The organism is Micromonospora sp. NPDC049107, assembly GCF_040648595.1.
GTDB lineage: Bacteria > Actinomycetota > Actinomycetes > Mycobacteriales > Micromonosporaceae > Micromonospora.
Map to the genome: position 1 here is coordinate 1 of NZ_JBEZEC010000017.1, position 55,420 is coordinate 55,420.

Here is a 55,420-nt window from a genome sequence, read left to right on the forward strand (position 1 = left end):
CGGGCGGGCGGAAAGATCCGCCAAACTTCAGGGATGTAGTGGCCTCCCACACTGACGAGGCCACTACATCCCTGAAGTTGCTGTCACCGAATCGTGGGCCCGCGCGGGCTCAACGGCTCGGTCAGCTACGCCGGAAGGCGTAGCGGCGGGTCTGCCCGGCCGGCTGGCTTCGGCCGCCGGCCGAGCGGTTGCCCCCGCCCGTGGGCGGCCCGGCGGTCGGCGCCGAGGGTCGGCTGGCCGGCGTGCGCAGATCCTCCACCGCTGGCGCGTCGACAGCCGCCGGCACATCGACGGGCAGCGCCGCGTCGGCCGGGACAGCTCCGGGCCGGAGCGGCTCGCCGGTAGCCGCCGGGTCAACCAGCGCCGCCAGCGGCAGCGGCTCGCCGGTAGCCGCCGGGCCGTGGTCGGCCGCCGGGATCTTTCCGGGCGGGGTCGTCTTCGGGGTACGGGACTTTCTCGGGTTACGCCTGGCGGGCATCCGGGCCTCCTTCGGTGCCGACCGTCCCGGCCGTTCCCGCGCTGGCGGTCGGTCGGATCGGCTGGTGACCGCCGCGGCGCGACGGTTCAGTGGGAAGGGACTGCTCACCGGGGGTCAGGCAGGCTCGAGGCCGCCGAACGGCGGGAATGGAGACGCGCGACGCCCGGGAGCGCACGGACCGCGACGCGGGGCGGCGGACCGGCTCGGAAGTGGGGCGTCAGTTACGCATGCCGGAACCCTAACCACCGACTGGGGAGACGCGCATCCGAATTTACTGGCACGATCGGCAGATGCTGATCGCGTTCTCGATCACCCCGCTGGGCGGCGGCGACTCCGTGGGCGACCTCGTGGCAGAGGCGGTACGGGTGGTCCGCGAGTCCGGGCTGCCGAACCGGACCGACGCCATGTTCACCACCGTCGAGGGCGAGTGGGACGAGGTGATGGCGGTGGTCAAGCGGGCCGTCGACGTGGTGGCCGCGCAGGCGCCCCGGGTGAGCGTCGTCCTCAAGGCCGACGTCCGGCCCGGAGTCACCGACGCGCTCACCGCGAAGGTGGCGCGTGTGGAGGAACGACTGGCCCAGGGGTGAGCGGGTACCTCGGTCGGCCGGTGGACGCGGTGGACGGACGGGCCGCGACCAGGTAGTGACCCGCCGTGGGACGACCTGCCCGTGAGGCCGGATGCCGCGATACCGTCGCAGGGACAGTTCGACGGCGAGAGGTGGCGGCACGAATGGCTCAGCAGGCGACAGCGCAGATCGGCGTGACCGGGCTGGCGGTGATGGGCCGGAACCTGGCCCGCAACCTGGCCCGTAACGGCTTCACCGTGGCGGTGCACAACCGGTCCCCGGAACGCACCCGCAGCCTCGTCGCGGAGCACGGCGACGAGGGCACCTTCGTGCCCGGTGAGTCGATGGCCGACTTCGTGGCGTCGCTGGAACGACCCCGCGCGGTGATCGTGATGGTCAAGGCCGGTGCGCCCACCGACGCGGTCATCGACGAGTTGGTGCCGCTGCTGGATGAGGGCGACATCATCGTCGACTGTGGCAACGCCCACTTCGCCGACACCCGCCGGCGCGAGGAGTCGCTGCGCGCGCAGGGGCTGCACTTCAGCGGCACCGGCGTCTCCGGCGGCGAGGAGGGCGCGCTGCTCGGCCCGAGCATCATGCCGGGTGGCTCGACCGAGTCGTACGCGAAGCTCGGGCCGATGTTCGAGAAGATCGCCGCCCAGGTGGACGGTGTGCCGTGCTGCACGCACGTCGGGCCGGACGGCGCCGGGCACTTCGTCAAGATGGTGCACAACGGCATCGAGTACGCCGACATGCAGCTCATCGCCGAGGCGTACGACCTGCTGCGGGCCGGGCTGGACGTGACCCCGGCGGAGATCGCCGAGATCTTCCGCGAGTGGAACAACGGCGAGCTGGAGTCGTTCCTCATCGAGATCACCGCCGACGTGTTGGCGCACACCGACGCGGCGACCGGCCGGGCGTTCGTCGACATCGTGCAGGACCGGGCCGAGCAGAAGGGCACCGGCCGGTGGACCGTGCAGAGCGCCCTGGACCTGGGCATTCCGATCACCGGGATCGCCGAGGCGACGTTCGCGCGCTCGCTGTCCGGGCACGTCGACCAGCGCGAGGCGGCCCGCCGGGCCTTCCCGGACGCCGGTGAGAAGTGGCAGGTCGCCGACCGGGACGCGTTCGTCGAGGACGTCCGCCGGGCGCTGCTCGCTTCCAAGATCGTCGCGTACGCCCAGGGTTTCGACCACATCCGGGCCGGCAGCAGCGAGTTCAACTGGGACATCGACCTGGGCGGTACGGCGACCATCTGGCGGGGTGGCTGCATCATCCGGGCCCGCTTCCTGAACCGGATCCGCGAGGCGTACGACGAGCAGCCCGACCTGCCGACGCTGCTGGTGGCGCCGTACTTCGCCGAGGCGGTCAGCGCGGGCGTGCCGAGCTGGCGGCGGGTGGTGGCCGACGCGGCGCAGGCGGGTGTGCCGACGCCTGCGTTCTCGTCGTCGCTCGCGTACTTCGACGCGCTGCGGGCCGAGCGGCTGCCCGCCGCGCTGATCCAGGGCCTGCGGGACAACTTCGGCGCGCACACCTACCAGCGTGTGGACCGCGACGGCTCGTTCCACACCACCTGGGCCGGCGACAAGACGGAGTCCCCGGCCTGACGACGCGGGCATGATCGCGCTCCATCCATGATGTAGTGGCCTCCCGCCGCCGGGAGGCCACTACATCCATGTTCAGGCGTGATTATGCGAGGCATCGCGAGCGCTCAGGCGACGGTGGCGTGCATCTCCCACACGAGGATCTCCGCCGGCTCGTCGGCGGTGACCCGTCGACCGCCGGTCATGGTGAGCCTCGCCGCGTCGCCGGTGCCGAGTGGACCGCTGTCCTCCAGGGTGACCGTGCCGTCGGGCACGTACACGTGCACGAAGGGCGCGTCCGGAATGGTGACCTCGTCGCCGGGGCGGAGGCGGGCGGCGTGCAGGGTCGCGTACCGGTTGCGGATCCGGATGGCGGACGCGCCGTCGTAGCGGTCCATTCCGGAGGCGATCGGCACCAGGCCGCCGCGCAGCAACTCGTCCTCGATCTCCAACTGCTCGTAGCCGGGGTCGACACCCTGCTCGTCGGGGAGCACCCACATCTGCACGAAGTGCACGGGGTCGCTGTGCGGCTCCTGGTCGTTGAGCCGCCAGGCGTCGTTCTTCTCCGAGTGCAGGATGCCGGTGCCGGCGCTCATCCGCTGCGCCAGGCCCGGATAGATCACCCCGGAGTGGCCGGTGGAGTCCTGGTGCACGAGTGAGCCCCGCAGCACCCAGGTGACGATCTCCATGTCCTGGTGCGGGTGGGTCTCGAAGCCGGCGCCCTGCCGGACCACGTCGTCGTTGTTGACCAGCAACAGACCATGGTGGGTGTTGGCCGGGTCGTAGTGCCGGGAGAACGAGAAGGAGTGCTTCGAGTCCAGCCAGGAGATCCGGGTGGCGAAGCGGTCCTCGGCGCGGCGTACGTCGACCGCCGGGGCGGCTGCGGTCACCAGGCACGCTGCCCGGCGTCAGGGATCGACGGCGCCCAGGTCAGGGCCGGCTCTCCGGTGGCCAGTTCGGCGATCTCACCGGTGCGCAGCGCGGGCGTGTGACCGAACTCGGCGCAGTGCTGCTCGGCGATCTCGGCGCAGATCTCGGCGACCTGCTCGCAGATCGGATCGCCCAGGTCGGCCGCGTTCAATGCCATGATCATCTTGTACCGCAGATCCCGCACACCCACCCCCACCCGTAGTTCCGCTCCCCCTCCCGAACCCTACCGACCCCCACCCCGCCAAGCCCCAAAACCCACAACCCACCAAACCCCCGCCCGACCCACCCCCGCCCCGCGCTCACCCCGCCCCGCCCCGATCCACCCCGCCCCGATCCACCCCGACCCGACCCGACCCCGTCGATCATGGAGTCGTGGTGCTGAACGAAAGTCGTGAATACGGTCAAACCGGCCACCACAACTCCATGATCGACGGGGCGAGGCGAGCGGCGGGGCGAGGCGAGCGGCGGGGTGACGCGAGCGACGGGGTGAGGCGAGCGACAGAGCTAGACGCACGCGCCGCCCCGCACGTTGTGCGGGGCGGCGCGTCAGGACTGTGTTGCGTTACCAGAACCGGCGACGCTTGGCTTTCTGCGGGCGGATCAGGTCCGCGCCCCTCGTCAGCAGCCGGGTCGCCCCGGAGGGGCCACGACGGGCCTCCAGGGTGTGGCTGAGTCGACGCGCGCCGGCCGCGGCCAGTGGCGCCGCGACGGCCATCACCGCCCACTGGGCAATGCGCTTCTGGATCATGTGGGTTCACCTCCGTCAGTGGCTCCTGACGTTCCTGATACCCAGCGTGACGTATGGGTAAGCCTCGCTCAGGCCGTCGGAGCCACCGGATTGGGCAGCGCGCCCCCGAAGCGCCGGTCCCGCTGGGCGTACAGCTCGCACGCGTACCAGAGGTGGCGGCGGTCGAAGTCCGGCCACAGCGTGTCGAGGAAGACCAACTCGGCGTACGCGGTCTGCCAGAGCAGGAAGTTGGAGATCCGTTCCTCGCCGGAGGGCCGCAGGAACAGGTCAACCTCTGGGATCTCCGGGTGGTAGAGGTACTTCGCGACGGTCTTCTCGGTGACCTTCGCCGGGTCCAGTCGACCGGCCGCGACGTCCCGGGCGATCGCGGCGGCGGCGTCACCGATCTCGGCGTGCCCGCCGTAGTTGACGCAGAACTGCAGGGTGAGCGTCGAGTTGTCACGGGACATCTCCTCGGCGGTCTGCAGCTCGGAGATGACGCTCTTCCACAACCGCCCCGGACGCCCCGACCAGACCACCCGGACGCCCAGGTCGACCAACTGGTCGCGGCGTCGACGGATAACGTCCCGGTTGAACCCCATGAGGAAGCGGACCTCGTCGGGCGAGCGCCGCCAGTTCTCGGTGGAGAAGGCGTACGCCGAGAGGTAGGGGATGCCCATCTCGATGGCCCCCTCGATCGTGTCGAAGAGGCTGTGCTCGCCGGCCTCGTGCCCCTTGGTGCGGGGCAGCCCGCGGTCCTTGGCCCACCGGCCGTTGCCGTCCATCACGATGGCCACGTGCTTCGGCACCGCCCCCGCGGGCAGCGCCGGCGGCCGGGCGCCGGACGGGTGGGGCGTCGGTGGCGTCGGCTCGCGCCGACCGGACCTCGTCGATCGGATCACTCGGCTCTCTCCTTGCTCGTGCCGTCCGCTCCGGAACCGACGTCACCGCCCGGCCGGAGCATCCCGGCCCCGGACCCGACGTCACCGCCCGGCCGGAGCATCCCAGCCCCACCGCCACCCGGCGGCGGGACCGTACCGGCGACCGGGGTGGTGCTCCGGTCGACCAGCGGCAGCGAGCGTAACGCGCGTTCCAGGTGCCACTGGAGGTGCGCCGCCACCAGGCCGCTGCACTCCCGTCGTACCCCGGTGTCGGTGGCATCGGCGACCACCCAGTCGCCGGTGGTCAGCGCGGACATCAGGTCGATGGTGGCCGGCGCGGGGTGAGCCGCGCCCGGCGGCCGGCAGTCCGGGCAGACCGCGCCGCCGGCCGGCACGGAGAACGCGCGGTGCCGCCCGGGGGTGCCGCAGACGGCACAGGCGGTCAGCGCCGGCGCCCAGCCGGCGAGGGCCATCCCCCGCAGCAGGTACGCGTCGAGCACGAGGGTGGTGTCGTGCTCGCCCCGGGACAGCGCCTTCAACGCCCCCACGGTGAGCTGGAACAGCCGCAGCGATGGTTCCCGCTCGACGGGTGTCAGCCGCTCGGCGGTCTCGGCGATCGCGCTGGCCGCCGTGTAGCGGGGGTAGTCGCCCAGGAACCGCTTGCCGTACAGGTCGATGCCCTCGACCTGGCTGACCGTGTGCAGCGAGCTGCCGTGGTTGCCCTTGGGGTCACCGGCGAGTTGCAGGTCGACGTGACCGAACGGTTCCAGGCGGGCGCCGAACTTGCTCATGGTGCGCCGGACTCCACGGGCGACCGCCCGCAGTCGGCCGTGCCGGCGGGTCAGCAGGGTGATGATCCGGTCGGACTCGCCGAGCTTCTGCACGCGCAGCACCACCGCGTCGTCGCGGTAGAGCTGTCGGCGGTACCCGGCCATCGGACCATTCTCCCTCGGGGTGTGAAATCAGGGTCGCTTCGGGGTGGACGCGAGGATGAACCCCGATGCGCCGGGCCGACGACCGCCGTTAGCGTGCTGCCATGGCACCGCACCAGAGCACCGCCGTCCGCCGTCGCCGCGCCGCCGCGCCCGTCGCGTTGGGGTTGTCCACCGCCCTCATCCTGCTGGCCGGGTGCGACAACCTGTCGTTTCGTCGGCTCGACTACGACGACACCGAGCCGGTGAAAATCACCACCATCCGGGTGGACGGGGGCTCCGGGGACGTGATCATCCGAGGCACCGGCGCGGCGGGCGAGGCGCGGATCAAGCGGGTGGTGCGCTACCAGGGCGGCGAACCCAAGGCGCGGTACGAGATCAAGGACAGCGAGTTGGTGTTGAACACCGACTGCGGTGACCGGTGCAGCGTCTCGTACGAGGTGACCGTGCCGGCAGGCGTGAGCGTGCAGGGCGACAACGGCTCGGGCGACGTCGAGCTGACCAAGGTGGGCGCGGTGAAGCTGCGGCTGGGCTCGGGTGACGTACGGATCACCGAGGTCACGGGCTCGCTCGACGTGGAGACCGGCTCGGGCAACATCGACCTGAGCGAGGCCGGTTCGACGGTACGGCTGCGGGCCGGCTCCGGCGACGTCAGCGCCCGCCGGGTGGCCGGCGCGACGGACGCCGAGGCCGGCTCGGGCAACGTGACCATCGAGTTGGAGACGCCGACCTCGGCGCGGGCGCACGCCTCCAGCGGAGACGTCAGCCTGCTCGTACCGGCGGGCAGCTACCGGGTCCGCTCCAGCACCGGCTCCGGCGACGCGCGGATCACCGTGGCGGACGACCCGGTGGCGTCCCTGGTGCTCGACGGCTCGGCGGGCAGCGGCGACGTCACCATCAGCGAGCGTTGATCTCGACCGTCGCCGCCTCGGCGGGCAGCCGCTGCGCCGGCACGGTGGCCCGCCCCACGGTCTCGCCGATCGCAGGCCGATCTGTCCGGCCGTTGCCGGGGACGGCCGGCGAGCCGACGGGGACCAGTTCCGGGCGGCGGCGGGCGGCGACGTCCTCGACCCAGCCGACGGCCAGCGTGACCAGACCGACCAGCGCGAAGACCAGCAGCACCCGTACCGCCAGTCCCACCGGGTCCTGGTGGGACCAGCCGACCACGTCGACGAGCGGGGTGAGCGCCACCACGAACGGCAGGTGCCAGAGGTAGATGGTGAGCGCCCGCCGGTTGACCACGGTCACCGCCCGGTCGGCGAGCCGGCTGCGCGACAGCCAGGCCACCCCGGCCGGCGCCCGGCCCAGGACGACCAGGATGAACGCGGCCGACCAGAGGGCGTTGCCCAGGTGGTTGTCGTTGAGGTCGTACCCCCGTGGGCCGGGATGCGTGACGATCCAGGCCCCGCCGACGACGGCGAGGGCCAGCGCGAGCGGGTACAGCACCCGGCCGGTGAGGCGGCGCAGCATCCCGGCGTGGTGGGCGAAGCCCAGCACCCACGCGCCGAAGTACAGCCCGAACTCGCGCACCACCGGCGGCGCCGGGTAGATGCCCACCTCGATGGTCACCAGCAGCAGGTACGGGGCGAGCAGGGTGGCAAGCGGGGCCCGCCGGAACAGCCAGAACGCGACCGGTGAGGCGAACACGAACCAGAGGTAGTCGCGCAGGTACCAGATGACGCTCAGCGCCAAGGCGCCCCAGTTGTTGGCCGGCGGGTCGGCGATCGGGAACAGCCACAGCAGCACCCGTGGGGACAGCGGCAACCCGGTGAACAACATGGCCGGCACGAAGACCACCGCCACCACCCACAGCGACGGCAGCAGACGGCGCAGCCGACGGCCGACCGCCGCCGGGCCGGACCGGGCGAGCGAGGCGGCCATCAGCGAGCCGGCCAGCGCGAACATCACCGACATGGCGGGGAACACCAGAGTGAGGGTCGCCCACCCGGTGACGTGGTAGACGACGACTCGAACGATGGCCAGGAAACGGAGCAGATCGAGATATCTGTTGCGCATCAGCCTGCATCTGGATCGGGGGCGCGGGGGTTGCCCTCTCCCCTACCCGGCCCGACCCACGAGCCAAACGACGCCTCAGAAACCCAGCTTGCGCAACTGCCGTGGGTCGCGCTGCCAGTCCTTCGCGACCCGGACGTGCAGGTCGAGGTAGACCCGCGAGCCGAGCAGCTCCTCGATCTGCCGACGGGCGGTGGTGCCGACCTCCTTGAGCCGGCTGGCCCGGTGGCCGAGCACGATCGCCTTCTGGCTGGGACGCTCCACGTACACGTCGGCGTAGATCTTCATGAGCTGGCCCTCGGGGATCATCTCCTCCACCACCACGGCGATGGAGTGCGGCAGCTCGTCGCGGACCCCCTCCAGGGCCGCCTCCCGGATCAGCTCCGCGACCAGCACCTGCTCCGGGTCGTCGGTCAGCATGTCGTCGGGGTAGAGCTGCGGCGACGGCGGCAGGTACTTCGTCATCACGTCGACGAGGGTGCCCACCTGGTGCCCGGAGACGGCGCTCACCGGCACGATCTCGGCGAACTCCCCCAGCTCGCTGACCGCGAGCAACTGCTCGGCCAACCGACGCTTGTCCACCAGGTCGGTCTTGGTGACAACCGCCAGCACGGTCGCCTTCAGCTCGGCCAGCTCGCCCGTGATGAACCGGTCACCGCGCCCGACCGGCTCGTCCGCCGGGATGCACAGGCCGATGACGTCCACCTCGGTCCAGGTGGAGCGGACCAGGTCGTTGAGGCGCTCGCCGAGCAGCGTACGAGGTCGGTGCAGGCCGGGCGTGTCCACCAGGACCAGCTGCGACTCCGGGCGGTGCAGCACCGCCCGGATGACGTGCCGGGTGGTCTGCGGCTTGTTCGACGTGATCGCGATCTTGGTGCCGACGATCGCGTTGGTCAGGGTGGACTTCCCCGCGTTGGGACGGCCGACGAAACAGCCGAACCCGGCCCGGTACGGGCGGGCCTCCGGGTCGCGCACCGGGCTCACTCGGTCACCGTGCCGAGGACCGTGCCGTCCGGGGCGGCGACGTGGATCGGCGCGTCCGGGGCGAGGTCACGCACCACCGCGTGCCCCGCGCCGTCCAGCGTCGACGCCTCGGTCACCACCGCCGCCGCCTCCAGCCGACTCGCCCCGGCGGCGACCGCCGAGGCGACCGCCAACTGCAGCGCGGTGAGGGTCAGCGAGGGCAGCGCCACGCTCGCCGCCGCGTACGTCCGACCGTCCTGATCCCGGACCGCGGCGCCCTCCACGGCACCGACCCGCGCACGGGCGCCCCGGGCCAGGACGACGAGCTTGCCGTCCTCGGCGCTCAGCGGCGCCGGTGCGCCAGGGGTGGGCCGGGCGGTGGGCGCGGCGGGTGTCTCAGGCATCGGCGGCTTGCCTCTCGTCGTCTCGGTAGTGGTTCGGGTCGCTGCCGGGGCCGGCGTGCTCGCCGCGCCCGGTGGCGTCCTGCGTGTCGCCCGACTCCACCCTGCTCACCAGGACGGTGTCGATCCGGTTGCGCCGACCGGTGGTGCCCTCGGCGACCAGCCGGAGACCGGCCACCTCGACCTCCGCTCCGGGGATCGGCACCCGCCCCAGCGACTGGGCGAGCAGGCCACCGACCGTCTCCACCTCGTCGGTGGGCAGGTCGGTGTCGAACAGCTCGCCCAGGTTCTCCACCGGCAGGCGGGCCGTGACCCGCACCGAGGAGTCCGCGAGGCGCTCGACCGGCGGGCGTTCGACATCGTACTCGTCGGTGATCTCACCGACGATTTCCTCCAGGATGTCCTCGATGGTGACGAGGCCACCGGTGCCGCCGTACTCGTCGACCACGATGACCAGGTGGTTGCGTGCCGCCTGCATCTCCGACAGCAGGTCGTCGACCGGCTTGGACTCCGGCACGAAGGTCGCCGGGCGCATCAGCTCGGCCACCGGCACCTGCTCGGCGCCCGGGTCGCCGCCGCGCGACCGGCGGATCAGGTCCTTGAGGTAGAGCACCCCGAGTACGTCGTCGACGCTCTCGCCGATGACCGGGATGCGGGAGAAACCCGAGCGCAGAAAGAGCACCAGCGCCTGGGCCAGGGTCTTGCCCTCCTCGATCCACACCATCTCGGTGCGCGGCACCATCACCTCGCGGGCGATGGTGTCGCCGAGCGCGAAGACCGAGTGGATCATCTGGCGCTCGCCGTGCTCCACGACGCCACGCTGCTCGGCCAGGTCGACCAGCTCACGCAGCTCCACCTGGCTGGCGAACGGCCCCTCCCGGAAGCCGCGGCCCGGGGTGACCGCGTTGCCGATCAGGATGAGCAGCGACGCGAGCGGGTTGAGCGCGCGACCCAGCCAGCGGACCAGCGGCGCGACCGCCCGGCCCACGGCGTACGCGTGCTGCCGGCCGATGGTGCGCGGGGCGACACCGACCACCACGAAGCTGACCACTGTCATCGCGCCCGCGGTGACCAGCGCTGCCCGCCAACCCGCGCCGAAGCTGTCCACCGCGACCAGCGCCACCAGCGTGGTGGCGGTCAGCTCGGCGAGCAGCCGCAACAGCAGCAGCAGGTTGAGGTGCCGGACGACGTCCCCGGCCACGACCTGGAGGGTACGGGCACCGCGCACGCCGTCCCGGGCCAGTTCGGCGGCCCGGGCCGGCGAGACCGCGGCGAGCGCCGCCTCGGTCATCGCGATCACGCCGGCCAGCACCACCAGGCCGGCCGCGAAGACGATCAGTTGCAGGTCGGGAAGGCCGGCCGTGGGGCCGACCGCGAGTAACACAGGAGTGGACATCACGGGGTGCGGGTCGACCGCCAGCTCGCCAGCAGTCGGGCCTGGAGGCCGAACATCTCCCGTTCCTCCTCCGGCTCCGCGTGGTCGTACCCGAGCAGGTGCAGCACGCCGTGCACGGTGAGCAGGTGCAGCTCGTCGGCCGGGGCGTGCCCGGCGGCCGCGGCCTGCTTGGCCGCCACCTCGGGGCAGAGCACAATGTCGCCGAGCAGGGCCGGTTCGCCGCCGGCCGGTGCGGTCTCGCCCGGACCGTGGTCGACGCTTCCCTCGTCCATCGGGAAGGCGAGCACGTCGGTGGGGCCGTCCCCGCCCATCCAGCGGTGGTTCAGCTCGGTCATGTAGTCGATGTCGACCAGCAGCACGGACAGCTCGGCGAGGGGGTTTACCCCCATCTCGTCGAGGGCGTGCCGGGCGACGGCGAGCACGGCGTCGGTGTCGACGTCGACACCGGACTCGTTGGCGATCTCGATGGACAACTGCTTTCCTCTGCTTTAGCGGCGGCGGCCGGCCCGGCCGCCCTGGGCGGGTCGCCCGGGTACGGCATGGACGCCCTGCGCCTGCTGGTTCTCCCGCTCGGCGTCCCAGCGGGCGTACGCGTCGACGATCTCCCCGACCAGCCGGTGACGCACCACGTCGGAGCTGGACAACTGGGCGAAGTGCACGTCGTCGACGTTTCCCAGGATCTCCCGGACGACGCGCAGCCCGCTGCTCGTCCCGCCGGGGAGGTCCACCTGGGTGATGTCACCCGTCACGACAATCTTGGAGTTGAAGCCGAGCCGGGTGAGGAACATCTTCATCTGCTCGGGCGTGGTGTTCTGCGCCTCGTCCAGGATGATGAACGCGTCATTGAGGGTCCTACCGCGCATGTACGCCAGCGGGGCGACCTCGATCGTGCCGGCGGCCATCAGCTTCGGGATCGACTCCGGGTCGATCATGTCGTGCAGCGCGTCGTAGAGCGGGCGCAGGTACGGGTCGATCTTCTCGTTGAGCGTGCCAGGCAGGAAGCCCAGCCGCTCGCCGGCCTCGACCGCCGGCCGGGTCAGGATGATCCGGTTGACCTGCTTCGCCTGCAACGCCTGGACGGCCTTCGCCATGGCCAGGTACGTCTTGCCGGTACCGGCCGGGCCGATGCCGAAGACGATGGTGTGCGAGTCGATCGCGTCGACGTACCGCTTCTGCCCGAGTGTCTTCGGGCGGATGGTGCGCCCGCGGCGGGAGAGAATGTCGAGGGTCAGGACCTCGGCGGGCCGCTCGGCGCTGCCCTGCTCGAGCATGCCGACGGTACGCCGGACGGCGTCAGTGGTCAGGGTCTCGCCTTTCTCGATGAGTTCGAGCAGCTCACTGAAGACCCGCTCGGCGAGGGCGTTGTCGGCGGGAGCGCCGGTGATGGTGATCTCGTTGCCGCGGACGTGCACGTCACTGGCGACCGAGCGTTCGACGAGGCGCAGGATCTCGTCACCCGCGCCCAGCAGATTGACCATGATCTTGGGGTCGGGCACGGTGATCCTGGTCTGCACCCGGGGCGGGCCGGGAGGTGGGGTGCCAGTCATAGGTCGGGCCGAGGGGCCCTGCGCACCTGCTCTCAATCTCGGCGCCGGCCCAGCTGGCACGGCGTGCGGACGTTACACCCATCGTATCGGTTCAACGCGGGCCGCATCGCGCCCATTTCCGCTGGCCGCGATCAACTCGCGACCTGCGGTGGAGAAGCGTCAGGGGCGGTGATTCAGGGGTTCATCTTCCGCGTCCTCGCCCCGGGCCGAGGCCCACGCGTGGGACCAGCGCACGAGCGGGCGCAATGCCTGGTAGGCGCCGCGCCCCAGCTCCGTGAGCGTGTAGGCGGTGTCCGGCTGCTGGGCGACGAGGTGGGCGTCAAGTAGTTCGGTGAGCCGTTGCCGCAGGACGCTGGAGGACATGTTGTCGCAGCGCTGCTGCAGCGCGCGGAAACCGAGCGGCCCGTGCTGCAACTCCCAGACGATGCGCAGGTTCCAGCGGCGGCCAAACAGGTCGAGGGCGGCCATGAGGGGTCGTCCGGTACTCGATCCGCGTACCGGCTGGCCTGGCCTGGGTACCGTCATCGCCGTTGCGCCCCTCTTGATGCTCGATGTCCGATACAGCAGTGTCCAGTGCGTTGATTCGTCGCCTCAGTCTCCGTCGCGGACGACCGCCAACCCGCCGACCCGGGTCGTGATGCCCGCCGGCCCACGTCGGGCCGAAGCGAGCACGCTGGCGGGTCGACCGAGGGTGTCACCCTGCTCCACCTCGATCGCGACGGTCTGCGCCCCGGTCGAGTCGAGCAGGTGGGCGGCGAGGCAGCCGGTGCTGTTGGCGTTGGCGACGTCCTCGTCGACGCCGATGGCCGGCGCGAACATCCGCGCCGCACCCGGTCGGTCGCCCAGCGGCGGCACGTACACGAAACAGCCGAGGAGCCCGTACCGCCGACACGCCGCAGCCAGCCTGCCGGGGTGTGGGCAGACTCGGACCAGCGCCGACCGGTCGCGGACCGGTACCAGCATGCGCGGTGCGCCGGGCGCAGCGATCCGTGGCCCGTCCTGAGGATGCGGATCGTCCGCCCTGAGCCCGAGCGCGTCGACGATCGCGGCCCACTCGTTCGGCGCCGGGTGACGCAGTGCGACGAGTCCCTGGTCGAACCACACCTCGATGCCGCCGGGGCGGCGGATCGCGACGGTGTCGAAGGTGCGCCCGCCGGTGTGTTGGCGATCCTTGAGCTCAGCGCGCCCGGCACGCATCAACCGGACGGCCTGCGCGGCAACGGTGCCGTGGCCGCAGCCGGACAGCTCGCCGGTGGCGGTGAAGAAGCGGACCGGCCAGCCGCCGTCCCGCGTCCGACCCGGGCCGACGAACGCCGCGTGCGAGGTGCCGGCCGCGGCAGCCACCGCACACCGGTCGGGGTCCGTCGCCGCCGGGTCGTCGTCGGTGACGGCAGTGGGGCTGCCACCCCGACCGTCGCGCCGCACGCACGCATCGACAACCGTAATCTCCGGCCAGACTACGTCGTTCACCGGTGCGCCCTGTCCAGCCAGTCGGTGATGAGGGGGATGGTGTCGCCGAGGGTGTCGACGCGGTGGTGTGCGCCGGCGAGTTCGTCGTCGGGATGGGTGGTGCGTACGGCGATCACTGTCATGCCTGCGGCTCGGGCTGCTTCGATGCCTGCGGGGGCGTCCTCGATCACCAAGCAGTCGGACGCCGGGAGGTCGAGTAACTGCGCGGCTTGCAGGTAGCCCTCGGGATCGGGTTTGCCCAGCCGGACGTGGCCGCTGTCGACCAGCACGGGAGGATCGGGTAAACCGCCTGCGAGCAGACGGTGCAGCACCGTCGGAGCTCGGCCGGAGGTGACGACGCCCCACCGCCGGCCGGTCAGCAGACGCAACACCTCGGCGGCATCGGGATACACGGGAAAAGCGTCACCCTCATCGGCCATGAGCTCGCGGACCAGCAGGTATTCGGCTTCCGCATCGAGCTGTGGCGCTACGACCGCGATGGTGTCGACGGGCCGGCGACCATGGGTGTGTGACCAGACCAGGTCAGGGTCGAGGTTGCGTTGCGTCGCCCATTGGCTCCAGATCCGGCGGTAGGCAGGGTACGAATCGATGAGCACACCGTCGACGTCGAACAACACTGCCTTGTCAGCAGCGCCCGTGCCGATGTCGTGCAGGCGATGTGACCCTTGATCCATCACGCGGCCAGGTCGTGCAGGGCGCCGACCGTGGTGGCCGCCTGTACGGCCATGTCGTGGATCAGCCGGGCGGCGGGGAGGACCTCGTGCACAAGGTGCACCGACTGACCCGCGTACAGCGCCATGTCTTCCAGGTCCCCGGTCATGTCGGGCAGCGGTATCAGATCCCCGTACCGATAGTGGTCCTCGTCGGCCGCGTCCACCGCCACGACATCGCCCTCGCCGGGCCGATGCGGTGCCTGCGGCGAGCCGGCGGCCTCCCACCGTCGGAGGGTCCCGTTGCGCAACGCCCGGTGCGGCGCGTGCGGCCAGCCGCCGTCGAAGCACCGGGTGTACACGGCGTCCACGCCGGCGGCGGTGATCAGATGCCGCCGATACACCTCATGCGTGGCAGCCTCGGCGGCAGCCAGGAAACGGGTGCCCAGCATGACGCCCTGGGCGCCGAGCGCCAGCGCCGCCGCGACCCCCCGGCCGTCCGCGATCCCACCCGCGGCAACCACGGGTACGGGGCCGACCGCGTCGACGACGGCGGGCACCAGGGCCATCGTGGACGTGCTGCCGCGGACATGACCGCCGGCCTCCCAGCCCTGTGCCACGACGACGTCCACGCCGTCGGCGACCGCGTGGACCGCTTCGGCGACCTCGCCGACCGTGTGCAGATGCAGCGCGGCCGCCTTGCGGATGCGGGCATTCGCCGGCGACGGGTCTCCCCAGAAGGTGGAGATGGTCGGCACTCCCTCTTCCAGGCACACCGTCAGTAGGTCGTCCACCGGAAAATCGAGAACCAGGTTCGCGCCGAACGGCCTCGTGGTGAGTTGGCGAGTTCGCCGGATGGTGCGCCGTGCCTCTTCGGGACTCTGCCAGGTCAAGGCCAACATGCCGAGGCCACCGGCCTCGGATACGGCTGCGGCCAGGTCCGGTCCCGCAGCCGAACCCACCGGCGCCTGGATGATCGGCAGCCCGATGCCCAGCCGTTCGCACAGGGCGGTGCGCAATCCCCTCACGAGCCCCCCCGAGTGCTTCGAAAATCGAATCGGTCGGCTCGGACGTTACTGCTTCGGATACCGAAGCGTCAACAGGGCGTGACGGGCCGTCAGCGGTAGTACTGGACCAGGCAGAATTCGTGGTCCTCCGGGTCGGCCATAACGACAACCACGCCCTCGTCGTAGTCGTGCCGCTCGCCGGTGTACCGACCACCGAGATCGATGACCAGGGCCATGGCCTCGTCGATCCGGTCAACGGAGATGTCGAGGTGAATCCGTACCTTGCCGGTCCTGGCTTCCGACACCGGCTGGAACACCAACCGTGGCTGAGGTTCACCACGTTCACCGAGGTAGACCCAACCCTGCTGCGACGGACCGGGCTCGCGACCGAGCAGACCGCTCCAGAATCGGGCTACCCGCTCGGGGTCGAGGCAATCAATCGTCACACCGGACCAGACGTTGGCCATGCGCCGATCCTGGCAGAGCGTCGGGCCGGCCGTCAGGTCAGGTCTCGGGCGAGCATCGGGCCCAGTGGCGCGCCGCCGAGCAGGTGGGCGTGCACGTGGAACACCTCCTGCCCGCCGTACGCCCCGGTGTTGAACATCAGCCGGAACCCGTCGCCGAGCAGCCCCTCGTCCTCGGCGACCGCGGCAGCCGTGGCCAGCACCGCCCCGGCCAGCGCCGGGTCACCCTCGGCGAGGGTGGCGACGTCGGCGTAGTGCTCCTTCGGAATGACCAGGACGTGCACGGGGGCCTTCGGGCCAATGTCGCGGAAGGCGAGCGTGGTGTCGGTCTCGCGGACGACGGTGGCCGGGATCTCCCCGGCGACGATGCGGCAGAACAGGCAGTCGGATCCCATCGGGGCAGTGTAAGGAAGGGCACCTTGCTAACGCCTGAGGTATAGGAAGGGGCCCTTCCTTACAACTGGGGGTGCTCAGGCAGGATGGCCGGCATGACGGATCGGGCGGTTCTGGTGACGGGGTCCTCGCGCGGCATCGGCCGGGCGGTGGTGGAGGCGTTCGCCGCCAGTGGGGACCGGGTGGCTATCCACCACCGCGACTCCGCCGAGGCGGCCGAGGAACTTCGCGCCGGGCTGCCCGGGTCGGGGCACGTGGTGGTCCGCGCCGACCTCACCGACCCGGCCGCGGTCCGCACCATGGTCGACCGGGCCGCCGATCAGCTCGGTGGCCTGGACGTGCTGGTCAACAACGCCGGCACGTACGGCGACCGGGACGTCCCGCACCCGGTCTTCGGCACCTCGTACGAGGAGTGGCAGGCGCGCTGGCGGCAGGTGCTGGAGACCAACCTGACCGGTGCGGGGAACGTGATCTGGTGCGCCGCCCAGCACCTGCGCCAGCGGGGTGGCCGGATCGTCAACGTGTCCTCCCGGGGCGCGTTCCGGGGCGAGCCGGAGCAGCCGGCGTACGGCGCCAGCAAGGCGGGGCTGAACGCGCTCGGTCAGTCCCTCGCCGTGGCGCTCGCGCCGTACGGCATCACGGTCGCCACGGTGGCGCCGGGTTTCGTGGCGACCGACATGACGACCGAGCACCTGCGCGGCGAGCGGGGCGCGGCGATCCGGGCGCAGAGCCCGTTCGACCGGGTGGCCCGGCCGGAGGAGATCGCGGCAGCGGTGCACTGGCTGGCCTCGCCCGAGGCCGAGTGGGCCTCCGGCACGATCGTCGACCTCAACGGCGCTTCGTACCTACGCAGCTGACCTCGCGATTCACGCTCGGCGCGGCGTTCGCCGACCGACCGGCGGTGCGCTGCGCCTCCTGCGGGCGGACGGCCGACACCACTGTGAGCGTGATGCCTGTCAGTCATCTTGATGACTGACAGGCATCACGCTCACAGGAGTGAGCGGCTCCGATCCGCCCGCATCACCGGCCCGCGAGCCGCAGGCACCAGCGGCCGAAGCGAACGCGGGCCCAGGCTGGCGGCCGAAGCCAGCGGCGGCAGGGTGGCGGCCGAAGCCAGCGGCGGCAGGGTGGCGGCGAGTCGGGGGTGGGCGACTACCAGCGGCCGAGGCGGGTGGCGAGCACGCTGAGCGCGGCCACGCCGGCCGTGGAGGTACGCAGCACCTCCGGCCCGAGGCGTACCGGCCGGCCACCGGCCTCACGGAAGGCCGTCAGTTCGGCCCGGTCGATGCCGCCCTCGGGGCCGACCACCAGGACGATCTCCCCGGCCGACGGCAGGTCGACGCCGGTCAGCGGCTCGTCGGCCTCCTCGTGCAGGACGAACCCGGCGGCGGCGCCGGCGATCCGGCGGGCGACCGTGGCGGTGGACTCGTCCGGCGCGCCGGCCACGACGGGCAGCCAGGGCCGGCGGGCCTGTTTCGCCGCCTCGCGGGCGGTGGCCACCCATTTCTCGCGTGCGCGTACGCCCCGGTCGCCGCGCCACTGGGCCACCGAGCGCGACGCCGCCCAGGGCACGATCTCGTCCACCCCGACCTCGGTCATCGCCTGCACGGCCAGCTCGCCCCGGTCACCCTTGGCGATGCCCTGCACGGTGACGATCCGGGGTACGGGCGCGTCCGCGTACCCCCGGGAGGTGACCGCGACCTCCAGGCTGCCCCGGCCGACGGTGGTGACCACGGCGGCGGCCGTGCCGCCCCGACCGTCGGCGAGCAGCAGCTCCTCGCCGACGCGCAGCCGCTGCACGGTTGCGGCGTGGTACCCCTCCGGGCCGTCCAGGGTCAGCGCGTCACCGGTGGGCAGCGCCTCCACCAGGAACAGCGGCGCCGACACCTCAGGCGTGCCCGTTGAACGCGTCGCGCATCCGGGAGAAGAAGCCGCCCTGCTTGGTCAGCTCGGCGACCTCCTCGCCCCGGGTCTTGGCGAAGTCGCGCAGCATCTTCTCCTGGTCGGGGTCGAGCTTGGTGGGCGTCCGGACGTCCAGGTGCACGTAGAGGTCGCCCCGGCCGGTGCCGCGCAGGTGCGGTACGCCCCGGGCGCGCAGTCGCAGCGTGCTGGCCGGCTGGGTGCCGGCCTTGACGTCGACGGTCTCCTCGCTGTCCAGCGTCTTGATGGTGAGCCGGGTGCCCAGCGCGGCGGCGGTCATCGGCACGGTGACGCGGCAGTGCAGGTCGTCACCCTTGCGGGAGTAGACGTCGTGCGGACGCTCGTGGATCTCCACGTAGAGGTCGCCGGCGGTGCCACCGCCCGGGCCCACCTCACCCTGCTGGGCCAGCCGGATCCGCATGCCGTCCTCGACGCCGGCCGGGATCTTGACGGTGAGCGATCGGCGGGTGCGTACCCGGCCGTCACCGGCGCAGGTTGGGCAGGGGTGCGGGATGGTGGTGCCGTAGCCCTGGCAGACGGTGCACGGCCGGGCCGAGACCACCTGGCCGAGGAAGGTGCGCTGCACGGACTGCACCTCGCCGCGGCCGGCGCACGCCTCGCAGGTGGCCAGGTGGGTACCGGCCGCGGTGCCGGCGCCCGAGCAGGTGGTGCAGAGCACGGCGGTGTCCACGGTGATCGGGGCCTCGACGCCGAACGCCGTCTCGTGCAGGTCCAGTTCGAGGCGCAGGATCGCGTCCGCGCCCGGACGGGTCCGTGGACGCGGCCCGCGGCCGGCGCCGCCCGCGGCGCCACCGAAGAACGCGTCCATGATGTCCTGGAAACCGACGAACGGGCCGGCTCCCCCCGGACCACCCGGGCCGCCCGCGCCCCCGCCGCCGGGGGCGAGCGGGTCGCCACCCAGGTCGACGATCTGCCGCTTCCGGTCGTCCGAGAGGACCTCGTACGCGGCGTTGATGTCCTTGAACTTCTCCTGGGCCTCCGGGTCCGGATTGACGTCCGGGTGGAACTGGCGTGCCAGCTTGCGGTAGGCGCGCTTGATCTCGTCATCGGAGGCTTCCCGGCTGACACCGAGGATGCCGTAGTAGTCCCTGGCCACTGCGTTCCGTGTCCTCATGTTCGTCTCGCGTTGCGCCGACCGGCGGCCGCAGCCGGCCGTCGGCCCTGACTGGTCAGTTCTGGGCCAGCAGCTCGCCCACGTAGCGTGCCACGGCGCGCACCATGGCGATATTGCCGGGGTAGTCCATCCGGGTCGGCCCCAGCACTCCCAGGCCGCCCACGATGGTGGCCCCCGGGCCGTACCCGGTGCTGACCACCGAGGCGGCACGCAGGTTGTCGAACTCGTTCTCGTCGCCGATCAGCACCCGGGTCGTGCTGGGCTCGGTCTCGCCGATGAGCTTGAGGAGCACGACCTCCTCCTCCAACGCCTCCAGGATGGGCCGCAGCGAACCCTGGAAGTCGAGCAGACCACCCCGGGTCAGGTTGGCGGTGCCGGCCAGGGCGATGCGTTCCTCGTGCCGCTCGACGAGCGTCTCCAGCAGCACGGTGGAGAGCGTGGTCATGGCCGGGCGCAGCTGCACCGGCGCCTCTTCCACCAGCGCCTGCACCAGCGGTGGGGTGTCCGACATGCGCTCACCGGCGAGTTTCTCGTTGACCAGGCGACGCAGGTCGGTGACGTCGTCGGCGGGCACCGGTCCGGGCAGCTCCACCAGCCGCTGCTCCACCCGGCCGGTGTCCGCGATCATCACGAGCATCAGCCGGGTGGTGGAGATCGGCACCAGCTCCAGGTGGCGGACCGAGGAGCGGGCGAGGCTCGGGTACTGCACCACGGCCACCTGCCGGGTCAACTGGGCGAGCAGCCGTACGGTGCGGTGGACCACGTCGTCGAGGTCGACGGCCCCGACGAGGAAGCGCTCGATGGCCCGGCGTTCGGCCGGACTGAGCGGCTTGACCCGGGACAGCCGGTCGACGAAGAGCCGGTAGCCACGGTCGGTGGGCACCCGGCCGGCGCTGGTGTGCGGCTGCCGGATGTAGCCCTCCTCCTCCAGCACGGCCATGTCGTTGCGGACCGTCGCCGGGGAGACCCCGAGCTGGTGCCGCTCGACCAGCGCCTTGCTGCCGACCGGCTCCTGGGTCGAGACGTAGTCCTCGACGATGGCGCGGAGCACGGCGAGCTTCCGGTCGTCCAGACCCATCCTCCGCACCTCCTGTCGCACGTCGGCCGCCGGCCCACCCGGGCCGACGGACCGTCCTGGCACTCGACTGTAACGAGTGCCAGTCTACGTCGGCGTGCCCGCCGACGCGATGATCAACGACGGCCCGTGACATCCCGCGCGGGCCGATCGGCCCGGACGACAGGGCGATGTCGCTCTGGTGCGGCGTTGCTCACGGCACCTACCGTGACAACCATGACTGAACCACCTCGCCCTCCCGGCGCGGGAGACCCCGGCAACTACCCGCCGGAGCCGAATCTCCCCGGCTCGTCCTCGTCGGCCGAGCCGCCCACCGCACCACTGTCCGGGGCGCCCGGCCCGGGCGGCTATCCCCCAGCCGGTGGCTATCCGCCGCCCACCGGTGACCAACCGCCGTCGGGCGGCTACCCTCCGCCGGGCGGCTACCCCCCACCAGGGGGTTACCCCCCGCCGGGTGGCACGACTGGCGGGTATCCGACCGGCGGCGCGTACGGCGGCCCCGGCGGCGGTTACGCCAACAACGAGGACAAGACCTGGGCGCTCGTCGCCCACTTCGGCGGCGCGGCCGGGATGATCATCAGCGCGGGCGTGCTCGGCTGGATCGCCCCGCTGGTGGCGTTGCTGGCCCGGGGCAGCCAGTCCCCGACCGTCCGGGCGCACGCCGTGTCGGCGCTCAACTTCCAGCTCGTCTGGTCGATCGTCGGCCTGGTCGGCTGGGTGCTGTCCTGCATCTTCATCGGCTTCATCGGCGTCGTGGCGGCCGTCGTGCTCGGAGCCGTGTGCGGCATCCTCGCCGGCATCAAGGCCAACGAGGGGCAGCTCTACCGCTACCCGCTCTCCGCCAACCTCATCAAGTGATCCGGGCCGGCCGCTCCCCCGGCCGGTCCGGCACACCGCCGCCGGCCGGGCGGGCGTCCGGCTCAGGGCAGCAGGTCCCGCACGACCGCGTCGGCGAGCAGCCGGCCGCGCAGGGTGAGGACCGCCCGTCCGGCGGCGTACCTCTCGGCGTCCAGCAGACCGTCGGCGAGGGCCCGCGCGGCACCGGCCCGGCCGGCGTCGTCGAGCACCCCCAGCGGCAGTCCGCTGGCGAGCCGCAGCCGGAGCATCACGTCCTCCATGTGCGCCTCGTCCGTGGTCAGCACCTCGCGGGCCAGGCCGGGTGACGCGCCGGCCGCCAGCCGCTGGGCGTACGTGGTGGGGTGCTTCACGTTCCACCAGCGCACCCCGCCGACGTGGCTGTGCGCGCCCGGGCCCAGGCCCCACCAGTCGGCGCCGGTCCAGTAGAGCAGGTTGTGCCGGCACCGGGCCTCGTCGGCGCGCGCCCAGTTGGACACCTCGTACCAGGAGAGGCCGGCCGCGTCGAGGGCGGCCTCCGCGGCCAGGTAGCGGTCCGCCGCCACGTCGTCACTGGGGTACGGCACCTCGCCGCGCTTCATCCGCGCGGCGAGCCGGGTGCCGTCCTCCACGATGAGGGCGTACGCGCTGACGTGGTCGACCCCGGCGTCGACGACCTGCTCCAGCGTGCCGGCGAAGTCCTCGGCCCGTTCCCCCGGCGTGCCGTAGATCAGGTCCAGGTTGACGTGGTCGAACCCGGCCTCGCGCGCCTCGAGGGCGGCGGCGGTGGCCCGGCCGGCGCTGTGTTTACGGTCCAGGATCGCCAGCACACCGGGCGACGCGGACTGCATGCCCAGCGAGATCCGGGTGTAGCCGGCCGTGCGCAGCAGCTTCAGCGACTCCGGTGTGACCGACTCCGGATTCGCCTCGGTGGTCACCTCGGCGTCGGCGGCGAGCCCCCAGGTGCGGTCGATGCCCTCGAGGATGCGGGCCAGGTCGTCGGCGGGGAGCAGGGTGGGCGTGCCGCCACCGACGAAGACGGTGTCGACGCGGGGTGGCGGGTTGTCGCCGAGCACCCGGGCGGCGAGCGCCAGCTCGGCCAGCACGGTGTCGGCGTACGCCTCGCGGCTCGCGCCCCCACCCAGCTCGGCGGCCGTGTACGTGTTGAAGTCGCAGTAGCCGCAGCGACTGGCGCAGAACGGGACGTGGACGTACACGCCGAAGCCGCGCGCGCCGACCGCCGTGGTGGCGGTGGCGGGCAACGATCCGTCGCCGGGGACGGTCTCACCATCTGGAAGGACGCCGGGCATGGCCACTAGTGTGCCCGGCATGACCTCTCCCGACGTGCTCGTGCGGGTCGCCACGGCCCGTGGGGTGACCACCCTCACCCTGGACAGCCCGCACAACCGCAACGCGCTCTCCACCGCCCTGATGACCCAGTTGCTGGCGGGGCTGACGGACGCGGTGGCCGACGACGCGGTCCGGGTGATCGTGCTCGACCACACCGGGCCGGTCTTCTGCTCCGGCGCGGACCTGAAGGAGACCGCCGCGGCGTACGCCAGCGGAACCGTGCCCGCCGGCATGCTGGGCGACGTGCTGGCGGCGCTCTGGGAGTGCCCGAAGCCGATCCTGGCCCGGGTCGCCGGGCCCGCGCGGGCCGGCGGACTCGGCCTCATCGCCGCCGCCGATCTCGCGGTCTGCGCCGACGAGGCGACGTTCGCGTTCACCGAGGTCCGCATCGGGGTGATCCCGGCGGTGATCTCGGCGACCGTGCTGCCCCGGCTGCACCCCCGCGCCGCCGCCGAGCTGTACCTGACCGGGAACACCTTCGACGGGCGGCGTGCCGTCGAGGTCGGCCTGGTGACGGCCTCGGTGCCGGCCCAGGAGCTGGACGACGTGGTGCGGGGCTACTGCGACTCCCTGGTCCGCGGCGCGCCCGGCGCGCTGGCCGGCGCGAAGGATCTGCTGCGCCGGCCGGGCACCGCCGAGCTGCGCGGTGACCTGGCCCGTCTCGCCGCGCTCTCGACCGGCTACTTCCTCTCCGACGAGGGCCGCGAGGGGGTCACGGCGTTCCGGGAGAAGAGGTCGCCGCGATGGGTGGCCGCTCTGGACGCCGAACGCGGTGACCAGGCCGGGTAGGACCGCGGACGTCGGCCGGCTGCGGCGGCGCCCCGAAGGGTCACCACGCCGTCGCGCCACCGTCGACCGCGTAGTTGGCGCCGGTGATGTACGACGCCCGGTCCGAGGCGAGGAAGACCACCAGCTCGGCGACCTCCTCGGGGCGGGCGAAGCGCTTGAGCAGCGTCTTCGCCGTGATCGCGTCCCGGGCCTCCTGGTCGTCCCCCAGGTCGCGTTCACTGGCCGGGGTGAGGATGGGTCCGGGGCTGACCGCCACCGCCCGGATGCCGTGCGGTGCCCCTTCGAGCGCGAGCTGGCGGGTCATGCCGATGATGCCGGCGTTCGCCGCCGTGTGGCCGACCATCGGCGGGACGTGACCTGCGATCATCCCGGCCATCGAGGCCGCGTTGATGATGACGCCGCCCCCGCGCCGGACGAGGTACGGCCAGGCGAACTTCGACACCAGGTACGGAATGTCGAGTTCACCGGCGATCGTGTACCGCCAGTCGTCGACCGAGAAGTCCGGCAGGGGGCCGAAGCGCAGCGCGGCCGCGTTGTTGTAGACGACGTCGAGCCCCCCGTACGCGGCCACGGCGTCCTCGACGAGCTGACGGACCTGTTCCGGGTCGGTCAGGTCGACGGGCGCGACGCTCGTCATCTCCCCACCGGCGGCCCGGACGAGGTCGACCGTCTCGTTGTTGCCGTCCACCTGGATGTCGGCCCCGACGACCTTCGCGCCCTCGCGGGCGAAGGTCAGCGCCGCGACGCGCCCCAGACCACCGCCCGTGCCGGTCACGAGTACCACCTTGCCGTCCAGCGTTCCCATCGAATTCCTCCTCGGCGCTGGCACGTCCGATTGACGTGTCAACCGGGAAAGGTCCTGGCCAGGCATTCTCTTCCGGCTGTTGACGACGGGTGACGCGGCAGACACGATCTCCCTCCGCAGGTGAGTTCCGCGCGTCAGGGGGAACGTCCCGATCGGCGCGCGACGGCTGAGCGAAGCCCGAACCGGTCGAACGGCCCGGATGACGCCGGCGGGGACGTACGCTTGTCGAACTGTCGATCAGGAGGTGTGGGTGCGAACTCGGGCTGCCGTGGCGGGCGGAGTGGTGCTCATCCTCGTCGCCGTGATCGCGATCTGGCTCGTCCTGAAGCGGGTTGGGGACGAACTGCGGCTGCCACTGGCGGGACGCACCTGCACGGTCCAGGCCGACGGCAGGGTGGTCCTGGACGTGGAGCAGATGGCGAACGCGGCCACCATCGCGGCGATCGGCGTCCAGCGCGGCATGCCCGAGCGCGCCGTGGTGGTCGCGCTGGCCACCGCGTACCAGGAGTCGGGGCTGCGCAACCTCGACCACGGTGACCGCGACTCGCTCGGGCTGTTCCAGCAGCGCCCGAGCAAGGGGTGGGGCACGCCGGAGCAGATCCGTGACCCCCGGTACGCGGCGAACAGGTTCTACAAGGCGCTCAAGAAGGTGCGCGGCTGGGAGAAGATGCGGGTCACCGATGCCGCCCAGCGGGTGCAGCGCTCGGCGTTCCCCGAGGCGTACCAGAAGTGGGCCGACGATTCCGAGGTGCTCACCAAGGCCCTGCTCGGCGACGCGACCGAGGCGGTGGCCTGCACGGTGGGGCGTACCCCGGTGATGCACGGCGCGGCGGCGGCCGCGCAGCTGACCCGCAACCTGGCGCTGGACTGGGGTGTGTCGAGCGCCGAAGAGGCCAGCCAGACAGGGCTGGCGGTGACCGCGCAGGGCCAGCGCGACGGCTGGCGGTACGCGCACTGGCTGGTCTCGCACGCCCAGGACCACGGGGTGAAGCGGGTCCGTTTCGGCAACCTGGAGTGGACCGCTCGCAACGGCACCTGGGGCCAGGTGACCGGCGAACAGGGCCCCGCCGGCCAGGTGGTGGCCGAGGTATTCGCCGAGGGCTGACCGAGCCCGGATCTCTTAACCGGCAGTGACCGCACAATCGGACAAACAGCCGCAGAATCACCCGATGATCACGTAAATGTGACTCGCCGCACCGGTCCCGCTGCACGCGGTCCGACCCCGGGCCGTACCGTCGCCGCTCGCCCTCCCACCGCCCCGGCACTCGCGTTACGATCGGCGGCCTGTGCCAGAAATGGTTTCACCTCATGGGGAGGGGTACGACGCGGTGTTCGATTACGGCGACCGGACCGGCTACGAACCGATCAGCGACACTGACCGCAAGGAGTTCCACGAGCAGGGCTTCCTCCTGCTGCGCAACGTCCTGACGGAGGACCACCGGGCGGCGCTGGAGGCGGCTGTCGACCGCGTCTACGCGGAGGAGCAGGCCAAGGGCACCACCAAGAAGGACGGCACCCTGCACCTGCTGGGCTTCCTGGAGCGCGACGAGCTCTTCGGTGAGCTGCTGACCCACCCGATCGCCTTCCCGTACATGTGGGGGCTGGCCGGCTGGAACATCTACACCCACCACAACCACCTGGACGTCACCCCGCCGGCCGCCGAGCCGGAGAAGCCGTACTGGGGTTGGCACCAGGACGGGTACCGGCAGAACTCCGACCCGGAGACGATGGACCCGAACCTGCCCCGCCCGATGTTCTCGCTGAAGGTCGCGTACGTGCTGTCCGACCTGTCGGAGACCGGCCGCGGCGCCACCAAGGTCATCCCGGGCAGCCACCTGAAGAACTCGCTGTCCCGGCCGGCGGACCTCACGGTGCAGAACCCCGACCCGGAGGGCACGGTGGAGATCACCGCCAACCCGGGCGACGCGTTCATCTTCGACCGCCGGCAGTGGCACTCGCGCTCGACGAACCTGTCGACCATCACCCGCAAGATGCTCTTCGTCGGCTACACCTACCGGTGGATCCGTCCGCTGGACGAGCTGCACCCCGACGTGAACGGCGAGTGGTACCGCAACCGCACGCCCGTGCAGCGCCAGCTGATCGGTGAGGGCACCCACACCGCCAACTACTGGGGCATCAACTGGGACGGGTACGTCGACGACGAGATCCCGCTGCGCAAGGAGCTCAAGGAGCGCGGTCTGCTCGACCGCAACATCCCCTGGCTGCGCTGATCACCCGCTGCTGAGAACGGCCCCCCGCCACTGTCGGCGGGGGGCCGTCGCCGTATCCGCTTCCGGGCCACCAGGTGCCGCGCTGTCGGTAGCGTGAGGGGTAGGCAGAGCCGGGGCGCGGCGCTCGGGCGGGCGCGGGGTGGCACAGGAGGCAGCCGCGATGACGTCCGCTCCCCTCCCCCGGATCCTTCGCCGTCGGGGCGAGCCGGAATATCCGACCTTCCTGGAACTCTTCTTCGACCTGGTCTACATCTTCCTGCTCTCCCGACTCTCCGCCAGCCTGGGTGATGACCTCAGCATCCGGAACGCGGCGCAGACCGCCGTCCTGCTGCTGGCCGCCTGGTGGGTCTGGGTGCTCACGGCCTGGCTCACCGACCTGTTCAACCCCCGGCTGCCGATCATCCAGGCGACCGTCCTGCTGGTCATGCTCGGCGCCCTGCTGATGGCCATCGCGACACCACACGCCTTCGGCCGGTACGGGTGGCTCTTCGTCGCCGCGTACTTCGGCATCCACCTGGTCCGTGACGCCGTCCTGATCCCCGGCACCCGGATCAACCGCCCGATCCAGGCCCGGAGCATCCGGGTCTTCTTCTGGTTCGGCGTCACCGTGACCCCGTGGGTGGCCGGGGTGTTCGTGGACGGGACGGCCCGGCTGGCGCTGTGGTCGCTCGCGGTGGCGGTCGACCTCGGCTCGGCCCGGTTCGGCTGGCCGACGCCGGGGCTGGGGCGTACCGAACTCGCCAGCCAGATCTTCACCGGGGTGCACCTCTCCGAGCGGCACCGGGCGATCTTCATCGTCGCGCTCGGCGAGTTGATCCTGAGCATCGGCACGGGGCTGGCCGGCAGCGGGTTCACCGCCGGTCAGGTGACCGCCAGCGCGGTCGCGTTCGTCAGCGCGGTGCTGGTGTTCCAGCTCTACTTCCAGCGCGTCCGGCGAATCCTGGCCCCACCGAGCGTCACGACGGTGGAGCGGGTCCGCTCCGGCACCTCCACCTCGTACACCCACCTGGTGATGGTGGCCGGCGTGGTGCTGGTCTCGACCGGCACCTCGATGGTCATCGCCCGGCCGTCCGGTCACGCCCCGGCGGACGTGATGGCCGCCATTCTCGGCGGACCGGCGTTGTTCCTGCTCGGCAGCGTGCTGTTCGACGCCGTGGTGACGGCGCGGATCCTCTGGTCCCGGGTGCTGGCGATCGTGCTGCTGGCGGTCGTGCTGCTGTGCGCGCTTGTCGCGCCCGGCACGTTCCGGCTGCCGCCGTTGGCCGTCCTGGTGGTGGCGAACCTGGTCCTGCTGCTCACCCTGGCCGGGGAGGGGCTGGCCGCCCGTCGCAGACGGGCCGAGGTCACCGCGCCGGCCCGGTGAGGGATCGCCCCACCCACCGCGCGGAGTCTCACCCCAGCATCGGCGGCGCCGGCGCACGCGTGTGTCGTCGGGTGCTGGCCAGGTTCGCCACGGCGATCAGGGCCAGCACGATCATGGCGAGCAGCGCGACCAGGATCGGCGGAAGCACGGGCGTGGCCGGCGCCAGGCACCCCAGCAGCAGCACGCCGGCCAGCCGGGACCGCGAGATGCGTCCGAACACGGTGAAGTCGAGCAGGCCCCGGCCGATCAGGTACAACGCGGGGCTGCCGAGGATGACCGCGGCCCACGACGGCGGGGTCTCGCCCAACGGTCGATTCACCACGAGGTCGCTGGTTACCGCCGCCCCGGCGATGCCGGCCACCATGATCAGATGGGTGATCGCGGCGGACTGGGTGAGCAACGCCGGGTCGGTCGACCTGACGATCGCCTCGGTCAGCAGCTCACCGGCGCGGTAGATGTAGATCCGCCACATCAGCACCACAGTGCTGAACACCACGAGCAGCGCCCAGGCCCTCGCCAGCGTGTAATCGCTCCGGCTGAAGGTCGTCCCGGTCACGAAGATCGACACCCCGAGCGCGATGATGACGAACTGCCGGTAGCGCTCGGCCACCCGCGCGTGGACCAGCCGCCAGTCCCCCGGTCGTGAGCGACCGATCCGGGGCAGCGGCCAGCCGCACACCGCCCCGACGTATTCGACGACGATCGCGAGCGCCCAGATCGACAGCTGGCCCGAGCCGCCGACGAGCGCTCCGGCGATCCAGCCGACGCCGGTGACGCACTTCCAGGTCTGGATCCGGATGCTCGACCGCCGCAGGGGCCGGCCCCTCGAGACGACAACTGCGTAGTAGGCGGTCGTGCTGAGGGGGATGAACACGAAGGTGATCGCGAAGAGCAGCGCGCGATCGCCGTACGCCTCGGCTGCGGCCGCCGCCAACAGCAGGCTGGCCGCCGCCACCGAGGTGAGATGCCCCTGCCCGGATGGACTGGTCAGGTCGATGGTGTCCGCGGTCCACACGCTCAGCGCCCAGACCATCGCGAACGCGAGCAGCAGCACCAACACCTTGGCGACGCCGGTCCAGGTCAGGTCGTTGGCCAGGATCGTCGCCAAGGTGACCAGCGCGAAGACGTAGACGAGGTCGAAGAAGAGCTCCAGGAACGCCGGACGCTCCAGCGCCGGATCGGGCGCCGCTGCCATGGCGCCGCCGTCCGTAGCCATCGACATCGCGCTTCACCCGGCCTCCACCGCATGCCCTCAAGGGGGACGATACGGGCAACGGCAGGCCCTCAGCCCCGTCATCCGGTTCTTGGCGACCGCGGGCCACCCCAACGCTGGCCCGTCGCCCCGGCAACACGGTCAGCCCCGTCGCCTTCAGCCGGTCACGTGACGTCTCGACGCAGGGGCAGCAACAGGGCGATCGCCGAGGCGGCCACCGCGTACGCGGTGAGCAGGAGAGCGCCGGCCGCCGGTGGGAGCAGGTTGACGGTGCCGCTGCCGACTTCCGTGGAGATGGCGTCGGCGACGTAGGTGAAATCGGTCAGCGCGGCGGTGGCTCCGCCGGGCAGGATCGGGTAGAGCGTGTTGACGCCCGGGATCATCATCAGCACCGGCTCCCCCACGTACAGATAGCCGATCACGACGCACAGCGCCGCGATCTGGTGGTGGATGAGGGCGCCCATCCCGGCCCCGAGGAGCAGGTAGACCACCATCGCGACGGCGATACGGCCGAGCAGCGCCAGCACCGTGGAGGCTGGCAGACCGAGTGGGACGTCGCGGGCGGCGGCGACAGCGAACAGCGCCACCGCGGCGGTGCCCGCGAGAACGAGCCCGTACGCGAGGCCGACGACCGCGTACGTGGCGAGTTTGGCGGCGAGCACCCGCCCACGGCGCGGAGCGAAGAGAAAGGTGACCGCGGCGGTGCGGTGTCGGTACTCGGAGGTGACCGCCAGGGCCCCGGCGGCGGCCGGCACGAACGCGGTGTAGCCGAGAATGCCGAGGATCGCGCGGAGGCCGGCCTCGGTGTCCAGACCGGGCTGCCCGTGGAGAATCCTCGGGTGCGACGGTGCGCGGCCTCGGCGAGGCCGAGAAGGTCGAGCAGGGTGGTGACCCGGCTGTCCGGATATCCGCCCATCGCGGCGTAGACGCGCAGGTGGTCGCGGGCGGTGTGTCCAGGGTGGAACGCGTTGGCGTCGAACACGGCGCCGACAGTGCGCGAGGGCCGGGCCAGTTGGCCGTACGGCAGCCCGCCGATCGTGGCGGTGCCACTGGTCGGCGACACCAGCCCGGTCATCATGCGCATCGTGGTGGTCTTGCCGGCGCCGTTCGGGCCGAGGAATCCGGTGACCACACCGGGCTGCACGGTGAAGCTCAGATCCTGCACGGCGGTCACGTCACCGTAGCGCTTTGTCAGGCACGACACCTCGATCGCGAGGTGGTCGCCGGTCACGCGCGGGCCGCCATGGCACGCGTGATCGTCTCCACGAGGCCTGGCGCGGCCGGGCTGGAGAGCACCACCTGGTCGAACTCGCCGCCTGCCGACGCCCGGTCCAGAACGAGGTGCAGTCCCGGTTCCGCCCGGCGGGCTGCCACGAGCTGCCGAGGACCGCCGTACAGGCCCCATACTCCGATCTTGGCGAAGCCGGACACCACGTATCCGCGGCGGGCACCACGGGCCAGACGGAGCGGGTTGTCCACCAGGGCGACGTGCCGCACCGCGGTGAGGGGCAGTGCGAACTGCTCCCGCCCGACCCAGACCCGCTCCCATCCGGTGAACCGAATGTCGATCACATCGTTGGTCACCATGACCGATGCCATCAGTCATCCCCTTTCGTCGTGTCGGAGTCGTCCGTCGGCGCAGGCGTACGCCTGTCGGTCGTCGGCAGATCGGTGGGCAGCAGAACGGTCGCCAACAGTCGCGGGATCCGTTCACCGCCGGGCTGGTTGCCGAGCAACGGGCCAACCAGTGCGTTGAGACCGGCGGCGAACTCGCCCAGTTCGGCGTCGGTCAGGTGCAGCACGAGTTGCTGGTAGCCCACACCGTCGGCGGCGAAGTCGATCCGCTCCCGGGCGAGATAGCGGGAGAACTCCGACAGCAGGCTCGACATGAACGCCGTGAAGTAACGCGCGTGGTCCTCCCGCGTAGCCGTGGCGAGGGCCGCCGGGTCGAGCGTCGCGCCGTGCGCGGGCAACGCGTACACCCGCTCGACGGTGCCGCGAACCCTGCGTTCGTCAACCACCTCGACCAGCCCTGCCCTGACCAGGATCGCCAGGTGCCGGTACATCGTGGCCTGCGGGACATCGGGCAGCAGCTCAAGCAGCCCTTGGGTGGTCAGGCGCGTGCCCGCGACCGCACGCAGGATCCGGATCCGCACCGGATGCAGCGCCAGGTCCGCCCAGCGCTCTCTCGACATCTCCACGACCGAACGGTATCACTATCGATAATGAGAATGGAAGACCGCGTTCAGAACGACGGATGGGCGCTCGCGCCCTCGACGTCGGCTAACGGGCGGCGAGGCGGCGGCGGACGTTGTCCCGGATCGGCTCCGGCAGGTCGTCCGCGTCGAGCAGGCGGGGCAGCAGCTCCGGCTCCAGGCTGGTCGCCCGGAACACCTCGCCGATGGTCACCCCGTGCGCGGGCCGTTCCACCACCTCGACCGGATCGCCGGCGCCCACCTCGCCCTCGCGCAGCACCCGCAGGTACGCCCCCGGGGTGGCCCGGACCGTGAACCGCTTGATCAGATCCGGTACGCCCCAGAAGCCGGCGAACGTGGTGCACGGGGTGCGCGGCATGGTCACCTGGAGCACCGCCGTGCCCACCGCCCACTGTTCACCGATGACCGCGCCGGTCACGTCGACGGCGTAGGTGGTCAGGTTCTCCCCGAAGCCGCCCGGACGGATCGACCGGCCCATCTCGGCCGACCACCACGCGGCGTCCTCCTCGGCGTACGCGTAGACGGCCTTGTCCGGCCCGCCGTGGTGGGCCCGCTCGCCGATGAAGTCACCGGCCAGGCCGCCGGTCAGCAGCGACACCGGCCCGTCGACAGGCCGCTTGTCGATGCCGCTGCGACCGCTCGCGTCGCCGGCCCACTCCGCCTCGGTCACGATGCCGAGGTTCACCGCTGCCACCCTGCCTGCCATGACGGCCAGCCTAGGGTCTGCCTCGCAGGGGGGTCGAGCCGATTCACCGGGCGGTCGAGCCGATTCACCGGGCGGTCGAGCCGAGGCGGGGTCCGGACGACGACCGGCGGCGGCGCGGCCCTCGACCGGCCCTGCGCTCAGCCCTTGACCGCTCCGGCCACCAGGCCGGAGACCATCTTCCGCTGCACCAGCAGGAAGAAGATGATGACCGGCAGGGTGAACAGCGTGGAGGCGGCCATCACCGGCCCCCAGTTGGTGTCGTCACGGCCGAAGAAGAAGGTCATCGCCACCGGCAGGGTGTAGCGCCCCTGGTCGTTGATGAACGTCAACGCGAAGATCAGCTCATTCCACGCCGTGATGAACGAGAAGATGCTGGTCGCGACCAGGCCGGGCGCGACGAGCGGGAACAGCACCCGCCGGAACGTCTGGGCCCGGCTCGCGCCGTCGATGGCCGCCGCCTCCTCCAGTTCCTTGGGCACGGCCGCGACGAAACCGCGCAGCATCCACACCGCGAACGGCAGCGAGAAGCCGAGGTACGTGAGGATCAGGCTGGGCAGGGTGTTGTAGAGCCCGAGCCGCTGGATCATCAGGAACAGCGGGATGACCAGCGCCTCCAACGGGATCATCTGCACGATCAGCAGCATGATCAGGAAGCTGGTCCGGAGCTTGAAGCGGAACCGGGCCACCGCCGTCGCCGCGAGCAGGGCGACGAGCCCACTGAGCACCACCGTGGACACCGCGACGATCGCGCTGTTCACGAAGAAGTCGAGGAAGGTCACCCCGGGGATCAGGTTGCCGGTGAGGATCTCCCGGTAGTGCGCCAGCGTCGGATGGGTCGGCACCGGCTGCGGGGTGGCCGAGAAGATCTCGTTGCTGGGCTTCAGCGACGTCGAGATCATCCAGTAGACCGGGAAGGCCGCGAAGAGCGCGACCAGCAGCCCGGCGGCGTTGAGGGCGACCTTCTTCACGACTCGTCCTCCTGCTTGAGCACCATCCGTACGTAGAAGCCGGTGACCACGAGCAGGATCAGCGTGAGGATCACCGCGATGGCCGCGCCGAGCCCGTACTTCGGCGGCGGCGAGAAGGCCTCGGCGTACGAGTAGATCGAGAGCATGAACGTCGGCCGGTCCTGGGTGCCACCGGCCAGCACGAACTGCTGGGTGAAGACCTTGAAGTCCCAGATGGTGGAGAGCACGATCAGGATCCCGAAGACCGGGCGCAGCAGCGGGAAGGTGATCTTCCAGAAGACCCGCCACGGGCTCGCGCCGTCCACCCGGGCCGCCTCGTGCAACTCACTCGGCACACTCTTGAGGCCGGCGAGCACGCTCACCGCGATGAACGGGAACGAGTGCCACACGACCACCAGCGTGAGGATCGCGAAGAACAGCAGCGGCGAGTTGAACCAGCCGTAACCGGTCCAGTCGCTACGACCGAACAGGGCGTTCGAGAGTCCGTCCGGCAGAGCGTTGAACAGCCAGGTGACCAGGCCACTCGTGTCGTCGAAGATCCACTTCCAGACGATCGTGCCGGTCAGCGCGGGGGTGGCCCAGGCGAGCATCACGCAACTGGCCACGAAGGTCGCCATCTTGCGACCGAGCCGGTTGAGCAGCAGTCCGACCAGGGTGCCCAGCACCATTGTGAGCAACACGTTCGCCGCGGCGAACAGCACGGTGTTGCGCAGGACGGTCAGGAAGAACGGATCCGTGAGAATGTCGGTGTAGTTACCGAGCCCCACCCACGGCCACTCCCGGTCGCCCCGCAACTGCCGGACGCTGTTGAGCCGGTAGAAGGACATCGCCACCACCTGGCCGAGCGGCCAGAGCAGCAGCACCCCGATGATGACGAGGGCGGGCAGGAGCAGCAGGTAGGGCAGGCGGTCGACCCGGCGACGCCGCCGCGCAGGGTTCTCCCGCGCGGCGGACGTCTCCGGCACCTCGGTCAGCGTGGTCACTTGGAGTTGAGGATGCTTTCCATCTCACCGGCCGCGTCGGCGGTAGCCTTCTCGACCGTCTTCTGACCCTTCATGACCGAGCTGTTCATCGCCTGGGTCACCGTCTTCGTCCGGCTGACCTCCACCCACTTCGGGGTGAGCGGCGTGAGCTTGGTGTTCTGCATGGTGGTGGCGAACGCCGCCATCACCTTGTCGTTGGCGTACGTGTCGCTGGCGACCAGGTCCTTGTAGACGGGGAAGAACCCGAGGCTGCTCGCGAAGCTCTGCGCGTTCTTCTTGTTCAGCAGCACGGTCAGGTAGTCCCAGGCGAGGTCCTGCCGCTCGCTGTCCTTCCAGATCGCCACGTCGGAGCCACCGGCGAAACCGGGCGCGGCCTTGCCGTCCGGGCCGGGGATCGGGAACGTACCCCAGACCTTCTCGATCTCGGGGTTGTCCTTCTTGATGGCGGCCTGCTGCCAGCTACCGGCGAACGCCATCGCGGCCTTGCCGGTGGCGAACTGCGTCCGCGCGTCGATCTCGTTCCAGCCGGCGGCGGCCGGTGGGGCGACCTTGTGGACCGTGACCAGGTCGGTCCAGTACTTGACGGCCCGCTGCGCCTCCGGCGTCGAGTAGCCGGACTTCCACGCACCGCCCTGGTTGGTGGCGATCTCCGCGCCCGCGCCCCAGAGGAACGAGTAGAAGGGCAGCTCGGAGTTGCCCGGCAGCGCGATGCCGTAGGTGCCCTTCTTCTTGGCCTGCACCGCCTTGGCGACGGTCACCAACTCGTCCCACGTCTTCGGCGGCTGCACGCCCGCCTCGGCGAACCAGTCGGTGCGGTAGTAGATGGCCCGCACGCCCGCGTACCAGGGGACGCCGTACTGCTTGCCGTCGAGCTGCGCGTTGCGTACCAGGTCGGGCAGCAGGTCCTTGCCGTCCGCCCAGCCACCCATCCGACCGCTGACGTCGGCGAGCGCCTCCTGCGCGGCCCAGCCCTGGGTCTCGGTGTTGCCCAGTTCGGTGATGTCCGGGCCCTCACCGCCGGCCAGCGCGGCCTGGAACTTCTTCGGCGCCTCCAGCCAGGGGATGTACTGCACCACCACATCGGTGTCGGGGTGCTTCTGCCGGAACTCGGTCTCCACGCCGTCGAGGAAGGCGTTCTGGGCGTCGCCACCCTCGCCCATCATCCAGACCGTGAGCTTGCTGTCGTCGGTCGCTTCCTCGCCGGAGCCCCCACAGCCGCCCAACACCATGGCGACCGAGGCCACCACGGCAGTGACCGGGGCCAACCGCTTCCACCTGTTCACGCCACTTCTCCCCTCGCGTCGCCTGGCACTAACCTTCTCCGCCGCACCTTAGTACGAAGAAATCCTTTACGACAGTGGGCGGGCAGGCCGAAGCGTGGCGACCGTACCGCAGGTGGACGGTGCCGCTGCTCGTGGAACCGGGCCGAACCCGGGCATTGACGTCACGAAAGAGCGCCCAGCCGTTTGGCCGGGCGCTCTTTCGAGTGGTGCGGTGATGCCAGGTTGTTACCGGGTGACGCGGCGGCGGCCACCCACACCAGCCACCAGCGCGACCGCGATAGCGGCCACCACGACCTGCACCAGCAGCTCGGTCCAGTCGATACCAGCGGTCTCGGTCGCGATACCCATCGCCCGCGCCAGCACCGTGCCCAGCAGAGCCGCACCGACACCGATCAGCAGGTGCAGCCAGATCGGCATGTTCTGGCGGCCCGGAACAACCAGGCGGCCGAGCGCCCCGACGATGAGACCAACAACGATGGCAGTGATGATGCCCCACACGGTGAGCTCCACGGTCGCCCTCCTTCTAAGAATGTCTGACACACAATGTGTGCTTCCTGTCGTGACCGTTAAGTTCCCGACCCACCAAAAATCCAAACCGACTTGATCGCCCAGACGGTCACGACTTGGTGAACACAGGCACGGACCACCAGGACCTCCCGCGCCCCGCCCCGCGATCTTGCACTTTCGGTCGTCGATAGGGGGTGGGATGCCCGGGATGTCGCAGCAGAAAGTGCAAGATCGGCGCGGGCGCCGTGGCCGGCGTGACTCCGCGGTACTGCTCGAACGGCGTCTTGCCCCCCACGCTCCAGTGGGCCCGTCCTGTAGCGCACCCAAGATCGTGCTCCATCCATGAAGTAGTGGCATCCGGGCTGACGAAGACCACTACATCCAGGATCGAGCACGATGTTGGCGCGGGACGCGGTCGGCACTCGCCCTCGGGCGCGGGCGACACTGCGGCCGCCTCGGACATGGCGCTTCCGGAGCGGGCGACCTGTCCGGGCACGACAGCGAGGGGCGCTCGGCCTGATGGCCGAGCGCCCCTCGAAAGTGTTGCGGTACTACGGGTGTGCGGTGTTACCGGGTGACGCGGCGGCGGCCACCCACACCGGCCACCAGCGCGACCGCGATCGCCGCCACCACGACCTGCACCAGCAGCTCGGTCCAGTCGATACCAGCGGTCTCGGTCGCGATACCCATCGCCCGCGCCAGCACCGTGCCCAGCAGAGCCGCACCGACACCGATCAGCAGGTGCAGCCAGATCGGCATGTTCTGGCGGCCCGGAACAACCAGGCGGCCGAGCGCCCCGACGATGAGACCAACAACGATGGCAGTGATGATGCCCCACACGGTGAGCTCCACGGTCGCCCTCCTTCTAAGAATGTCTGACACACAATGTGTGCTTCCTGTCGTGACCGCTAAGTTCCCGACCCACCAAAAATCCAAACCGACTCACCCGCACAAGAAGTTGCCGGCGTCGATGTCGGTCGGCTGCGTCGGTTGGCACCGAAACACGTCCACACAGCTCAGGCAACATGTTGCCCAGGGCGACCACCCCAGACCTCAACCCCAAAAAAAATCCGCCCCACCCCCCGACCGCCCCCGGTGATCAAGAGGTTCGCGTCAGGATCCGGGCTTCGGATGACGCGAACCTCTTGATCACCGCGAGGAAGGGGTGGGGGGTGGGAGGGGGTGGGGGGTGGGGGGTGGGGGGCTACTTCTTGCCGGTGGGTTTGGCGTCGCCGGAGTCGGAGGAGAGGGCGGCGATGAAGGCCTCCTGGGGCACCTCGACGCGGCCGACCATCTTCATCCGCTTCTTGCCTTCCTTCTGCTTCTCCAGCAGCTTGCGCTTACGGCTGATGTCACCGCCGTAGCACTTGGCGAGCACGTCCTTGCGGATGGCGCGGATGGTCTCCCGGGCGATCACCCGGCTGCCGATGGCCGCCTGGATGGGCACCTCGAACTGCTGGCGCGGGATGAGCGTACGGAGCTTCGCGGCGATGGTGACGCCGTAGTTGTACGCCTTGTCCTTGTGCACGATGGCGCTGAACGCGTCCACCGGCTCGCCGTGCAGCAGGATGTCCACCTTCACCAGGTCGGACGCCTGCTCGCCGGAGGGCTCGTAGTCCAGCGAGGCGTACCCCTTGGTACGACTCTTCAACTGGTCGAAGAAGTCGTAGATGATCTCGGCGAGGGGCAGCGTGTAGCGCAGCTCCACCCGGTCGGCGGAGAGGTAGTCCATGCCGAGCAGGCTGCCGCGCCGGCCCTGGCACAGCTCCATGACCGCGCCCACGTAGTCGTTGGGCGTCAGCACGGTGGCCCGCACCACCGGCTCGTACACCTCGGCGATCTTGCCGGTCGGGTACTCGCTCGGGTTGGTGACGACGATCTCCTCGCCGTCGTCCGTGATCGCCCGGTAGACGACGTTGGGCGCGGTGGAGATGAGGTCGAGGTTGTACTCGCGCTCCAACCGCTCCCGGATGATCTCCAGGTGGAGCAGGCCGAGGAAGCCGCAGCGGAAGCCGAAGCCGAGCGCGCCGGAGGTCTCCGGCTCGTAGTCCAGGGCGGCGTCGTTGAGCTTGAGCTTGTCCAGGGCCTCGCGCAGGTTCGGGTAGTCGGACCCGTCGATCGGGTAGAGGCCGGAGTAGACCATCGGCTTCGGGTCCTTGTAGCCACCCAGCGGCTCGGCCGCCGGCCGGGCGTTGATGGTGACCGTGTCACCGACCCGGGACTGCCGGACGTCCTTCACACCGGTGATCAGGTAGCCGACCTCGCCGACCCCGAGCGCCTCGGCCTTGACCATCTCGGGTGAGATGACGCCGATCTCGAGCAGCTCGTGCACGGCGCCGGTGGACATCATCTTGATCCGGTCGCGGGCGCTGATCCGGCCGTCGATGACCCGGACGTACGTGACGACGCCGCGGTACACGTCGTACACCGAATCGAAGATCATCGCCCGGGCGGGCGATTCGGCCTCGCCGACCGGCGGGACGAACTGCCGGACGATCTCGTCGAGCAGGTGCGGTACGCCCTCGCCGGTCTTGCCGGAGACTCGGATGCAGTCGGCGGGGTCACCGCCGATGAGGTGGGCCAGCTCCTCGGCGTACTTCTCCGGCTGGGCGGCCGGCAGGTCGATCTTGTTGAGCACCGGGATGATGCGCAGGTCGTTCTCGAGGGCCAGGTAGAGGTTGGCCAGGGTCTGCGCCTCGATGCCCTGGGCGGCGTCGACCAGCAGCACGGCGCCCTCGCAGGCGGCCAGTGACCGGGACACCTCGTACGTGAAGTCGACGTGCCCCGGGGTGTCGATCATGTTGAGCACGGCCTGCTCGCCGGTCCGCTCGCCCTCGCGGATGGTCCACGGCATGCGCACGGCCTGGCTCTTGATGGTGATGCCGCGTTCGCGCTCGATGTCCATCCGGTCCAGGTACTGCGCGCGCATCTGCCGGGGGTCGACCACGCCGGTGAGCTGCAACATCCGGTCGGCCAGGGTCGACTTCCCGTGGTCGATGTGGGCGATGATGCCGAAGTTCCGGATGCGACCGGGGTCGGTGGCACCAGGGGCGTTCGCGCCGGGATCGAGCTTCGGTGGCACAGCGGTCCGTTCTGGTCGGCTGACGTGAACAGGCCGGCGCGCCGCCGACCCCCTCCATGTTCCCACGCCGCCGGGGTACGCCCACTGCGCGGGCGACGGATCGGCCCCCGGGACGCCTCACTCCATCGGCGGCTCCACGAAGAGCGCGGCCAGCCGGGGCAGCCGGCGGCGGGCCTCGGACTCGTCGTCGAAGTCCCAGAAGTCGTTGAGGTCCGGCGTCCGGACCGGCTCGCGGTCCGTCGGCAGCTCCGACGCGGTGGCCCTGCGGTACGCGTCCCACGGCACCGCCAGCATCTGCTCGGCGGAGAACTCCTCCCCGCTGAGCGACGCGGCCCGCACCTGGGGCAGCTCGGCCAGCGAGTCGGGGTCGCCGACCGCGCGGGCGAACACCGCCCGACCCTGGGTCATCAGCCAGCCCCGGAAGTGCTCGAAACCCTCCGCCGACGCCCCACCGTTGATCAGGTACGCCGCGCCCCACAGGTCCGCCTTGTGCGAGGCGGCCAGCACTCTGACCTGGTGCTGGGCGTACCCGACGATGTCCTGCGGATCGCGCTCGGCGAGCAGCGCCACAGCCCGAGCGGCGACCGGCCCGGGCTCACCCCCGCCCCCGGCGCGGGCCTGGTCGATCAGCTGCCAGAAGTCCTCGGTCCTCATGGCTTGGCAGTCTGGCAGTGTCGCCGCGCGCCGCGCACGTACCCCGGGGCAGCATGGTGGGGTGTCCTCCCCGCTGCCGCCGGTGCCGTACCACGCGAGCGCGTCGCGCCCGTCGTGGCCGGAGCTGCCGGCGGCGCTGCGGGCCGCGATCGCCGACCGGCTCGGCACGCCGGTGGTCACCGCCCAGGTCGCCACCGCCGGCTTCACCCGGGGCTTCGCCGCCGTGCTGCACACCGCCGACGGCGGTCGGGCTTTCGTCAAGGCGGCACCCGCCGCCGTGCAGCCGGGCCTGGTTCAGGGGTACGCCCGGGAGGCGGCGATCCTCGACCGGCTGCCGACCGACCTGCCCGCGCCCCGCCTGCGGTGGACGCTGGACGAGGCCGGCTGGTTCGTGCTCTGCGCCGAAGCGGTCGACGGCCACCTCCCACGCCTGCCCTGGGCGCGGGCCGAGCTGGACGCCACCCTCGCCGCGTACGCCGAGGTCGCCGCCGTGCTCGCCGATCCACCGACCGGCCTGACCGCGCTCGGCCTCCCCCGCCTGGCCGACCTGGCCCGCTCGGACATCCTCTGGTGGGAGGAGGTCGCCGCGGGCCGGGAGCCGCTCCCCGCGCTGCCCGCCGCCGCCCGGGGCAGACTCCCCGAGCTGGTGGCGCTGGAGTCCCGCCTCCCCGCGTACGCGGACGGGGCGACCGGCGTGATCCACGGCGACCTGCGGGTGGACAACGTGCTCATCGGCCGGGACGGCCGGGCCTGGATCTGCGACTGGACCTGGGCCTGCACCGGACCGGCCTGGTTCGACCTGGTCACGCTGCTGCTCACCGCATCCGACGGCGGCCTGGACGTCGATCGGATCTTCGCCGCGCACCCGGCGAGCGCGGGCGCTCCCCCGGACGCGCTGGACGCCACCCTCGCCGCGTTGGCCGGCTACTACCTCACCGGGGCGGACGCGACATCGGTGACGGCCTCACCGCACCGGTCCACGCACCAGCGGTCCAGCGGAAGACAGGCCCTCGACTGGCTCGCCCGCCGGCAGGGCTGGCGGTGACCGCGCCGGCGTCCTCGCGCGGGCCGTCCCGTGGTCCACCCCGGCTTTCCGGAAATCGGGCGGTCAGCGGCCGGCGGATACCCTGGTTCGCAGGAAGCCGGGTGGATCACGGCTCCCGCACCCACTGGGCGCGGGAGTCGAGCAGGCGCGGTCGGGTGGAGCCGTTTTGGCTTGTCCCCGGGCGACCTGGTAACCTGGCTTTTCGCGCGGCGATGACTCATGTCGTCATGCCGTGCGCAAGCTGACCAACCCGAGCTATCAAGACGAGGCTGTCGCGTGGCGAACATCAAGTCCCAGATCAAGCGCAACCGGCAGAACGAGAAGGCCCGGCTGCGCAACAAGTCGGTCAAGTCGTCGCTGAAGACCGCCGTCCGGAAGTTCCACGAGGCCGCCGAGGCCGGTGACGTCGAGAAGGCCACCGCTCTCATGCAGGATGCCTCGCGCAAGCTGGACAAGGCCGTCAGCAAGGGCGTGATCCACGCCAACCAGGCCGCGAACCGCAAGTCGGCGATCGCGAAGCGCGTGGTGACGCTCTCCGCCTGACGCTTCGTCGTCAGACTGATTCGGAAAGCCCCGGACCGAGGTCCGGGGCTTCCGTGTGTCCACGAACCGGCGCGCGCCTGCGCTTCGGCGGCCGTCAGTCCAGCGGGTCCCTGCGGCGTCTGGGCCGCACCGGGTCGGGTCGGACCACCACCGGAGTCACGGCGCTCCACTCGACCCGGGCCCGGCCGACCACCGGCTCCATCTGCCGGCGGAAGCGGTCCCGCTCCTGTTCGGGTACGAGCGCGGCGGAACGGACCACCACCGCGGCCACCATGTCGTTGAGCTTGACCATCGCCGCCACCACCACGGGTAGCACCAGCACCGCCCACCAGGTGACCAGCTCCGCGAGGGCGAGCAGCACGGCCAGGGCGATGGCGCCCTCGAAGAACAGGAAGCAGAGCACCCCACCGGGGTTGACGAACCGCAGGCCGAGGAGCCGGGCGTAGAGCGGCCGGTACCGCTCCTCGTCGGCGGACACGGTGGCCCACGCCGTACGGTTCGGCCCCGTCACCGACTGCTGCCCTGCCGGGCCGCCGCCACCGAGAAGACCGCCCGTTCCAGGGCGTACGCCCGGTCGTCCGAGCCGCCCTTGACGGCCGCGTTGCACTCCGCGGCGACCTGCATGGCGCGGACCAGTCCTTCCGGGGTCCAGCCGCGCCCCTGTCGCTGCGCCCGTTCGATCTTCCACGCCGGCATGCCGAGGCTGCTGGCGAGCTGGTACGCGTTGCCCCGTCCGGCCGACGCCACCCGGGCCACCGTCCGCACCCCGTCGGCCAGGGCGTCGGCGATGGGCACCGGGTCGACACCGACGTGCAGGGCCCAGCGCAGCGCTTCCAGGGCGGCCGGCACGTCGCCGACCATGGTGGCGTCCGCCACGGTGAAGCCGGTCACCTCGACCCGTCCCCGGTAGTAACGGGACACCGTCTCGGCGCTGATCCGCCCGTCGGTGTCGGCCATGAGCTGGGAACAGGCGGCGGCCAGTTCGCGCAGGTCGTTGCCGACCGCCGCGATCAGCGCCTCGGCGGCGTCGTCGGGGCACCGGCCGCCGGCCCGGCGGATCTCGTCGCGGACGAAGGCGACCCGGTCGCGGTGGCCCTTGAGCTTGGCCGCCGGAACCACCGTCGCGCCGGCCGACCGCAGCCCGTCGGCGAACGCCTTGCCCTTGGCGCCGCCCAGGTGCAGCACCAGGAGCTGCACCTCCGGGTCGGGATTCTTCGCGTACGCCAGCAGCGCGGCGACCAGGTCCTTGCGGGCGTCCTGGCCGGAGCGCAGGACGAGCAGCCGCCGGCCGCCGAACAGCGACGGGCTGAGCATCTCGGCTATCTCGCCGACGGTGAGCGCACCCGCCTGGTACTCGCGGACGTCCACCTCGGGGTCGGTGGCGCGGGCCCGTTCGACAGCTTCGGAGACCGCGCGCGTGGCGAGCAGCTCCTCGTCGCCGAGGACGAGCACAATGGGGGCGAGGCTGGCGGGGGTCACGTCGCCCATATTCGCACGGCCCACGGCGGGTACGGGCCTGCTCAATCGCCACCCGGTCGGCGCAGCCCGCACTTAGCGCAAATCCAGACATTTATCTCGGTTCACCACCTAATCCGCAAATGGCCCGGATTCTGGGTCGAGTGCGCGCAATTTCCACGCGACCGGCGGTCCCCCTCACGGTGGCCGTCCCGGCGGTACCCCTCGACGGGCCACCGCCAGGCCGTCGGCAGTCCGGATCGCCGCCACGTCGCCGTCGGTGTCGGTCCGCAGGACCCGGGCGCCGTGCCGGCTCAACCGGGACAGGAGCGCCGGGTTCGGATGCCCGTACGTGTTGCCCGTGCCGACCGGCACCAGCGCCACGGCCGGCCGCACGGCGGCGAGGAAGCTCTCGTCCTGGTACGCCGAGCCGTGGTGCGCGACCTTCAGCACGTCCGCCCGTAGCTGGCCGGGCGGCGTCCGGACCAGGACGGCGTGCTGCTCCTCGGTCTCGGCGTCGCCGGGCAGCAGGACCGAGACGCCGGCGACCGTGGCGCGCAGCACCAGCGAGTTGTTGTTCGGGTCCGAGCGGGTGCCGGCCAGCGGATACGGCGGTCCGAGCACCAGCAGCTCGACACCGCCGACCCGGTGACGTGCCCCGGCGGTGGTGTCCCGCATCGTGGCCCGGCCGCCGGTCGCCGCCGCGCGGACGGCCGCCCGACCGCTCGCCGGGTCCGTCGACGGCGGGGTCAGCACGGCGGCCACCCGTCGCCCCCGGAACACCCCGGCCACCCCGCCCACGTGGTCGAGATGGAAGTGGCTGACTACCAGCAGCGACACCTCCCGGATGCCGAGCCGTCGCAGACACGCGTCCACCGCGCCCGGCTCCGGCCCGGTGTCGACCAGCACCGCCCGGCCGGGCGCGACGCGCAGCACGAGGGCGTCCCCCTGCCCCACGGCGCAGGCCACCACCACCCAGCCGGGCGGCGGCCAGCCGCTGGCGAGCAACCGGACCCCGAGAGCGCCCACCAGGACGGCGACCGCGACCACCGCCACCAACCGGCGCACCAGCGGGCGGCGCGCGGCCACCAGAAACGCGACGGTCAGCCCGGCCAGCAGCAGGGCACCGGCCGCCCCACCCGGCCACGCCAGGGTGCCGGCCGGCAGGCGGGCGCCGTGGCGGGCGATGACGACCAGCCACCAGGCCGGCCAGCTCGCCAGCCACGCGACGAACCCGGCCCCGGCCGGCCAGACCGGCGACAGCAGCGCGGCCGTCACCCCCAGCACCGTCGCCGGCGCGATGGCCGGCACCGCCAGCAGGTTGGCCGGCACCGCCACCAGGCTGACCGTGCCGGAGATTCCGGCGACGACCGGCCCGCAGGCCACCTGGGCGGCCGCCGGTACCGCCAACGCCTCGGCCAACCCGGCCGGTACGCCCCGACGGCGCAGCCCGTCGCGCCAACGCGGCGCGAGCAGCAGCAGACCCGCGGTGGCCAGGACGGACAGCGCGAACCCGGCGTCGCCCGCCAACTCGGGGTCGACGAGCACCAGCACGGTGACGGCGGCGGCCAGCGCGGGCAGCGCGGCCCGGGGTCGACCGGCGGCCAGCGCGACGAGCCCGATCGCCCCCATCGTGGCGGCCCGTACGACGCTCGGTGACGGACGCACCAGGATGACGAAGCCCACCAGCGCCACCCCACAGAGCACCCCGGCGAGCCACGGACCGGCGCGTGCCCAGCGCGCCACCAGCAGCACCGCACCCACCACGATCGCGATGTTGCTGCCCGAGACGGCATTGAGGTGCGTCATGCCGGTCGCCCGGAAGTCCTCCTCGACGGCGGGCGGCAGGCGGCTGGTGTCCCCCACCACCAGTCCCGGCAGCAGACCACCCGGGTCGTCGGGCAGCGGCGCGCAGGCCCGTTGCAGACCCGCGCGCAGGGTGCCGGCGGCGCGCTGCGCCCACGACGGCGTACCGCGCCGCTGGGGTGGACCGGTGGTCGCGAGGACCGCCGCGGTGAGGTCACCGCCGCGCGGCAGGCCGAGCCGCCCGTCGGCGGTCAGCCGCTGCCCCGGCAACAGCCCTCGCCAGCCGGGGTCGGTGGCGAGGACCAGCACCCGTACCGACGCTCGGAGCGGCTGGCCGTCGGGACCGGTCAGCCGGATCAGCTCGCCCGACACCAGCAGCATGCCGGGACGCCCGGCGGAGCGGATGGGGCGCGGATCGTCCCGCACGACGAGGTCGGCGGTGACCGGGGCGCGCTTCTCGGCAAGGGCGCGGACCGGCGGCGCGTCCCGCACGACCAGCCGGGCCGAGGTCGCCGCCGCGCCGCAGAGGACGCCGAGACCGACCGCGACGACGATCCAGCCGAAACGGCGGGCGAGAGCCCCTGGGCGACCGAGCCGACCGAGCAGGTGCAGGGTGCTCAGCGCGGTCGACACGGCTGCTCCGCCGGCCACCAGCAGCAGCGGTCGGGGGCCGAGGTGCAGTCCGGCGAGCGCGGTGAGCCAGGCGGCCACGGCCAGCCCGGCGAGCCGGAGGTCCGGTGGCGGCGGGTCGCCGACGACGGGTGCGACGTTCACACTGTCACCAGGTCCTTGAGCTGCTCATAGCGCGCGTCGCCGATGCCCTCGACCTGGCGCAGGTCACCGACGGCCGTGAACCCGCCGTGCTGGTCCCGGTAGGCGAGGATGCGCTGGGCCAGCACCGGCCCCACCCCGGGCAGCGCGTCGAGCTGGGCAGGTGTCGCGGTGTTCAGGTTCAGCGCCGCGCCGGGGGCCGGCGCACCGGCGGGGGCCGGACCGGCGGCGGGTCCGGGTGCCGGCGGGGGCGTCACCCCGACGACGATCAACTCACCGTCGGCCAGCTTGCGAGCGGGATTGAGCAGCGCCACGTCGACGCCGGGCAGCGGGCCACCGGCCTCGGAGAGGGCGTCGGCGAGTCGGGCCCCGGCCGGAACCCGCACCAGCCCGGGTTTGCGCACCTTGCCCGCGACCGTCACCACCAGCTCGCCGGACGCCGAGACGCTGGACTGCGCGGCCACGACGGCCGAGGTGGCCTCGCCCACCGGTGGGGTGACCGGTTCCGCGTGTGGTCGGGACCGCCAGGCCCAACCGGCCGCGGCCAGCACCACCACGAGGGCCACGGCGGCCAGCGCCCGTACTCCGCGCCTGCCCGGGTCGAACGCTCCGGGGCCGGGCAGCCGCGCCATACCGCCGGGCTGATCGCCATCTGGAAGACATCCCCGCTGTGGGTCGGCGGGCACGTCCGTTGCCGACGCGTCGGCCCCCGACGGAAGCGGCGCCGCGTCGCCCGTCGCGGCGGTCAACCGGCGCAGACGCTGACGTACCGCTGTCTCCTCGTCCTCTGCCACGCCGCGACGCTAGGACGCCGGACGCCCCGACGGCCGCCTCGCTGGCCCGACCTGTGGACAACCGGGGCCTCTGTGGACAACGCCCTGATCATGCTCGCGTCTGCTACGGGAGCACGGGCCACCGACCCGCCCGGAGGTAGCGCGCGTTCATGGATGAGGATTAATGTTAACGCTATCATCACCCCCCACCACCACCGCCACCTGAGGGGAACCATGGACGTGAAGAGAAGGCTGCACCGCCTGCTGGCCGCAGCGGGGACCCTGCTGGTCCTCGTCGCCGGGGCCGGCGTCTACCTGGTCACGGAGACGCCCGGCGTCGCCCGGGCGGCCGGCACCGGCCCGTGCGACATCTACGCCTCCGGCGGGACGCCGTGCGTCGCCGCGCACAGCACCACCCGGGCCCTGTACGGCGCGTACAACGGAGCGCTCTACCAGGTGCGCAGATCATCGGACAACACCACCCGCGACGTCGGCGTGCTCAGCGCCGGTGGCGTCGCCAACGCCGCCACCCAGGACACGTTCTGCGCCAACACGAGCTGCGTGATCACGATCATCTACGACCAGTCCGGCCGCAACAACCGGCTCACGCAGGCGCCTCCCGGCGGCTTCACCGGCCCGGCCCCCGGCGGGTACGACAACCTCGCCGACGCCAAGGCGGCACCGGTCACCATCGGCGGCCAGAACGCGTACGGCGTCTACATCGCCCCCGGCACCGGCTACCGCAACAACAACACCAACGGCGTCGCGACCGGCGACCAGCCCGAGGGCATCTACGCCGTCGTCGACGGCACGCACTACAACCAGTGGTGCTGCTTCGACTACGGCAACGCGCAGACCAACGTCCAGGCCGACGAGCGCGCGATCATGGAGACGGTCTACTTCGGCGCGAACAAGCAGTGGGGCTACGGAGCGGGCGCGGGTCCCTGGATCATGGCCGACCTGGAGTGGGGCCTGTTCTCCGGGGTTAACGCGGGCTACAACAACATCGCGTCCATCAACCACCGCTTCGTCACGGCCATGGTCAAGGGCGAGCCGAACCACTGGGCGATCCGCGGCGGGAACTCGCAGTCGGGTGGCCTGACCACCTACTTCGACGGTCGGCGGCCCAACGGCTACAACCCGATGAAGAAGGAGGGGGCCATCCTCCTGGGCATCGGTGGTGACAACAGCATCACCGGTCGCGGCACCTTCTTCGAGGGCGTGCTGACCTCCGGCTACCCGACGGCCGCCACCGAGGACGCCGTGCAGGCGAACATCGCCGCTGCCGCCTACACCCCCGCGAGCGGCGGCAACCCGCAGCAGAACGCCCAGATCGTGGGCGCGCAGTCCGGTCGCTGCGTCGACGTGCCGAACGGCGCCACCACCAACGGCACCCAGCTGCAACTGTGGGACTGCATCAGCAACAGCGCCGCGCAACGCTGGACCTACACGGCCGGCAAGCAGATCCAGGTGTACGGCAACAAGTGCCTCGACGCCAACGGCCAGGGCACCGCGAACGGCACCCAGGTGATCATCTGGGACTGCCACGGCGGCGCGAACCAGCAGTGGAACGTCAACGCCAACGGCACCCTCACCGGCGTCCAGTCCGGGCTCTGCCTGGACGCCAACGGCGCCGCCACCGCCAACGGCACCAAACTGATCCTCTGGGCCTGCAACGGTGGACAGAACCAGCAGTGGTCCCTGCGAAGCTGAGCGGACAGCAGTCGGGCCGTCTCCGGAGGGAGGCGGCCCGAGTGCACCGGATCAGCGGGCCTCCGGGTCGAGGCCGAGCGCCGCCCGTCCCCCGTCCACCGGCAGGGTCACCCCGTTGACGAAGCTGGCCGCCGGCGACAGCAGGAACGCGACCGCCTCGGCCACCTCGTCGGCACGCCCGATCCGGCCCACCGGGTGCAGCCGGGTCAACTCGGCGTCGATCCACTCGGCCCGGGTGGGCTCCTGCGCGGCGAGGTACTCGGCGTGCCGCTCGGTGGCGATCGAGCCGAGCGCGACGGCGTTGGCGCGGATGCCGTGCCGTCCGTACTCGACGGCCAGCGCCCGGGTCAGCCCCTCCACGGCGGCCTTCGCCGTGGCGTACGGCAGAGCGCCCGGCACCGGCCGGCGGGCCTGGTGCGACGAGACATTCACGATCGCGCCGCCCGTGCCGGCGGCCAGGAAGCGGCGCACCGCCACGGCGGCGCCCACCACGGCCGGACGCAGGTTCAGCCCGATCAGGTCCAGCACGATGTCGGCCGACGCCGTGTGCAGGGCGGCGTCCCGGGAGATCGCCGCGTTGTTCACCCAGCCGGTCAGCGGGGCGACGCGTTCGGCCACCTCGGCGGCGTGTTCGGCCACCCGCTCGTCACCGGCGTCGCCGACCACCGCGAGCAGGCGATCGGCGGCCGGGTGCCCGGCGAGCCAGTCCACCGCCTCGGCGTCGCGCTCCACGACGACGACGGTCACGCCGGCAGTCACCAGCCGTCGCGTCACGGCCCGACCGACGCCACGGCCACCACCGGTCACCACGCACGTGCCGGCCACGATCTCAGCTCCCGGGCCGACGGTGCACGACGACACAGGCCAGACCCGGCCCGGCGTGTGCGGCGACCACCGCGCCCGCCTCGGAGACGTACGTGTCGTGCACCCGTTCGCCCAGGCGCGCGGTGAGCGCGGCGAGCAGCGCCTCGGCGCGCTGCGGCGCGGCCAGGTGGTGTACGCCCAGGTCGACGTCGTCGTCGCCGGCCGCCTCGACGGCCAGGTCGACGAGCCGGGCGACTCCCCGACTGGCGGTACGCACCTTCTCCCGCAGCACGATCGCGCCGTCCGGCATGTGCATGATCGGCTTGACCGACAGGGCGGTGCCGAGCAGCGCCTCGGCGGCGTTGATCCGGCCGCCCCGGCGGAGGAACTCCAACGTGTCGACGTAGAACCAGACGGTGGTCCGGGCCACCGCGGCGAGCGCCGCGTCGCGTACGCCGGCCAGGTCCGCTCCGGCTTCGGCGGCGATGGCGGCGGCGATGGCCGGGAAGCCGAGGCCCATGCCGGCGGAGCGGCTGTCGACGACCTCGACCCGACCGCCGAGGTCGACGGCGGCCAGGCGGGCGGCCTCGACGGTGCCGGACAGGCCGGCGGAGATGTGCACCGAGACGACGCCGTCGGCGCCGTCGTCGAGGAGACGGCGGTACGTCCGGGCGAACTGTTCGGGCGCCGGCCGGGACGTGCTGGCCGACACCCGCCGCTCACCCAGCGCGCGGGTGGCGTCGGCGGGTTGGGTCTCCACCCCCTCCAATCCCTCCGCGCCGTTGAGCACGACGGTCAGCGGGACGACGGTCAGCCGGTGCCGCAGCACCAGCTCGGGTGGGAGGTAGGCGGTGGAGTCGATGACGACCGCGACGGGCATGCCCGGCACGCTAGCCGATCACGACCCGCCGCGCCGAGGTGCGAGCGCCGACCCGGGCCGGATCGGCGCTCAGACCGCGTCGACGACGGCCGGGGCGGTGACGAGGCCGACGTTGTGGCCACGGAGCTGCCAGCCCCGGACGTCGTCGTGTCGCAGCTCGGTCCAGTGGCAGTTGGCCAGGGAGCCGATGGTGCGCAGCACCTCGGGAGGCCAGCCGAGCAGGTGGCCAACGCCCTGGCGGGAGGCGCCGCCGTGGGTGGCGAGGACCACCGTCCCGCCGGGCGTCGCGTCGGCCGCCGTCAGGAACGCGGCGGCGACCCGCTCACCGAGTTCGTGCAGCGGCTCCAGATCCGCGCCCGGCGCCGGGTCGCCGGCCCGCCAGCGCGCGTACTCGCCGGGGAAGCGCTCGGCGACCTCGGTGAGGTGCAGGCCCTGCCACCGGCCGAAGTGCCGCTCGCGCAGCCGGGCGTCGGTGCGTACCCCGAGGCCGGTGAGCGCGGCCAGCGCCGCGGCGGTCTCCGCGGCGCGGCCCAGGTCGCTGGAGACGATGGCGTCCGGACGCAGCGACGCGAGCAGCGGCGCGGCGGCGCGGGCCTGGTCGCGGCCCAGCTCGTTGAGGGGTACGTCGGTCTGCCCCTGGACGCGGTTGGCGGCGTTCCAGTCGGTGTTGCCGTGCCGCCAGACGATCAGCCGGGTCATTCGGCCGCGGCGGACCCGCTGGCGTCGGCCTCGACCAGGTCGCGGTCGACGAACGGGATGGTGGGGCAGTCCTTCCAGAGGCGGTCGAGCCCGTAGAACTCGCGCTCCTCGGTGTGCTGGACGTGTACCACGATGTCGACGTAGTCGAGCAGCACCCAGCGGCCACCCCGCTCGCCTTCGCGCCGGATCGGCTTGGCCTTCTCCGGAAGCTCCAGCAGGCGCTCCTCGATGGCGTCGACGATGGCGAGCACCTGGCGCTCGTTGGGGGCGGCGGCGAGCAGGAACGCGTCCGTGATGGCGAGCTGGTCGCCGACGTCGATGATCGCGATGTCCTGCGCCTTCTTGTCGGCGGCTGCCTGGGCGGCGGCGATCGCCAGCTCGTGCGCGCGTTCGGAAACTGTCACCGTTCTCCTTCGATCAGGCGTGCGATCCTCCAAGCGTCTCACACCCGGCGAGGTCCCGACCCGTCAGTTCTGGTCGGTTAGACGCACCAACCAGCACATACCGGACGCGATCAGGACTGATAGAGGCGTCGCTTGGCGATGTACTGCACCACACCGTCAGGCACCAGGTACCAGACCGGCTCACCCCGGGCGACCCGGGCACGACAGTCGGTCGACGAGATGGACATCGCGGGCACCTGGATCAGGCTGACCGTGTCCGCCGGGAGGTGCTTGTCGGTCAGCGCGAAACCGGGCCGGGTCACACCGACGAAGTGGGCCAGCTCGAAGATCTCGTCCAGGTCCTTCCAGGACAGGATGCGTTGCAGCGCGTCCGCTCCGGTGATGAAGAAGAGCTGGACCTTGGCGCCGTACTCGGCCTGGAGGTCGCGCAACGTGTCGACCGTGTAGGTCGGGCCGCTGCGGTCGATGTCGACGCGACTGACCTGGAAGCGGGGGTTGGAGGCGGTGGCGATGACCGTCATGAGGTACCGGTCCTCGGCGGGGCTGACCGGCTCGTCGGCCTTCTGCCACGGCTGCCCGGTGGGGACGAAGACCACCTCGTCCAGGCCGAACCGGTCCGCCACCTCGCTGGCCGCGACGAGGTGCCCGTGGTGGATCGGGTCGAAGGTGCCACCCATGATCCCGATCCGCCGGATATCTTCCTCCACCCGTTGATCGTAGGCCGGGCGTCGGAACCGCCCGTATCGGCCCGAGGGACTGGCGACACGGATACTCGCGTGCGTATACTCGTCCACGAGTATTTGGGAGGTGCGTCATGCCGAAGCGGCGCAAGGTCGGCAACCTGCTGGCGCTGGCCGTGCTCTCCGCCCTCGTCCAGCGGCCCATGCACCCCTACGAGATGGCCAGCACGCTGCGCGCCTGGGGCAAGGACCAGGACATGGAGTTCAAGTGGGGCTCCTTCTACACGGTGATCCGCAACCTGGACAAACACCAGTTGATCGCCGCCGTGGAGAGCGTGCGCGAGGGCCGACGCCCGGAACGCACCGTCTACCGGATCACCGACGCGGGCCGGGCCGAGCTGGTCGACTGGGCGCGGGAGCTGGTCGGCATGCCCATGGCGGAGCATCCCCGCTTCCGGGCCGGCCTCTCCGTGCTCGCCGCCCTGCACCCCGACGAGGCGATCGACCTGCTCCGGCAGCGACTCGACCGACTGGACGACGCGCTCCGCCGGGACCGCGAGACGCTCGACGCCCACCTGCGGGACGTCCCGCGACTGTTCCTGGTCGAGAACGAGTACGACCTCGCCATCCGGGACGCCGAGGCCACCTGGCTGCGGGCCCTGCTGGCGGAGTTGACCTCGGGAAGCTACCCGGGGCTGGACACCTGGCGGGCCTTCCACGAGACCGGCGAGATGCCGGCCGAGCTGGCCGAGCTGGCCGCAAGGACCAGCAGCGACCCCGACACCGCCGACTGACAAGACAGCTCCGGCGGGGTGCGCCAACACCCCGCCGGAGCCCTACCCCGAACCGACACCTGAGCAGGCACCCGGCCCGAAGCGGCAACCACGAGGATAACCGGGTCCCCTCCCAGGACGGTTCGTCCGCACCCACGCGACGACACCAGGGAGAAAGAGCATGACAACGGTACGAACCGCACTCGTCATCGGCGGCGGCATCGCGGGGCCCGTGGCGGCCCTCGCCCTCCACCGCGCCGGCATCACCGCCACCGTCGCCGAGGCGTACCCGGCGACCGCCAGCGGAGCCGGTGGCATCGGTGGCACCCTCGCGCTCGCGCCCAACGGCGTGGCAGCCCTGCGGGCCGTCGGCGCGGACGAGGCGGTGACGGCGATCGCCACCGGGATCCACCGCAGCGTCATGGCCGTTGGCGCCCGACGGATCGACCTGCCGATGCTGGCCGGAGTGCCGCCGCTGCGCGTGGTACACCGGGCCGAGCTGCATCGGGTGCTGCACGACCGGGCCGTCGCCGAGGGCATCACCTTCGCGTACGGCAGGCGACTGGTCGACGTCACGCAGACCGACGACGGCGTGACCGCGCGTTTCGAGGACGGCACCACGGCGACCGCCGACGTCCTGGTCGGCGCGGACGGCATCCGTTCCACGGTCCGTGACCTCATCGACCCGGCCGCGCCCGGCCCCCGATTCACCGGACTGCTCGGCTTAGAGGCGGTCGCCCGGCACGAGGTGGACGCCGAGGCGGGCACGATGACGTTCGCCTTCGGACGGCGCGGCTACTACCTGTACTGGCCCGAGCCGGGTGGCGGCACCCGCTGGGGGGCCAACCTGCCGGGGCAGCGGCCGATGAGCCTCGTCGAGGCCCGTACGGTGCCCGCGCGGCAGTGGCTGGACACGTTGCGCGCCACCTACGGCGACGACGACCCGGGCCGGGAGCTGATGGCCACCAGCTCCGCCGACGACCTCCAGGTGGCCGGCGCGTTGCAGATCATGCCGCCCGTGCCGCACTGGCACCGGGGTCGCCTGGTGCTGGTCGGCGACGCCGCGCACGCGCCGTCGAACAGCTCCGGGCAGGGCGCCTCGCTCGCCATCGAGAGCGCGGTGCAGCTCGCCCGCTGCCTGCGGGACCTACCCGACGTGACGTCGGCCTTCGAGGCGTACGTGCGGCTGCGTCGCACCCGGGTCGAGAAGGTCGCCGCCCGCGCCGCGCGGATCAACCACACGAAGGCGCCCGGCCCGGTCGCCCGGACGCTGATGCCGCTGCTCATACCGCTGCTGGTGCGCACGGCGATGGACCCGGAACGCACCATCGCCCACGAGCAGCGCTACGTCATCGACTTCGACGCCCCGGTCACGGCCGAACCCGCCCTGCGGTGAGCACGGGCGCGGGGTGGCCGCTCGGCCACCCCGCGCTCCGACCATCGCAACCCGGGCCGCCCACCACGGCGGCCGGCCGACCTCAGGCCGAGGCGGCGGCCACCGCCGTGCGCGCCACGAGCGCCCGCCGCAGGTCGTCGTCGGCGTCGGTGACGACCCGCCGCAGGCCCGCCGTCAGGTCGTCGCGGGCCAGCAACGCCGCGGCCGCCTCCCGGGTCGGCTGCGCGACGGCGTAGCGGGGAAACGCCAGCTTCGCCACCCGGTCGGCCGTCCAGGGGGTACGACGACGAGCGGCGGCCGGCATCTCGGCGAAGTACCACCCGACGTACGCGGCGGTCAGCTCGGGCTGCTCGGGCTGCCAGAACCCCTCCGCGGTGGCCTCGAGCAGCCGGTTGGACAGCTCGGTGTCCCGCATGAGGATCTCCCATGCCGCCTGCTTCGCCGCCGGGTCGGGCCGGGCGGCCCGGCAGTACGCGGCCTGTTCCGCGCCGGCGGAGCTGACGTCGGCCCGCGCCTCCTCGGCGATCTCCGCCTCGCCCGCCGCGCCCAGCACCACGAGCCGGCGCAGCACCGCCCACCGCAGCTCCGCGTCGACGGCCAGCCCGGCCGGTACGTCCCGGCCGGCGAGCCAGCCGACGAGCAGGTCGCTGTCGGTGGTCGCGGCGATCCAGCCCCGGGCGGCGGCGAGCTGCAACGACTCCCCCGCCGGCGCGCCATCGAGCAGACGCCGGCACGCCTCGGCGACCCGGGCCAGCGCCGCCGAACGGGCCAGCGGGTCGAGGTAACGGTCCACCAGCGACCGGCTGATGACGAGCACGTCCTCCGCGATGATCACCTCGGTCTCGACGGGCAGCGCCGCGACCATCAGGTCGACCAGGCCGGCGACGGGCCGTTCGCCGTCGGTCGCCGCGTCCAGCGCCTCGCCCCAGAGCACCGCCCGGGCGAGCGGATCGGTCAGAGAAGGCAGCACCACCGCGACCGCGTCCGCCGACGCCTCGTCGAGGCGTACCTTGGCGAAGGTCAGGTCACCGTCGTTGAGCAGCAGCACCTGGGCCGCCGGCTCGCCCGTCAACGCGCCGAGCACGGTACGACCGCCGTCGACGGCCGGATCGAGATCCACCTCCGCGCGCTGGACGACGCCGTCCGCCGCGTACCGACCCACCCCGATGCGGTGCGGACGCAGCACGGGGTGCGACGCGGGGGCGGTCTGCACCACGGCGACCTCGGTGTAACGCCCGTCGGCGTCGACGTGGACCTCGGCGCGCAACGTGTTGACCTGCGGCCGGCGCAACCACAGCTCGGCCCAACCGGACAGGTCCCGGCCGCTGGCGGCGGAGAGGCTGGTGAGCAGGTCGGCGAGGGTGGCGTTGCCGAAGCGGTGCGCGGCGAAGTGCGCGTTCAGGCCGGCGAGGAAGGCCTCGTCGCCGAGCCACGCGACCAGTTGCCGCAGCACGGCGGCGCCCTTGGCGTACGAGATGCCGTCGAAGTTGAGCAGACCCTCGTCGGCGTCGGCCACCTCCGGCGGCGCGACCGGGTGGGTGGAGGGACGTTGGTCGGCCGCGTATCCCCAGGCCTTGCGGCGCATGGCGAACGTCGTCCACGCCTGGTCGAAGCGGGTGGCCTCGGCGGTGACCCGGGTGCCCAGGTACTCGGCGAAGGACTCGTTGAGCCACAGGTCGTCCCACCAGCGCATGGTGACCAGGTCACCGAACCACATGTGCGCCATCTCGTGGGCGATGGTGGTGGCCCGAACCTCGCGCTGGGTGTCGGTGACCGCCGAACGGAACACGTAGTCGTCGCGGAAGGTGACGATGCCCGGATTCTCCATCGCGCCGGCGTTGAACTCGGGCACGAACGCCTGGTCGTACTTGCCGAACGGGTAGCGCTCGGCGAAGAGCTGGTGGAACCGGTCCAGGCACCGCCCGGTGATGTCGAAGATCTCCTCGGCGTCGGCGTCCAGGTGCTCGGCGAGCGAGCGTCGACAGTAGATCGCCAGCGGTATGCCGTCGTGCTCGGCACGGCGGACGTGGTACGGCCCCGCGATCAGCGAGAAGAAGTACGTCGCCAGCGGCGCGGTCGGGGCGAACTCCCAGCGCCCCGGGGCCGGGGTGGCGACCACCTCGGCGTTGCCGGAGACCGTCCACCGCGGCGGCGCGGTGACCG

The 55,420-nt window shown here is 71.8% G+C and carries 59 protein-coding genes and 1 pseudogene (1 of these 60 cut by a window edge); 14 read left to right on the plus strand and 46 right to left on the minus strand.

Annotated features, from left to right (window positions below; all coding sequences use genetic code 11):
- Window positions 1–121 precede the first annotated feature (121 nt).
- On the minus strand, window positions 122–478 hold the full coding sequence (locus tag AB0B55_RS30930; protein WP_357175627.1) for a hypothetical protein: 357 nt from the start codon (window positions 476–478) through the stop codon (window positions 122–124).
- Between the two features lie 290 nt (window positions 479–768).
- Between AB0B55_RS30930 and AB0B55_RS30935 the strand changes: the two genes are divergently transcribed.
- Together AB0B55_RS30935 and gndA are read left to right on the plus strand one after the other, a co-directional pair.
- Window positions 769–1,065, plus strand: coding sequence for an MTH1187 family thiamine-binding protein (locus AB0B55_RS30935; RefSeq protein ID WP_357133265.1), 297 nt, complete (start codon window positions 769–771; stop codon window positions 1,063–1,065).
- Window positions 1,066–1,208: 143 nt separating this feature from the next.
- Complete coding sequence (gene gndA / locus AB0B55_RS30940) at window positions 1,209–2,651, plus strand: NADP-dependent phosphogluconate dehydrogenase (RefSeq protein WP_357133263.1); 1,443 nt, start codon at window positions 1,209–1,211, stop codon at window positions 2,649–2,651.
- Window positions 2,652–2,755: 104 nt separating this feature from the next.
- Here the strand turns inward: gndA and AB0B55_RS30945 are convergent, their stop codons facing one another.
- The 5 genes from AB0B55_RS30945 to recO form a co-directional block, all read right to left on the minus strand.
- Entirely contained in the window at window positions 2,756–3,517 is a 762-nt protein-coding gene (locus AB0B55_RS30945) for a pirin family protein (protein ID WP_357175632.1), read from the minus strand.
- Window positions 3,514–3,714, minus strand: coding sequence for a thioredoxin reductase (locus tag AB0B55_RS30950; RefSeq protein ID WP_357133259.1), 201 nt, complete (start codon window positions 3,712–3,714; stop codon window positions 3,514–3,516). The genes AB0B55_RS30945 and AB0B55_RS30950 overlap by 4 nt, the downstream gene beginning before the upstream one ends.
- Window positions 3,715–4,119: 405 nt before the next feature.
- Window positions 4,120–4,305 (minus strand): hypothetical protein, encoded by a 186-nt coding sequence (locus AB0B55_RS30955; RefSeq protein ID WP_357133257.1) that lies wholly within the window; start codon window positions 4,303–4,305, stop codon window positions 4,120–4,122.
- A gap of 68 nt (window positions 4,306–4,373) precedes the next feature.
- Entirely contained in the window at window positions 4,374–5,186 is an 813-nt protein-coding gene (locus AB0B55_RS30960) for an isoprenyl transferase (RefSeq protein WP_357133255.1), read from the minus strand.
- The gene (gene recO / locus AB0B55_RS30965; protein ID WP_357133253.1) at window positions 5,183–6,100 is read right to left on the minus strand and encodes a DNA repair protein RecO; all 918 of its coding nucleotides are present in this window, start codon (window positions 6,098–6,100) and stop codon (window positions 5,183–5,185) included. The genes AB0B55_RS30960 and recO overlap by 4 nt, the downstream gene beginning before the upstream one ends.
- 101 nt (window positions 6,101–6,201) lie before the next feature.
- Between recO and AB0B55_RS30970 the strand changes: the two genes are divergently transcribed.
- The gene (locus AB0B55_RS30970) at window positions 6,202–7,008 is read left to right on the plus strand and encodes a DUF4097 family beta strand repeat-containing protein (protein ID WP_357133251.1); all 807 of its coding nucleotides are present in this window, start codon (window positions 6,202–6,204) and stop codon (window positions 7,006–7,008) included.
- On the opposite strand, the gene AB0B55_RS30975 is transcribed toward AB0B55_RS30970, so the two are convergent.
- The 12 genes from AB0B55_RS30975 to AB0B55_RS31030 form a co-directional block, all read right to left on the minus strand.
- Entirely contained in the window at window positions 6,995–8,113 is a 1,119-nt protein-coding gene (locus AB0B55_RS30975; protein ID WP_357175635.1) for an acyltransferase, read from the minus strand. The two genes, AB0B55_RS30970 and AB0B55_RS30975, sit on opposite strands and share 14 nt — an antisense overlap.
- 75 nt (window positions 8,114–8,188) lie before the next feature.
- Window positions 8,189–9,094, minus strand: coding sequence for a GTPase Era (gene era / locus AB0B55_RS30980; RefSeq protein ID WP_357175637.1), 906 nt, complete (start codon window positions 9,092–9,094; stop codon window positions 8,189–8,191).
- Window positions 9,091–9,477, minus strand: a complete 387-nt coding sequence (locus AB0B55_RS30985) for a cytidine deaminase (RefSeq protein WP_357175640.1) — start codon at window positions 9,475–9,477, stop codon at window positions 9,091–9,093. The genes era and AB0B55_RS30985 overlap by 4 nt, the downstream gene beginning before the upstream one ends.
- The gene (locus tag AB0B55_RS30990) at window positions 9,470–10,894 is read right to left on the minus strand and encodes a hemolysin family protein (RefSeq protein WP_357133373.1); all 1,425 of its coding nucleotides are present in this window, start codon (window positions 10,892–10,894) and stop codon (window positions 9,470–9,472) included. The genes AB0B55_RS30985 and AB0B55_RS30990 overlap by 8 nt, the downstream gene beginning before the upstream one ends.
- Window positions 10,870–11,343 carry an rRNA maturation RNase YbeY gene (ybeY, locus tag AB0B55_RS30995; RefSeq protein ID WP_357133243.1) on the minus strand — a complete coding sequence of 158 codons (474 nt, stop codon included), beginning with the start codon at window positions 11,341–11,343 and terminating at the stop codon, window positions 10,870–10,872. The genes AB0B55_RS30990 and ybeY overlap by 25 nt, the downstream gene beginning before the upstream one ends.
- A 15-nt stretch (window positions 11,344–11,358) precedes the next feature.
- Window positions 11,359–12,417: a PhoH family protein gene (locus AB0B55_RS31000; RefSeq protein WP_355053214.1), complete on the minus strand. Its 1,059-nt coding sequence runs from the start codon at window positions 12,415–12,417 to the stop codon at window positions 11,359–11,361.
- A gap of 159 nt (window positions 12,418–12,576) precedes the next feature.
- Window positions 12,577–12,885 (minus strand): helix-turn-helix domain-containing protein, encoded by a 309-nt coding sequence (locus AB0B55_RS31005; RefSeq protein ID WP_357133241.1) that lies wholly within the window; start codon window positions 12,883–12,885, stop codon window positions 12,577–12,579.
- A 123-nt stretch (window positions 12,886–13,008) separates the two neighbouring features.
- A complete protein-coding gene (locus AB0B55_RS31010; RefSeq protein ID WP_357175642.1) occupies window positions 13,009–13,842 on the minus strand; it encodes a PhzF family phenazine biosynthesis isomerase in 834 nt (277 codons plus the stop codon).
- A 41-nt stretch (window positions 13,843–13,883) separates the two neighbouring features.
- A complete protein-coding gene (locus tag AB0B55_RS31015) occupies window positions 13,884–14,561 on the minus strand; it encodes an HAD-IA family hydrolase (protein ID WP_357175712.1) in 678 nt (225 codons plus the stop codon).
- Window positions 14,561–15,565, minus strand: a complete 1,005-nt coding sequence (locus tag AB0B55_RS31020) for a nitronate monooxygenase (RefSeq protein ID WP_357175645.1) — start codon at window positions 15,563–15,565, stop codon at window positions 14,561–14,563. The genes AB0B55_RS31015 and AB0B55_RS31020 overlap by 1 nt, the downstream gene beginning before the upstream one ends.
- A gap of 89 nt (window positions 15,566–15,654) precedes the next feature.
- Entirely contained in the window at window positions 15,655–16,011 is a 357-nt protein-coding gene (locus tag AB0B55_RS31025; protein ID WP_357133235.1) for a VOC family protein, read from the minus strand.
- Window positions 16,012–16,043: 32 nt separating this feature from the next.
- Window positions 16,044–16,403, minus strand: a complete 360-nt coding sequence (locus tag AB0B55_RS31030; RefSeq protein WP_357133233.1) for a histidine triad nucleotide-binding protein — start codon at window positions 16,401–16,403, stop codon at window positions 16,044–16,046.
- A 93-nt stretch (window positions 16,404–16,496) separates the two neighbouring features.
- On the opposite strand from AB0B55_RS31030, the gene AB0B55_RS31035 reads away from it, so the two are divergent.
- Window positions 16,497–17,258 (plus strand): SDR family oxidoreductase, encoded by a 762-nt coding sequence (locus AB0B55_RS31035; protein ID WP_357175648.1) that lies wholly within the window; start codon window positions 16,497–16,499, stop codon window positions 17,256–17,258.
- Between the two features lie 295 nt (window positions 17,259–17,553).
- Here the strand turns inward: AB0B55_RS31035 and AB0B55_RS31040 are convergent, their stop codons facing one another.
- The 3 genes from AB0B55_RS31040 to hrcA form a co-directional block, all read right to left on the minus strand.
- The gene (locus tag AB0B55_RS31040) at window positions 17,554–18,288 is read right to left on the minus strand and encodes a 16S rRNA (uracil(1498)-N(3))-methyltransferase (RefSeq protein WP_357175651.1); all 735 of its coding nucleotides are present in this window, start codon (window positions 18,286–18,288) and stop codon (window positions 17,554–17,556) included.
- 1 nt (window position 18,289) lies between these two features.
- Window positions 18,290–19,438, minus strand: coding sequence for a molecular chaperone DnaJ (gene dnaJ, locus AB0B55_RS31045; RefSeq protein WP_355053230.1), 1,149 nt, complete (start codon window positions 19,436–19,438; stop codon window positions 18,290–18,292).
- A gap of 73 nt (window positions 19,439–19,511) precedes the next feature.
- Window positions 19,512–20,534 carry a heat-inducible transcriptional repressor HrcA gene (gene hrcA, locus AB0B55_RS31050; RefSeq protein ID WP_355053206.1) on the minus strand — a complete coding sequence of 341 codons (1,023 nt, stop codon included), beginning with the start codon at window positions 20,532–20,534 and terminating at the stop codon, window positions 19,512–19,514.
- 213 nt (window positions 20,535–20,747) lie between these two features.
- On the opposite strand from hrcA, the gene AB0B55_RS31055 reads away from it, so the two are divergent.
- Entirely contained in the window at window positions 20,748–21,389 is a 642-nt protein-coding gene (locus tag AB0B55_RS31055) for a DUF4870 domain-containing protein (RefSeq protein ID WP_357133226.1), read from the plus strand.
- Window positions 21,390–21,451: 62 nt separating this feature from the next.
- Here the strand turns inward: AB0B55_RS31055 and hemW are convergent, their stop codons facing one another.
- Complete coding sequence (gene hemW / locus AB0B55_RS31060) at window positions 21,452–22,675, minus strand: radical SAM family heme chaperone HemW (protein ID WP_357175715.1); 1,224 nt, start codon at window positions 22,673–22,675, stop codon at window positions 21,452–21,454.
- 19 nt (window positions 22,676–22,694) lie between these two features.
- On the opposite strand from hemW, the gene AB0B55_RS31065 reads away from it, so the two are divergent.
- The gene (locus tag AB0B55_RS31065; RefSeq protein ID WP_357133224.1) at window positions 22,695–23,504 is read left to right on the plus strand and encodes an enoyl-CoA hydratase-related protein; all 810 of its coding nucleotides are present in this window, start codon (window positions 22,695–22,697) and stop codon (window positions 23,502–23,504) included.
- Between the two features lie 40 nt (window positions 23,505–23,544).
- On the opposite strand, the gene AB0B55_RS31070 is transcribed toward AB0B55_RS31065, so the two are convergent.
- Window positions 23,545–24,309, minus strand: a complete 765-nt coding sequence (locus tag AB0B55_RS31070) for an SDR family NAD(P)-dependent oxidoreductase (protein WP_357133222.1) — start codon at window positions 24,307–24,309, stop codon at window positions 23,545–23,547.
- A 244-nt stretch (window positions 24,310–24,553) separates the two neighbouring features.
- Here AB0B55_RS31070 and AB0B55_RS31075 point away from each other — a divergent pair, with 244 nt between their 5' ends.
- From AB0B55_RS31075 to AB0B55_RS31085, 3 genes are all read left to right on the plus strand, one after another.
- Window positions 24,554–25,414 (plus strand): hypothetical protein, encoded by an 861-nt coding sequence (locus AB0B55_RS31075; RefSeq protein ID WP_357175655.1) that lies wholly within the window; start codon window positions 24,554–24,556, stop codon window positions 25,412–25,414.
- A gap of 223 nt (window positions 25,415–25,637) precedes the next feature.
- The gene (locus tag AB0B55_RS31080; protein WP_238649186.1) at window positions 25,638–26,540 is read left to right on the plus strand and encodes a phytanoyl-CoA dioxygenase family protein; all 903 of its coding nucleotides are present in this window, start codon (window positions 25,638–25,640) and stop codon (window positions 26,538–26,540) included.
- Between the two features lie 160 nt (window positions 26,541–26,700).
- Entirely contained in the window at window positions 26,701–27,903 is a 1,203-nt protein-coding gene (locus AB0B55_RS31085; RefSeq protein WP_357133217.1) for a low temperature requirement protein A, read from the plus strand.
- A 28-nt stretch (window positions 27,904–27,931) separates the two neighbouring features.
- On the opposite strand, the gene AB0B55_RS31090 is transcribed toward AB0B55_RS31085, so the two are convergent.
- From AB0B55_RS31090 to AB0B55_RS31150, 13 genes and pseudogenes are all read right to left on the minus strand, one after another.
- Window positions 27,932–29,125 (minus strand): low temperature requirement protein A, encoded by a 1,194-nt coding sequence (locus AB0B55_RS31090; RefSeq protein ID WP_357133215.1) that lies wholly within the window; start codon window positions 29,123–29,125, stop codon window positions 27,932–27,934.
- 155 nt (window positions 29,126–29,280) lie between these two features.
- Complete coding sequence (locus AB0B55_RS31095; protein WP_357133383.1) at window positions 29,281–29,871, minus strand: ABC transporter permease; 591 nt, start codon at window positions 29,869–29,871, stop codon at window positions 29,281–29,283.
- 125 nt (window positions 29,872–29,996) lie between these two features.
- A pseudogene (locus AB0B55_RS31100) lies at window positions 29,997–30,347 on the minus strand (ATP-binding cassette domain-containing protein); the annotation flags it as partial.
- Window positions 30,344–30,715: a hypothetical protein gene (locus AB0B55_RS31105; RefSeq protein ID WP_179780533.1), complete on the minus strand. Its 372-nt coding sequence runs from the start codon at window positions 30,713–30,715 to the stop codon at window positions 30,344–30,346. The gene AB0B55_RS31105 and the pseudogene AB0B55_RS31100, both read right to left, overlap by 4 nt.
- Window positions 30,715–31,311: a helix-turn-helix domain-containing protein gene (locus tag AB0B55_RS31110; protein ID WP_357133366.1), complete on the minus strand. Its 597-nt coding sequence runs from the start codon at window positions 31,309–31,311 to the stop codon at window positions 30,715–30,717. Before AB0B55_RS31110 ends, AB0B55_RS31105 begins: the two co-directional genes overlap by 1 nt.
- A gap of 88 nt (window positions 31,312–31,399) precedes the next feature.
- Entirely contained in the window at window positions 31,400–32,038 is a 639-nt protein-coding gene (locus AB0B55_RS31115) for an MOSC domain-containing protein (protein ID WP_357133211.1), read from the minus strand.
- 137 nt (window positions 32,039–32,175) lie between these two features.
- Window positions 32,176–33,006 carry a carbohydrate ABC transporter permease gene (locus AB0B55_RS31120; RefSeq protein WP_357133209.1) on the minus strand — a complete coding sequence of 277 codons (831 nt, stop codon included), beginning with the start codon at window positions 33,004–33,006 and terminating at the stop codon, window positions 32,176–32,178.
- Window positions 33,003–33,989, minus strand: a complete 987-nt coding sequence (locus AB0B55_RS31125) for a sugar ABC transporter permease (RefSeq protein ID WP_357133207.1) — start codon at window positions 33,987–33,989, stop codon at window positions 33,003–33,005. The genes AB0B55_RS31120 and AB0B55_RS31125 overlap by 4 nt, the downstream gene beginning before the upstream one ends.
- A complete protein-coding gene (locus tag AB0B55_RS31130; protein WP_355053196.1) occupies window positions 33,986–35,272 on the minus strand; it encodes a sugar ABC transporter substrate-binding protein in 1,287 nt (428 codons plus the stop codon). The genes AB0B55_RS31125 and AB0B55_RS31130 overlap by 4 nt, the downstream gene beginning before the upstream one ends.
- A gap of 225 nt (window positions 35,273–35,497) precedes the next feature.
- Entirely contained in the window at window positions 35,498–35,782 is a 285-nt protein-coding gene (locus AB0B55_RS31135) for a transglycosylase (protein WP_053656080.1), read from the minus strand.
- A gap of 564 nt (window positions 35,783–36,346) precedes the next feature.
- Entirely contained in the window at window positions 36,347–36,631 is a 285-nt protein-coding gene (locus AB0B55_RS31140) for a transglycosylase (protein WP_053656080.1), read from the minus strand.
- 352 nt (window positions 36,632–36,983) lie between these two features.
- Complete coding sequence (gene lepA / locus AB0B55_RS31145) at window positions 36,984–38,861, minus strand: translation elongation factor 4 (protein ID WP_357134533.1); 1,878 nt, start codon at window positions 38,859–38,861, stop codon at window positions 36,984–36,986.
- A 117-nt stretch (window positions 38,862–38,978) separates the two neighbouring features.
- Window positions 38,979–39,515 (minus strand): DUF4240 domain-containing protein, encoded by a 537-nt coding sequence (locus tag AB0B55_RS31150; protein WP_357175659.1) that lies wholly within the window; start codon window positions 39,513–39,515, stop codon window positions 38,979–38,981.
- Between the two features lie 61 nt (window positions 39,516–39,576).
- On the opposite strand from AB0B55_RS31150, the gene AB0B55_RS31155 reads away from it, so the two are divergent.
- Entirely contained in the window at window positions 39,577–40,560 is a 984-nt protein-coding gene (locus tag AB0B55_RS31155; protein ID WP_357175662.1) for a phosphotransferase, read from the plus strand.
- 276 nt (window positions 40,561–40,836) lie between these two features.
- A complete protein-coding gene (gene rpsT, locus AB0B55_RS31160) occupies window positions 40,837–41,103 on the plus strand; it encodes a 30S ribosomal protein S20 (protein WP_355053192.1) in 267 nt (88 codons plus the stop codon).
- A 94-nt stretch (window positions 41,104–41,197) separates the two neighbouring features.
- Here rpsT and AB0B55_RS31165 read toward each other — a convergent pair whose 3' ends face one another.
- The 4 genes from AB0B55_RS31165 to AB0B55_RS31180 form a co-directional block, all read right to left on the minus strand.
- Entirely contained in the window at window positions 41,198–41,614 is a 417-nt protein-coding gene (locus tag AB0B55_RS31165) for a hypothetical protein (RefSeq protein WP_357134528.1), read from the minus strand.
- The gene (gene holA / locus AB0B55_RS31170; RefSeq protein WP_357134527.1) at window positions 41,611–42,591 is read right to left on the minus strand and encodes a DNA polymerase III subunit delta; all 981 of its coding nucleotides are present in this window, start codon (window positions 42,589–42,591) and stop codon (window positions 41,611–41,613) included. Before holA ends, AB0B55_RS31165 begins: the two co-directional genes overlap by 4 nt.
- 165 nt (window positions 42,592–42,756) lie before the next feature.
- Complete coding sequence (locus AB0B55_RS31175; protein WP_357175666.1) at window positions 42,757–45,138, minus strand: ComEC/Rec2 family competence protein; 2,382 nt, start codon at window positions 45,136–45,138, stop codon at window positions 42,757–42,759.
- Window positions 45,135–45,929: a ComEA family DNA-binding protein gene (locus tag AB0B55_RS31180; protein ID WP_357175668.1), complete on the minus strand. Its 795-nt coding sequence runs from the start codon at window positions 45,927–45,929 to the stop codon at window positions 45,135–45,137. Before AB0B55_RS31180 ends, AB0B55_RS31175 begins: the two co-directional genes overlap by 4 nt.
- A gap of 213 nt (window positions 45,930–46,142) precedes the next feature.
- Between AB0B55_RS31180 and AB0B55_RS31185 the strand changes: the two genes are divergently transcribed.
- Complete coding sequence (locus AB0B55_RS31185; RefSeq protein WP_357175671.1) at window positions 46,143–47,621, plus strand: arabinofuranosidase catalytic domain-containing protein; 1,479 nt, start codon at window positions 46,143–46,145, stop codon at window positions 47,619–47,621.
- Window positions 47,622–47,672: 51 nt separating this feature from the next.
- Here the strand turns inward: AB0B55_RS31185 and AB0B55_RS31190 are convergent, their stop codons facing one another.
- The 5 genes from AB0B55_RS31190 to nadD all read right to left on the minus strand — a co-directional run bounded on the left by AB0B55_RS31190 (window position 47,673) and on the right by nadD (window position 51,115).
- Window positions 47,673–48,446, minus strand: coding sequence for an SDR family oxidoreductase (locus tag AB0B55_RS31190; RefSeq protein WP_357175674.1), 774 nt, complete (start codon window positions 48,444–48,446; stop codon window positions 47,673–47,675).
- Between the two features lie 4 nt (window positions 48,447–48,450).
- Complete coding sequence (locus AB0B55_RS31195; protein ID WP_357175677.1) at window positions 48,451–49,305, minus strand: DegV family protein; 855 nt, start codon at window positions 49,303–49,305, stop codon at window positions 48,451–48,453.
- Window positions 49,306–49,374: 69 nt separating this feature from the next.
- A complete protein-coding gene (locus AB0B55_RS31200; RefSeq protein WP_357175680.1) occupies window positions 49,375–50,004 on the minus strand; it encodes a histidine phosphatase family protein in 630 nt (209 codons plus the stop codon).
- Complete coding sequence (gene rsfS / locus AB0B55_RS31205) at window positions 50,001–50,408, minus strand: ribosome silencing factor (protein WP_355053184.1); 408 nt, start codon at window positions 50,406–50,408, stop codon at window positions 50,001–50,003. Before rsfS ends, AB0B55_RS31200 begins: the two co-directional genes overlap by 4 nt.
- Before the next feature lie 110 nt (window positions 50,409–50,518).
- Window positions 50,519–51,115, minus strand: a complete 597-nt coding sequence (gene nadD, locus AB0B55_RS31210) for a nicotinate-nucleotide adenylyltransferase (protein ID WP_357134515.1) — start codon at window positions 51,113–51,115, stop codon at window positions 50,519–50,521.
- A 107-nt stretch (window positions 51,116–51,222) separates the two neighbouring features.
- Here nadD and AB0B55_RS31215 point away from each other — a divergent pair, with 107 nt between their 5' ends.
- Both AB0B55_RS31215 and AB0B55_RS31220 read left to right on the plus strand, forming a co-directional pair.
- Window positions 51,223–51,882, plus strand: coding sequence for a PadR family transcriptional regulator (locus AB0B55_RS31215; RefSeq protein WP_357175683.1), 660 nt, complete (start codon window positions 51,223–51,225; stop codon window positions 51,880–51,882).
- Between the two features lie 160 nt (window positions 51,883–52,042).
- Window positions 52,043–53,257, plus strand: coding sequence for an FAD-dependent monooxygenase (locus AB0B55_RS31220; RefSeq protein ID WP_357134511.1), 1,215 nt, complete (start codon window positions 52,043–52,045; stop codon window positions 53,255–53,257).
- An 82-nt stretch (window positions 53,258–53,339) separates the two neighbouring features.
- On the opposite strand, the gene pepN is transcribed toward AB0B55_RS31220, so the two are convergent.
- Window positions 53,340–55,420: the 3' portion of an aminopeptidase N gene (gene pepN, locus AB0B55_RS31225; RefSeq protein WP_357175685.1), read on the minus strand. It continues 436 nt past the right edge of the window; only the last 2,081 of its 2,517 coding nucleotides appear in the window; its start codon lies beyond the right edge, outside the window; its stop codon occupies window positions 53,340–53,342.

Coding starts and splice junctions, on each gene's coding strand:
- AB0B55_RS30930 (WP_357175627.1), bottom strand. CDS start 478: ATGCCCGCCAGGCGTAACCCGAGAAAGTCCCGTACCCCGAAGACGACC.
- AB0B55_RS30935 (WP_357133265.1), top strand. CDS start 769: ATGCTGATCGCGTTCTCGATCACCCCGCTGGGCGGCGGCGACTCCGTG.
- gndA (WP_357133263.1), top strand. CDS start 1,209: ATGGCTCAGCAGGCGACAGCGCAGATCGGCGTGACCGGGCTGGCGGTG.
- AB0B55_RS30950 (WP_357133259.1), bottom strand. CDS start 3,714: ATGGCATTGAACGCGGCCGACCTGGGCGATCCGATCTGCGAGCAGGTC.
- AB0B55_RS30955 (WP_357133257.1), bottom strand. CDS start 4,305: ATGATCCAGAAGCGCATTGCCCAGTGGGCGGTGATGGCCGTCGCGGCG.
- recO (WP_357133253.1), bottom strand. CDS start 6,100: ATGGCCGGGTACCGCCGACAGCTCTACCGCGACGACGCGGTGGTGCTG.
- AB0B55_RS30970 (WP_357133251.1), top strand. CDS start 6,202: ATGGCACCGCACCAGAGCACCGCCGTCCGCCGTCGCCGCGCCGCCGCG.
- AB0B55_RS30975 (WP_357175635.1), bottom strand. CDS start 8,113: ATGCGCAACAGATATCTCGATCTGCTCCGTTTCCTGGCCATCGTTCGA.
- AB0B55_RS30985 (WP_357175640.1), bottom strand. CDS start 9,477: ATGCCTGAGACACCCGCCGCGCCCACCGCCCGGCCCACCCCTGGCGCA.
- AB0B55_RS31000 (WP_355053214.1), bottom strand. CDS start 12,417: ATGACTGGCACCCCACCTCCCGGCCCGCCCCGGGTGCAGACCAGGATC.
- AB0B55_RS31005 (WP_357133241.1), bottom strand. CDS start 12,885: ATGGCCGCCCTCGACCTGTTTGGCCGCCGCTGGAACCTGCGCATCGTC.
- AB0B55_RS31015 (WP_357175712.1), bottom strand. CDS start 14,561: ATGGATCAAGGGTCACATCGCCTGCACGACATCGGCACGGGCGCTGCT.
- AB0B55_RS31025 (WP_357133235.1), bottom strand. CDS start 16,011: ATGGCCAACGTCTGGTCCGGTGTGACGATTGATTGCCTCGACCCCGAG.
- AB0B55_RS31030 (WP_357133233.1), bottom strand. CDS start 16,403: ATGGGATCCGACTGCCTGTTCTGCCGCATCGTCGCCGGGGAGATCCCG.
- AB0B55_RS31035 (WP_357175648.1), top strand. CDS start 16,497: ATGACGGATCGGGCGGTTCTGGTGACGGGGTCCTCGCGCGGCATCGGC.
- hrcA (WP_355053206.1), bottom strand. CDS start 20,534: ATGGGTCTGGACGACCGGAAGCTCGCCGTGCTCCGCGCCATCGTCGAG.
- AB0B55_RS31055 (WP_357133226.1), top strand. CDS start 20,748: ATGACTGAACCACCTCGCCCTCCCGGCGCGGGAGACCCCGGCAACTAC.
- hemW (WP_357175715.1), bottom strand. CDS start 22,675: ATGCCCGGCGTCCTTCCAGATGGTGAGACCGTCCCCGGCGACGGATCG.
- AB0B55_RS31065 (WP_357133224.1), top strand. CDS start 22,695: ATGACCTCTCCCGACGTGCTCGTGCGGGTCGCCACGGCCCGTGGGGTG.
- AB0B55_RS31070 (WP_357133222.1), bottom strand. CDS start 24,309: ATGGGAACGCTGGACGGCAAGGTGGTACTCGTGACCGGCACGGGCGGT.
- AB0B55_RS31085 (WP_357133217.1), top strand. CDS start 26,701: ATGACGTCCGCTCCCCTCCCCCGGATCCTTCGCCGTCGGGGCGAGCCG.
- AB0B55_RS31090 (WP_357133215.1), bottom strand. CDS start 29,125: ATGTCGATGGCTACGGACGGCGGCGCCATGGCAGCGGCGCCCGATCCG.
- AB0B55_RS31105 (WP_179780533.1), bottom strand. CDS start 30,715: ATGGCATCGGTCATGGTGACCAACGATGTGATCGACATTCGGTTCACC.
- AB0B55_RS31110 (WP_357133366.1), bottom strand. CDS start 31,311: ATGTCGAGAGAGCGCTGGGCGGACCTGGCGCTGCATCCGGTGCGGATC.
- AB0B55_RS31115 (WP_357133211.1), bottom strand. CDS start 32,038: ATGGCAGGCAGGGTGGCAGCGGTGAACCTCGGCATCGTGACCGAGGCG.
- AB0B55_RS31150 (WP_357175659.1), bottom strand. CDS start 39,515: ATGAGGACCGAGGACTTCTGGCAGCTGATCGACCAGGCCCGCGCCGGG.
- holA (WP_357134527.1), bottom strand. CDS start 42,591: ATGGGCGACGTGACCCCCGCCAGCCTCGCCCCCATTGTGCTCGTCCTC.
- AB0B55_RS31185 (WP_357175671.1), top strand. CDS start 46,143: ATGGACGTGAAGAGAAGGCTGCACCGCCTGCTGGCCGCAGCGGGGACC.
- AB0B55_RS31195 (WP_357175677.1), bottom strand. CDS start 49,305: ATGCCCGTCGCGGTCGTCATCGACTCCACCGCCTACCTCCCACCCGAG.
- AB0B55_RS31200 (WP_357175680.1), bottom strand. CDS start 50,004: ATGACCCGGCTGATCGTCTGGCGGCACGGCAACACCGACTGGAACGCC.
- AB0B55_RS31215 (WP_357175683.1), top strand. CDS start 51,223: ATGCCGAAGCGGCGCAAGGTCGGCAACCTGCTGGCGCTGGCCGTGCTC.
- AB0B55_RS31220 (WP_357134511.1), top strand. CDS start 52,043: ATGACAACGGTACGAACCGCACTCGTCATCGGCGGCGGCATCGCGGGG.